Source organism: Pedobacter agri, from assembly GCF_032678665.1.
Taxonomy (GTDB): domain Bacteria; phylum Bacteroidota; class Bacteroidia; order Sphingobacteriales; family Sphingobacteriaceae; genus Pedobacter; species Pedobacter agri_A.
Genome location: NZ_JAVTSH010000005.1, coordinates 403,700 through 457,887, shown reverse-complemented (window position 1 = coordinate 457,887; position 54,188 = coordinate 403,700). Strand labels below are relative to the sequence as shown.

General features: G+C 36.7%; 57 protein-coding genes, 2 tRNA genes and 1 riboswitch (1 of these 60 cut by a window edge). Of the genes, 30 read left to right on the top strand and 29 right to left on the bottom strand.

Annotation, left to right across the window (positions count from 1 at the left end; translation table 11 throughout):
- A partial coding sequence (locus R2Q70_RS13290; protein WP_316808054.1) for an OmpA family protein occupies window positions 1–169 on the top strand: 169 nt, incomplete at its 5' end.
- 161 nt (window positions 170–330) lie between these two features.
- On the opposite strand, the gene R2Q70_RS13285 is transcribed toward R2Q70_RS13290, so the two are convergent.
- Window positions 331–1,629, bottom strand: a complete 1,299-nt coding sequence (locus R2Q70_RS13285) for a DEAD/DEAH box helicase (RefSeq protein ID WP_316808053.1) — start codon at window positions 1,627–1,629, stop codon at window positions 331–333.
- Window positions 1,630–1,974: 345 nt separating this feature from the next.
- On the opposite strand from R2Q70_RS13285, the gene R2Q70_RS13280 reads away from it, so the two are divergent.
- The 3 genes from R2Q70_RS13280 (at window position 1,975) to R2Q70_RS13270 (ending at window position 3,550) form a co-directional block, all read left to right on the top strand.
- The gene (locus tag R2Q70_RS13280; RefSeq protein ID WP_316808052.1) at window positions 1,975–2,136 is read left to right on the top strand and encodes a hypothetical protein; all 162 of its coding nucleotides are present in this window, start codon (window positions 1,975–1,977) and stop codon (window positions 2,134–2,136) included.
- Window positions 2,137–2,143: 7 nt separating this feature from the next.
- A tRNA-Met gene (locus tag R2Q70_RS13275) sits at window positions 2,144–2,217 on the top strand.
- 502 nt (window positions 2,218–2,719) lie between these two features.
- Window positions 2,720–3,550 (top strand): LD-carboxypeptidase, encoded by an 831-nt coding sequence (locus R2Q70_RS13270; RefSeq protein WP_410478382.1) that lies wholly within the window; start codon window positions 2,720–2,722, stop codon window positions 3,548–3,550.
- 18 nt (window positions 3,551–3,568) lie between these two features.
- Here the strand turns inward: R2Q70_RS13270 and R2Q70_RS13265 are convergent, their stop codons facing one another.
- Both R2Q70_RS13265 and R2Q70_RS13260 read right to left on the bottom strand, forming a co-directional pair.
- Window positions 3,569–4,885 carry a nicotinamide mononucleotide adenylyltransferase gene (locus tag R2Q70_RS13265; protein WP_316808050.1) on the bottom strand — a complete coding sequence of 439 codons (1,317 nt, stop codon included), beginning with the start codon at window positions 4,883–4,885 and terminating at the stop codon, window positions 3,569–3,571.
- Window positions 4,886–5,042: 157 nt separating this feature from the next.
- Window positions 5,043–5,477 carry an Hsp20/alpha crystallin family protein gene (locus R2Q70_RS13260; RefSeq protein WP_316808049.1) on the bottom strand — a complete coding sequence of 145 codons (435 nt, stop codon included), beginning with the start codon at window positions 5,475–5,477 and terminating at the stop codon, window positions 5,043–5,045.
- A 69-nt stretch (window positions 5,478–5,546) separates the two neighbouring features.
- Between R2Q70_RS13260 and R2Q70_RS13255 the strand changes: the two genes are divergently transcribed.
- Window positions 5,547–6,035, top strand: coding sequence for a thioesterase family protein (locus tag R2Q70_RS13255; RefSeq protein WP_316808048.1), 489 nt, complete (start codon window positions 5,547–5,549; stop codon window positions 6,033–6,035).
- 21 nt (window positions 6,036–6,056) lie between these two features.
- On the opposite strand, the gene R2Q70_RS13250 is transcribed toward R2Q70_RS13255, so the two are convergent.
- Window positions 6,057–6,425, bottom strand: a complete 369-nt coding sequence (locus R2Q70_RS13250) for a dihydroneopterin aldolase (RefSeq protein ID WP_316808047.1) — start codon at window positions 6,423–6,425, stop codon at window positions 6,057–6,059.
- 111 nt (window positions 6,426–6,536) lie between these two features.
- Here R2Q70_RS13250 and R2Q70_RS13245 point away from each other — a divergent pair, with 111 nt between their 5' ends.
- From R2Q70_RS13245 to R2Q70_RS13230, 4 genes are all read left to right on the top strand, one after another.
- Window positions 6,537–7,727 carry an acyl-CoA dehydrogenase family protein gene (locus tag R2Q70_RS13245; RefSeq protein ID WP_316808046.1) on the top strand — a complete coding sequence of 397 codons (1,191 nt, stop codon included), beginning with the start codon at window positions 6,537–6,539 and terminating at the stop codon, window positions 7,725–7,727.
- Window positions 7,728–7,762: 35 nt separating this feature from the next.
- Window positions 7,763–8,143 (top strand): SRPBCC domain-containing protein, encoded by a 381-nt coding sequence (locus R2Q70_RS13240; RefSeq protein ID WP_316808045.1) that lies wholly within the window; start codon window positions 7,763–7,765, stop codon window positions 8,141–8,143.
- A gap of 153 nt (window positions 8,144–8,296) precedes the next feature.
- Window positions 8,297–8,977 (top strand): hypothetical protein, encoded by a 681-nt coding sequence (locus R2Q70_RS13235; RefSeq protein WP_316808044.1) that lies wholly within the window; start codon window positions 8,297–8,299, stop codon window positions 8,975–8,977.
- 41 nt (window positions 8,978–9,018) lie between these two features.
- A complete protein-coding gene (locus tag R2Q70_RS13230; RefSeq protein ID WP_116168206.1) occupies window positions 9,019–9,231 on the top strand; it encodes a hypothetical protein in 213 nt (70 codons plus the stop codon).
- Between the two features lie 29 nt (window positions 9,232–9,260).
- Here the strand turns inward: R2Q70_RS13230 and R2Q70_RS13225 are convergent, their stop codons facing one another.
- The 4 genes from R2Q70_RS13225 to mutS all read right to left on the bottom strand — a co-directional run bounded on the left by R2Q70_RS13225 (window position 9,261) and on the right by mutS (window position 13,637).
- Complete coding sequence (locus R2Q70_RS13225; protein ID WP_316808043.1) at window positions 9,261–9,866, bottom strand: thioredoxin family protein; 606 nt, start codon at window positions 9,864–9,866, stop codon at window positions 9,261–9,263.
- A gap of 7 nt (window positions 9,867–9,873) precedes the next feature.
- A complete protein-coding gene (locus R2Q70_RS13220; RefSeq protein ID WP_316808042.1) occupies window positions 9,874–10,341 on the bottom strand; it encodes a TlpA disulfide reductase family protein in 468 nt (155 codons plus the stop codon).
- A gap of 108 nt (window positions 10,342–10,449) precedes the next feature.
- Window positions 10,450–10,956, bottom strand: coding sequence for a C40 family peptidase (locus R2Q70_RS13215; protein WP_316808041.1), 507 nt, complete (start codon window positions 10,954–10,956; stop codon window positions 10,450–10,452).
- Between the two features lie 68 nt (window positions 10,957–11,024).
- Complete coding sequence (mutS, locus tag R2Q70_RS13210; protein ID WP_316808040.1) at window positions 11,025–13,637, bottom strand: DNA mismatch repair protein MutS; 2,613 nt, start codon at window positions 13,635–13,637, stop codon at window positions 11,025–11,027.
- 325 nt (window positions 13,638–13,962) lie between these two features.
- On the opposite strand from mutS, the gene R2Q70_RS13205 reads away from it, so the two are divergent.
- Entirely contained in the window at window positions 13,963–14,277 is a 315-nt protein-coding gene (locus tag R2Q70_RS13205; RefSeq protein WP_316808039.1) for an HPF/RaiA family ribosome-associated protein, read from the top strand.
- Between the two features lie 76 nt (window positions 14,278–14,353).
- Here the strand turns inward: R2Q70_RS13205 and R2Q70_RS13200 are convergent, their stop codons facing one another.
- From R2Q70_RS13200 to R2Q70_RS13185, 4 genes are all read right to left on the bottom strand, one after another.
- A complete protein-coding gene (locus R2Q70_RS13200) occupies window positions 14,354–15,094 on the bottom strand; it encodes a menaquinone biosynthesis protein (protein ID WP_316808038.1) in 741 nt (246 codons plus the stop codon).
- A gap of 40 nt (window positions 15,095–15,134) precedes the next feature.
- The gene (locus R2Q70_RS13195) at window positions 15,135–15,758 is read right to left on the bottom strand and encodes a histidine phosphatase family protein (protein WP_316808037.1); all 624 of its coding nucleotides are present in this window, start codon (window positions 15,756–15,758) and stop codon (window positions 15,135–15,137) included.
- Window positions 15,759–15,879: 121 nt separating this feature from the next.
- Window positions 15,880–17,073, bottom strand: a complete 1,194-nt coding sequence (gene mqnE / locus R2Q70_RS13190; RefSeq protein ID WP_316808036.1) for an aminofutalosine synthase MqnE — start codon at window positions 17,071–17,073, stop codon at window positions 15,880–15,882.
- A gap of 373 nt (window positions 17,074–17,446) precedes the next feature.
- Window positions 17,447–17,941 (bottom strand): lipocalin family protein, encoded by a 495-nt coding sequence (locus tag R2Q70_RS13185; RefSeq protein WP_316808035.1) that lies wholly within the window; start codon window positions 17,939–17,941, stop codon window positions 17,447–17,449.
- Between the two features lie 123 nt (window positions 17,942–18,064).
- On the opposite strand from R2Q70_RS13185, the gene R2Q70_RS13180 reads away from it, so the two are divergent.
- Entirely contained in the window at window positions 18,065–19,180 is a 1,116-nt protein-coding gene (locus tag R2Q70_RS13180; RefSeq protein WP_316808034.1) for a trans-sulfuration enzyme family protein, read from the top strand.
- A 212-nt stretch (window positions 19,181–19,392) separates the two neighbouring features.
- On the opposite strand, the gene R2Q70_RS13175 is transcribed toward R2Q70_RS13180, so the two are convergent.
- Complete coding sequence (locus R2Q70_RS13175; RefSeq protein WP_316808033.1) at window positions 19,393–20,397, bottom strand: hypothetical protein; 1,005 nt, start codon at window positions 20,395–20,397, stop codon at window positions 19,393–19,395.
- Window positions 20,398–20,592: 195 nt separating this feature from the next.
- Window positions 20,593–20,703: riboswitch (SAM riboswitch) on the top strand.
- Between the two features lie 289 nt (window positions 20,704–20,992).
- Here R2Q70_RS13175 and R2Q70_RS13170 point away from each other — a divergent pair.
- The 3 genes from R2Q70_RS13170 (at window position 20,993) to R2Q70_RS13160 (ending at window position 24,879) form a co-directional block, all read left to right on the top strand.
- Window positions 20,993–22,324, top strand: coding sequence for an O-acetylhomoserine aminocarboxypropyltransferase/cysteine synthase (locus tag R2Q70_RS13170; protein ID WP_316808032.1), 1,332 nt, complete (start codon window positions 20,993–20,995; stop codon window positions 22,322–22,324).
- A gap of 35 nt (window positions 22,325–22,359) precedes the next feature.
- Window positions 22,360–23,418 carry an alpha/beta fold hydrolase gene (metX, locus tag R2Q70_RS13165; protein ID WP_316808031.1) on the top strand — a complete coding sequence of 353 codons (1,059 nt, stop codon included), beginning with the start codon at window positions 22,360–22,362 and terminating at the stop codon, window positions 23,416–23,418.
- Window positions 23,419–23,634: 216 nt separating this feature from the next.
- Window positions 23,635–24,879 (top strand): homoserine dehydrogenase, encoded by a 1,245-nt coding sequence (locus tag R2Q70_RS13160; RefSeq protein WP_316808030.1) that lies wholly within the window; start codon window positions 23,635–23,637, stop codon window positions 24,877–24,879.
- Window positions 24,880–24,963: 84 nt separating this feature from the next.
- Here R2Q70_RS13160 and R2Q70_RS13155 read toward each other — a convergent pair whose 3' ends face one another.
- Window positions 24,964–25,734 (bottom strand): queuosine precursor transporter, encoded by a 771-nt coding sequence (locus tag R2Q70_RS13155; protein ID WP_010600273.1) that lies wholly within the window; start codon window positions 25,732–25,734, stop codon window positions 24,964–24,966.
- 149 nt (window positions 25,735–25,883) lie between these two features.
- On the opposite strand from R2Q70_RS13155, the gene R2Q70_RS13150 reads away from it, so the two are divergent.
- The 8 genes from R2Q70_RS13150 (at window position 25,884) to R2Q70_RS13115 (ending at window position 33,054) form a co-directional block, all read left to right on the top strand.
- Window positions 25,884–27,110, top strand: coding sequence for a multidrug effflux MFS transporter (locus R2Q70_RS13150; protein WP_316808029.1), 1,227 nt, complete (start codon window positions 25,884–25,886; stop codon window positions 27,108–27,110).
- Between the two features lie 162 nt (window positions 27,111–27,272).
- On the top strand, window positions 27,273–28,418 hold the full coding sequence (locus tag R2Q70_RS13145) for a methionine aminotransferase (RefSeq protein WP_316808028.1): 1,146 nt from the start codon (window positions 27,273–27,275) through the stop codon (window positions 28,416–28,418).
- 21 nt (window positions 28,419–28,439) lie between these two features.
- Window positions 28,440–29,243 (top strand): nitrilase family protein, encoded by an 804-nt coding sequence (locus R2Q70_RS13140; protein WP_316808027.1) that lies wholly within the window; start codon window positions 28,440–28,442, stop codon window positions 29,241–29,243.
- Window positions 29,244–29,280: 37 nt separating this feature from the next.
- Complete coding sequence (locus R2Q70_RS13135; protein ID WP_316808026.1) at window positions 29,281–30,315, top strand: N(4)-(beta-N-acetylglucosaminyl)-L-asparaginase; 1,035 nt, start codon at window positions 29,281–29,283, stop codon at window positions 30,313–30,315.
- Between the two features lie 46 nt (window positions 30,316–30,361).
- Complete coding sequence (locus R2Q70_RS13130) at window positions 30,362–31,234, top strand: YegJ family protein (RefSeq protein WP_316808025.1); 873 nt, start codon at window positions 30,362–30,364, stop codon at window positions 31,232–31,234.
- 14 nt (window positions 31,235–31,248) lie between these two features.
- The gene (locus R2Q70_RS13125) at window positions 31,249–31,989 is read left to right on the top strand and encodes a copper homeostasis protein CutC (RefSeq protein WP_316808024.1); all 741 of its coding nucleotides are present in this window, start codon (window positions 31,249–31,251) and stop codon (window positions 31,987–31,989) included.
- Window positions 31,990–32,001: 12 nt separating this feature from the next.
- A complete protein-coding gene (locus R2Q70_RS13120; protein ID WP_316808023.1) occupies window positions 32,002–32,445 on the top strand; it encodes a hypothetical protein in 444 nt (147 codons plus the stop codon).
- Between the two features lie 84 nt (window positions 32,446–32,529).
- Window positions 32,530–33,054, top strand: coding sequence for a hypothetical protein (locus R2Q70_RS13115; protein WP_316808022.1), 525 nt, complete (start codon window positions 32,530–32,532; stop codon window positions 33,052–33,054).
- Window positions 33,055–33,077: 23 nt separating this feature from the next.
- Here R2Q70_RS13115 and R2Q70_RS13110 read toward each other — a convergent pair whose 3' ends face one another.
- The 3 genes from R2Q70_RS13110 to R2Q70_RS13100 form a co-directional block, all read right to left on the bottom strand.
- Window positions 33,078–33,476, bottom strand: a complete 399-nt coding sequence (locus R2Q70_RS13110; RefSeq protein WP_316808021.1) for a DUF983 domain-containing protein — start codon at window positions 33,474–33,476, stop codon at window positions 33,078–33,080.
- Between the two features lie 97 nt (window positions 33,477–33,573).
- Entirely contained in the window at window positions 33,574–34,158 is a 585-nt protein-coding gene (locus R2Q70_RS13105) for a Crp/Fnr family transcriptional regulator (protein WP_316808020.1), read from the bottom strand.
- Between the two features lie 6 nt (window positions 34,159–34,164).
- The gene (locus R2Q70_RS13100) at window positions 34,165–35,151 is read right to left on the bottom strand and encodes a D-alanine--D-alanine ligase (protein WP_316808019.1); all 987 of its coding nucleotides are present in this window, start codon (window positions 35,149–35,151) and stop codon (window positions 34,165–34,167) included.
- A gap of 213 nt (window positions 35,152–35,364) precedes the next feature.
- Between R2Q70_RS13100 and R2Q70_RS13095 the strand changes: the two genes are divergently transcribed.
- The 5 genes from R2Q70_RS13095 (at window position 35,365) to R2Q70_RS13075 (ending at window position 38,784) form a co-directional block, all read left to right on the top strand.
- Complete coding sequence (locus tag R2Q70_RS13095) at window positions 35,365–36,135, top strand: PASTA domain-containing protein (protein ID WP_316808018.1); 771 nt, start codon at window positions 35,365–35,367, stop codon at window positions 36,133–36,135.
- Window positions 36,136–36,142: 7 nt separating this feature from the next.
- On the top strand, window positions 36,143–37,198 hold the full coding sequence (gene mltG / locus R2Q70_RS13090) for an endolytic transglycosylase MltG (protein WP_316808017.1): 1,056 nt from the start codon (window positions 36,143–36,145) through the stop codon (window positions 37,196–37,198).
- A complete protein-coding gene (locus R2Q70_RS13085) occupies window positions 37,198–37,611 on the top strand; it encodes a thioesterase family protein (RefSeq protein WP_316808016.1) in 414 nt (137 codons plus the stop codon). Before mltG ends, R2Q70_RS13085 begins: the two co-directional genes overlap by 1 nt.
- Before the next feature lie 3 nt (window positions 37,612–37,614).
- On the top strand, window positions 37,615–38,604 hold the full coding sequence (locus R2Q70_RS13080) for a YihY/virulence factor BrkB family protein (RefSeq protein WP_316808015.1): 990 nt from the start codon (window positions 37,615–37,617) through the stop codon (window positions 38,602–38,604).
- Window positions 38,605–38,699: 95 nt separating this feature from the next.
- Window positions 38,700–38,784, top strand: a tRNA-Ser gene (locus tag R2Q70_RS13075).
- A 152-nt stretch (window positions 38,785–38,936) separates the two neighbouring features.
- Here the strand turns inward: R2Q70_RS13075 and glmS are convergent.
- The 9 genes from glmS to R2Q70_RS13030 form a co-directional block, all read right to left on the bottom strand.
- On the bottom strand, window positions 38,937–40,775 hold the full coding sequence (gene glmS, locus R2Q70_RS13070) for a glutamine--fructose-6-phosphate transaminase (isomerizing) (protein ID WP_316808014.1): 1,839 nt from the start codon (window positions 40,773–40,775) through the stop codon (window positions 38,937–38,939).
- Between the two features lie 389 nt (window positions 40,776–41,164).
- On the bottom strand, window positions 41,165–41,725 hold the full coding sequence (locus R2Q70_RS13065; protein WP_316808013.1) for a hypothetical protein: 561 nt from the start codon (window positions 41,723–41,725) through the stop codon (window positions 41,165–41,167).
- 136 nt (window positions 41,726–41,861) lie between these two features.
- Window positions 41,862–42,290 carry a hypothetical protein gene (locus R2Q70_RS13060; RefSeq protein WP_316808012.1) on the bottom strand — a complete coding sequence of 143 codons (429 nt, stop codon included), beginning with the start codon at window positions 42,288–42,290 and terminating at the stop codon, window positions 41,862–41,864.
- A gap of 114 nt (window positions 42,291–42,404) precedes the next feature.
- Complete coding sequence (locus R2Q70_RS13055; protein ID WP_316808011.1) at window positions 42,405–44,339, bottom strand: nucleoside-diphosphate sugar epimerase/dehydratase; 1,935 nt, start codon at window positions 44,337–44,339, stop codon at window positions 42,405–42,407.
- A 28-nt stretch (window positions 44,340–44,367) separates the two neighbouring features.
- The gene (locus R2Q70_RS13050) at window positions 44,368–45,429 is read right to left on the bottom strand and encodes a GNAT family N-acetyltransferase (RefSeq protein WP_316808010.1); all 1,062 of its coding nucleotides are present in this window, start codon (window positions 45,427–45,429) and stop codon (window positions 44,368–44,370) included.
- Window positions 45,430–45,454: 25 nt separating this feature from the next.
- On the bottom strand, window positions 45,455–46,492 hold the full coding sequence (locus R2Q70_RS13045; RefSeq protein ID WP_316808009.1) for a GNAT family N-acetyltransferase: 1,038 nt from the start codon (window positions 46,490–46,492) through the stop codon (window positions 45,455–45,457).
- Between the two features lie 30 nt (window positions 46,493–46,522).
- Window positions 46,523–47,026, bottom strand: a complete 504-nt coding sequence (locus R2Q70_RS13040) for a GNAT family protein (protein WP_316808008.1) — start codon at window positions 47,024–47,026, stop codon at window positions 46,523–46,525.
- Window positions 47,023–47,994, bottom strand: a complete 972-nt coding sequence (locus R2Q70_RS13035; protein WP_316808007.1) for a hypothetical protein — start codon at window positions 47,992–47,994, stop codon at window positions 47,023–47,025. The genes R2Q70_RS13040 and R2Q70_RS13035 overlap by 4 nt, the downstream gene beginning before the upstream one ends.
- Window positions 47,995–48,005: 11 nt before the next feature.
- Window positions 48,006–48,809, bottom strand: coding sequence for a phytanoyl-CoA dioxygenase family protein (locus R2Q70_RS13030; RefSeq protein WP_316808006.1), 804 nt, complete (start codon window positions 48,807–48,809; stop codon window positions 48,006–48,008).
- Between the two features lie 326 nt (window positions 48,810–49,135).
- Here R2Q70_RS13030 and R2Q70_RS13025 point away from each other — a divergent pair, with 326 nt between their 5' ends.
- On the top strand, window positions 49,136–49,774 hold the full coding sequence (locus R2Q70_RS13025) for an acyltransferase (protein WP_316808005.1): 639 nt from the start codon (window positions 49,136–49,138) through the stop codon (window positions 49,772–49,774).
- A 24-nt stretch (window positions 49,775–49,798) separates the two neighbouring features.
- Here the strand turns inward: R2Q70_RS13025 and R2Q70_RS13020 are convergent, their stop codons facing one another.
- The 3 genes from R2Q70_RS13020 to R2Q70_RS13010 form a co-directional block, all read right to left on the bottom strand.
- Entirely contained in the window at window positions 49,799–50,236 is a 438-nt protein-coding gene (locus R2Q70_RS13020) for a glycosyltransferase (RefSeq protein ID WP_316808004.1), read from the bottom strand.
- A 710-nt stretch (window positions 50,237–50,946) separates the two neighbouring features.
- Window positions 50,947–51,339 (bottom strand): response regulator transcription factor, encoded by a 393-nt coding sequence (locus tag R2Q70_RS13015; RefSeq protein ID WP_316808003.1) that lies wholly within the window; start codon window positions 51,337–51,339, stop codon window positions 50,947–50,949.
- Between the two features lie 46 nt (window positions 51,340–51,385).
- A complete protein-coding gene (locus tag R2Q70_RS13010) occupies window positions 51,386–52,150 on the bottom strand; it encodes a DeoR/GlpR family DNA-binding transcription regulator (protein WP_316808002.1) in 765 nt (254 codons plus the stop codon).
- A 158-nt stretch (window positions 52,151–52,308) separates the two neighbouring features.
- On the opposite strand from R2Q70_RS13010, the gene R2Q70_RS13005 reads away from it, so the two are divergent.
- Window positions 52,309–53,904, top strand: a complete 1,596-nt coding sequence (locus tag R2Q70_RS13005; RefSeq protein ID WP_316808001.1) for a glycerol-3-phosphate dehydrogenase/oxidase — start codon at window positions 52,309–52,311, stop codon at window positions 53,902–53,904.
- A gap of 17 nt (window positions 53,905–53,921) precedes the next feature.
- Window positions 53,922–54,188, top strand: the 5' end (the start) of a protein-coding gene (gene glpK / locus R2Q70_RS13000) for a glycerol kinase GlpK (protein ID WP_316808000.1). 1,224 nt of this gene lie beyond the right edge of the window; only the first 267 of its 1,491 coding nucleotides appear in the window; it begins with the start codon at window positions 53,922–53,924; the stop codon falls past the right edge of the window.

Genomic DNA, 54,188 nt, shown 5'->3' with positions numbered 1-54,188 from the left:
ACGTTTATCTAAAGAAAGAGCTGAATCAGTAAAAGCTTATTTAGTATCTCAAGGTGCTAATGCATCAAGAATCGAAGCAACTGGTTACGGACCTGATCAACCAATTTCAACAAACAAAACTGCTGCCGGTCGTCAAGAAAACCGTCGTGTAGAATTTACATTATACTAGTCAATAGTTAAATGAAATAGAAAAGCCCCGATGAAAATCGGGGCTTTTTGCGTTTAATAATTTTGGTATTATCTTAAGGTGTCATGCTGAGCCCGTCGAAGCACATTTAAATATGTAACTTAATAACTTCAGAAAGACAAATTATAAATAGGTTTTAAGGATTAAGACAAGCCCTTTTTATTTTTATAAGTCATTTTGGCTTTGGTACCAGCACTGTAATTATAATTTTTCAAATTACTTGCCTTCTTCTCATGAAAAGCTGCACCTCGATCAGAGGTGTCTTCATCCTCGTCTTTTTTCTTTTTCTTAGGCTTAGCTGCAGCATCAACAATCTTTAATTCTTCCGGCAATTCCATTATATCCATACGTTGGCCAATGGCTTGTTCAATTTTCTTAACTTCAATTAGTTCGATATCGGTTGAAAATGTAATCACAACTACCTCTTCCTCATCTAACTTCACAATACGCTGAATTAAAGTTTCCTTTTGTTCAGGTAATTCGAAATGTAAAATAAATGGAATGCCCTGGATATCTAAATCGCTTAAATTTTCATTGGCTACAATTAAGACACGGGCGTCTGGATTAGCTTTGAAATCTTCGATATCATCATAACCTTTATCATCAAAAAACAAAGATCGATAAATACTGATTTCGCCTTCTTTGGGATTATTAAAATTTTTATAAACCGTTTGAGCAGTTAAGCGGGTATTTACAAAAACCACAACCTTATCAAAAAACTCCGCATCGTTTAACAGTAAGGTTAAAAGGTTCAATTTTGTTCTGAAATTCGGAACCTGGTATAGCATCTGCGGATAAACCTCGGCCTGCTTTTCACCAATTTCATCTACCTCAATTGTCGAAGTAGAATCTTTCATGAAAGGCGAAATCATGTGATTTAGTTTTTCATGCATCACCTCAGTGAATACGATGTGTTGCGATTTGTAGGCGCTATTTGCCAGTTCGACCACTGGAAGTTGCAAACCTTTTTTTACAATAAGTTCGGCATTGTCTACAATAAATAACTGAATCTTGTTGGTGTTCAGTGCAAGTTTTAAATATAAGGCTCTGGCCCGATCTGGTACTGCAACTATAATATCGCAACCATCCGTTATTTCATTCATTTGTGTATCTACAGCACCACGGCTATCTATACCTAAAATCCGGAATGTACTATTTCTGTTTAATAGTTTAAACTGTTCTAAAACATGATCAACATGTTCGGCGTCGGGAACCAGGATTAACGCTCTTGGTGCTTCTTCAAAAGCATATTTTAGCTTCATTAAAGTTGCTAAAACATAGGTTGTTGTTTTTCCCGACCCCTCTGGCCCTACCGCAATAACATCCTGGCCACCTAAAATTCGCGACATCGTTTTAGCCTGGATTTCTTTTGGGGTTAAAAATCCTGCTTCAGTCATGGCTGCTACAAGTGGTTTACTCAGTTTTAATTTTTCTAATGACACGCTTCTATTTTTATGTTTCGAAATGCAAATATCCTTAAAATAATTAGCTTTTGAGAAATTGAATTTTAATGCTTCAAAATGAATTCAGGTTATGAATTTATGTGTACGTTATACTTTACATTTCTAAAATAAAAAAACCTTTGTTGGTTTAGTGGATTTGATCGAATTGGAGTTTTCTTTTTGATTAAGGCGGTGATGTTTAAATTTTATTTATCTGATAATCAGAAATTTAAATTCATATTTAAATAAATACTACTAATTCTATAGATATTATATACTTATTTATATATTTGCCTCAACATTAATCATTAACTAAAAATATGTTGAACAATTAAACGTAAAATCATGTCAATCTATTTTCAATACCCGGCAATAAATGATTATCCAAACTTCAACTATCTGGTAAAAATTGAAGTTACAGATAAAAACATTTCAGTTGATGAAGATAAGCTAAATCAAGAACAGATTACGGCATTGAAGGATTTTTTAGCGTTAAAACCTGTTTAACATAAATGGCCAGTTGACCGATTGGAAGGTGAGGTTTCATAAACCTGTGCATAGTGGTTCGAATCCATTACTAGGCCGCCAGGTGTTTCTCATAGCACTTTCATCCTGACTTCTGCTCGAGATCAGGTAAGATTTGGTTATCTTATATTTGTTTTGTTGTTAGCAAAGGCTATCCGCGATGGGTAGCCTTAACTTTTAATCGCCAGCAATAAAATAAAAATATCAAAACATTCTAGTTACTTATCGGTTATTTACATAATTCACATTATACTAATCTTTTACAGATTAATTTGTTTGGTTTAAAAAGGGATTTATGGATATAAATCCCTTTTCTTTTATCGCAGAATTTTATGTCTTATATTAGCCACGCTAATCACTATTTACCTTCTAAATGAACAGAAAACATTTTCTTTCTTCGTTTATCGCAGCTGCGAGCGTATTTCCATCATTTAAAATCTTTGCCAGTACGCCAGAAAATGAAAGTTTATCGTTTAAAATTCCGCCATACTTAAAACCAGGAGATACCATTGGCATTACCAGTCCGGCGGGATTTATCACTGCTGAGCAAGTTCGACCGTCAGTATTGCAAATGGAAAGTTGGGGTTTTAAGGTCAAGATAGGCGAAACTATTGGCAAACGTGATTTCACCTTTGGTGGTACAGACCTGGAACGGCTTGCGGATTTTCAGAAAATGATGGATGATCCGAATATTAAAGCCATCATGTGTGCTCGTGGTGGTTACGGTTTTGTCCGCATTATTGATCAGCTCGATTTTTCTTCATTTAAAAATAATCCGAAGTGGATTATTGGTTTTAGTGATGTTACTGTTATGCACTGCCACTTATCGAGAAATTACGGCATCGCCTCTATTCATTCTAAAATGTGCAATAGTTTCCCTGATGATTGGAGTAAAGCTGAACCAATCCAAATTGAAACCATTCTTTCTATCAAGAACGCATTAATTGGTGAACAAATGGGATACACCTCTCCTACCAATCTAAATAATCGATTGGGCAAAGTTGAAGGGATTTTAGTGGGTGGAAATTTAAGTATAATCGAAACCTTAGCCGGCAGTCGCTCTGATTTAGATACCAAGAATAAGATTCTTTTCATTGAAGATACTGGCGAATACTTGTACAGTATAGATAGAATGCTTTGGAACCTGAAGCGTAGCGAAAAACTTAAAAACCTGAAAGGGTTAATTATTGGTGGCTTCAAAGTAAAACCTGATGATGTAGGCGAAGAGTTTGGGAAAACAATCTATGATATCGTTCTAGAAAAGGTAAAAGAATATAACTATCCAGTTGCTTTCGATTTTCCAATCGGTCACCAACGAAATAATTTCGCATTAAAATGTAGTGCCAATCATGTATTGGAAGTGAGCAAAACTGGTTCGACGTTGAGATCGATTTGATGTTCACTATCCAAAAAGCTATACCGTTTTTACTTCGTCATCAGCATAATCCTCAATATCAGTAATATAACCATTAATTAACAGGAAATCGAAAAGCGGTTTTGCTTCAGGCGTAACCGGCATATTAGAAGTTGTAACCACTTCATTCGTTTTTTTATCTAGAAATGGATACGCAAATAAACGCACATTCGTATTAAACATGTCGTTCACGTAGCTTAACAGCTGCCCCGAATAATTTTCGCCTTTAAAATTTGTGGAGTTAAACACAAATTTAAGGTTGTTGATGTTGGTTGCTAAGCCAACGCTTTTTGGTTTGCAACGGGCTAAATATTTCGCCAAACGATTATGGCGGGTAAAATTAGATACAATTACAATATTTCCGGTATCGCACATTTCCTGAGTACGTTTGGCAACCGACTCCAGATCGATATCATCAGGCGTTTCCTGATCGTCAGTTAATACATTGGTTAATAAAACCTCGATCATCACGGCAAGATTTCCATCTTCAACCTTGTTAGTGCGTTTAAATTGATCGGTAGCTTTGTTAAATAAATTGAAGTTAGGTAATGATTTCTGTCCATATTTGGTTCTCAAAATCATGATGTCTTTTTTGTATAGCAGATCTTTAGCCTGACGTGGATGGGCATCAGCATCAAAAATTGCCGCTGCCGAGAAATCTTTCATAATCATATAAAGATTAAGTAAGATATTGTCAACTTCAGGAAAGGCAGGGCCTTTTACAGAGATTAAATCAATTTCTACAGATCCAATGGTTAAATTATCCGCTAAGGATTCGACCATTAACTTTGGATCCTGATAGTGATAAAAAGCAGCATAAAGCAGGTTTACACCAATGATACCTAAAACACGCTGTTGCATATTCACATCGGTATCGAGCAGGCGCACATGGAAGAAAACCTCATTCGGTAAACCTCCTGGTTCATTTTGAAAACGAAGACCTACCCAGCCGTGAGGCTCATTTGTACGTTTGTAGTTCAGGGTGGTAACGGTATCTGCAAAGGCGAAAAATGTTCTGCTTTCATATTTTTCACCAGATAAACGCTCGTTGAGCAAACCAAATTCGTGATCCAGCATCTGCAGCAGTCGGTTTTGCGATACGTATCTACCATTGGTTTCAGCACCGTAAATGGCATCGCTAAACGTCATATCGTAGGCCGACATGGTTTTTGCTACCGTTCCGGATGCTGCACCAGCATTAAAAAAGTTCCTCGAAACTTCCTGCCCTGCACCAATCTCAGCAAAAGTGCCATATATTCGGGGATCGAGGTTTATTTTTAGTGCCTTACGTTTAGTGTCCAGAATTTCTCTTACCATTCGGCAAAAGTACAAAATTTTGAGTTTAGGATAAATGTAGGTTACAACTTAAAATCAATCTAAATACCCAAAAAAATAAGGTTAATGCCATCCAGCATTAACCTTATAAAACCTAAACTTAAACTATTATGAAAACTCTCTTTCGAGAATATTTTGTTTATGAAACTACAATTTCTTTATGTTGTAGCTTGCTATCATCTTTTTTGCTGATGGTAATATTTAAAATCCCGTCTTTGTACTCCGCGGTAATGCGATCAGCGTCAGCGGTATCAGGTAAATTAAACGATCTTGCAAATGAGCTGTAGTCGAATTCTTTACGTGTGAAATCTTTAGCAACCTGAGTTTCATCTTTTTTAACTTCTGCCCAAACTGAAAGGGTGTCTTTCTTTAAGTTGATTTGGAAATCTTCTTTTTTCAATCCAGGTGCAGCCAATTCAATGATGAAAGCATTCTCGCTCTCGTGAATATTCACGTTTGGAGATTTATCAACCATTTTGTTTTTAGTTACCGCATCGCTAAACAATGAATCGAAAACATTGTTAAAGTATGGAGCTGTGTTACGTGTTCTGTTGTTGAAATTTACTAGTGTCATATCTCTAAATTTTTATTTTTTTAACTTGATATTAACCTTTATTCAACTTATATACCAAACCTAATATTTATGATTTTCAAGACATTATGGCAAAATATTTCAAAATCAAAAGACAAATTGACAGATATTCGCGATTTTTCAGACAAATTCAACTATAAAACGAATATCCATTTGCGTTTCGTTGATTTTGATATGATGGGTCATGTGAACAACTCGGTATATTTTACTTACCTGGAAATTGCCAGGACAAAATATTGGGAAGAAATTGTAAGCTGGGATTGGAAGAAAACAGGCATTGTGATTGCACATGCAGAAATCGATTACATCTTGCCGATTGTGATGAATGATAAAATTGCGGTACACGTAAAAACGTCCCGAATCGGAAACACAAGTTTTGATTTAGAGTACCAAATTGTGAAAATTAAAGGAAGTGAAGAAGTAATTTGCAGTAAGGGAAAAACAGTTTGTATAGCTGTTGATTATGCTACAAGTAGGCCCACTACTATACCAGAAGCTGAAAAACAAAAAATGTTAGGTTTCGAACAACTAAATAAATAAACTCACCCTCGAAGTTTCCTCTTATTTTTCTGATTGATAACTGAGTTTGACAAAGGAATGCCCCACCTGACCAGGCATTGGTGGATTAAGCTTTTTAATGCTCACTTCTACCCTCTCCACAAATGGGTATAATGCAGTAACTTTATTTATAATGTTATTTAAAACAGTTTCCAGAAGCTTTTGTGTGTTTCTCATTTCTTCCAGAATAATACGGTTTAAGTCTTCATAATTTACTGTTTGAGCCAGCTCATCGTCAAACCCTAAGGGCAAGAAAGTTGTTTCCAGGTCGAGAATAAAATGATTGCCCGTGAGCTGCTCTTCAGGATAGAAGCCATGCAAGGCGAAACATTTCACATCTTTTAACGCAACAGTTTGTTTGAATTGGTTCATCGATATAATGTATGGATCAAAATTAATTTTTTATCTGCGAATATAATGCTCATTGCCGTAAATTGTTACCTTTGAAATGAACGGATTTCTTAACCAGATAAAACAATTTAAATGAGCATATCAACCAAAAAAGACCTGTACGAGGCTCCAGACTATTATTTATTAGATGAGTTATTGACTGATGAGCATAAATTAATTAGGGATACGGCGAGAGAATGGGTAAAAAAAGAAGTGAGTCCAATAATCGAAGATTATGCACAAAGAGCTGAATTTCCTAAACATTTAATAAAAGGATTAGCTGATATTGGCGCTTTTGGTCCGACGATTCCAGTTGAATATGGCGGAGCAGGTTTAGATTATACAGCGTATGGAATTTTAATGCAGGAAATTGAACGTGGGGATTCCGGAATCCGATCAACAGCTTCTGTGCAGGGATCATTGGTAATGTATCCTATTTATGCCTATGGAAGTGAAGAACAACGCAAAAAATATCTTCCTAAATTAGCCAGTGGTGAACTAATGGGTTGTTTTGGGCTAACTGAACCCGATCATGGTTCAAATCCAGGCGGGATGGTTACCAATATTAAAGATGCTGGTTCGCACTATGTGCTCAATGGCGCTAAAATGTGGATCAGTAACGCACCTTTTGCTGATATTGCAGTGGTGTGGGCGAAAGATGAATCTGGCAAAATTAGAGGTATGGTAGTTGAACGCGGAATGAATGGCTTCATAACTCCCGAAACGCATAACAAATGGAGTTTACGTGCTTCAGCAACGGGCGAACTGGTATTTGATAATGTTCAGATTCCAAAAGAAAATGTATTTCCGGAAATTAGCGGCTTAAAAGGTCCATTAGGTTGTTTAAACCAGGCCCGTTATGGCATTGCCTGGGGTGCTTTGGGTGCTGCTATGGATTGTTATGATACCGCTTTGCGCTATTCAAAAGAAAGAGTACAATTTGGAAAACCTATCGGAGGTTTCCAGTTGCAGCAAAAGAAACTGGCTGAAATGGTTACTGAAATTACCAAAGGGCAGCTTTTGGTGTGGCGACTGGGTGTGCTTAAAAGTGAAAACCGAGCTACTGCCGAACAGATATCAATGGCAAAGAGAAATAGCGTTGAGGTTGCCCTCGATATTGCCAGAAATGCCCGTCAGATGCTTGGTGGAATGGGCATCACCGGTGAATATTCTATTATGCGTCACATGATGAATCTGGAATCTGTAGTAACCTATGAGGGCACACACGATATCCATTTATTAATTACCGGAATGGATGTAACCGGTTTAAATGCATTTAAATAAAAAATATATTTTAAATATCAATTGCCAAATAATTAATGAAAGATTATAAAAAGTATACATATATACCAGCCAGCCCTGAAGAAGTTTATCTTGCCCTTACAAAAGATATCAGCATTAAACTTTGGACGGGTGCTGAGGTTGAGTTTGAAGAGAAGCCAGGTACTGAATTTTCATTATGGGATGGTGATATTGTAGGAAAAAATATCGAGTTTGAAACAAACAAAAAGATTGTACAACAATGGTATTTTGGTGAAGAAGGAGAACCTTCTATCGTAACCATTAAACTTCACGAAGATAAAAAAGGAACTTCTTTAGAATTTAAGCAAACCAATATCCCTGACGAAGATTATAAAGATTTTACGGAGGGAATTGAAGAGTATTTTATTGGTGGCCTCGTTGACTTTTTTGATGAATAACAATTAATACGAAAGAACTCAAACATCTCTAAATTTATGCGCTCTCAAAACATTCTAATCTTAATTGCATCATTTGCGATAATGATTTTTTCCTCATGCGGTATAGTTAGTAAATTGCCTGTGTTTTATACACCTGCGGCAACATCCAATCACATGGCATATCTTCCCAAGCCCATGATGGCCGACAGTGTGAAATCAAAAAATTACATTAGTGCCAGTTTTTCAAACAATAGCCTTCCATTCGAAACCGGCGAAATGGTAATGGGATTTGTAAATTATAATCGTTCACATGTTATAGATAATATCAATTTTTCTTATGGGGCATTCACCTATTTTGGCGGAACCGGCAATGGATATGAGAATTCACAACGTATCGTTCTCAAAAATTTCTATGATCAAGGTTTTATCGGTCTAGGTGCCAAAACTTCAATTGGAATTGCTGAAAGATCAGGCAACACTGAATTTAGAATCATCAGCTGGGATAACGCCATTGTGTATGAAGGAGGAGGTTATAGTTCATTTAGAAAAAATGTTAGGGCAACTAACGACTCACTTTCCATCAGCGCTAATCAGACCACAATGTTTACCACAGGTGGATCTACTGAAATTATCTGGCAAGGAAGCAAAAATAAAGACCGGCAATATGGTTTCCGGTTATTTATTGGAAGTACCATTGGTTTAAAGCGCAATATTAATTATACAGATGAAAGAATTAATGGCTTGGCAACAGACCTATCCTTTTTCCTTAAAATAAGGAAGGTCTATGGCATATTTAGTAATGGAACAAATTTGAGAAACAACTCTGCCAAAATTACGTTAGGTTATTCCTTTTAAAACAATAATATGCTTAGATCTGTTCGTAAAAGAAAAGAATTATGAACAAATCTGTAGGACTTATATTAATTATAGTTGGAATAGCAATGCTCGTTTGGACAGGCTTTACCTATACTAAGAAGGAAAAAATTGTTGATGCTGGTCCCATTCAAATCTCGGCAGATAAAGAGAAATCAGTAAACTGGCCACCATACGTTGGCGGAATAATTCTAGTTGCAGGTGTTTTCGTTTTCGTCGCGTCGAGGAAGAAATAATATTTTATTTATAGGAAAGGATACGTAAGTTATCCTTTTTTCCATTTTATGCTACAACCCACGGCTTTGGTAGATGAAACTGTCGGTTTTTTACCAGCTGATAATTCTCTGATTGCATTTTCGATATAATTTACTTTATCCGGATTATCGCCTTCCGCGTCATTATCAATCGCACCAATATATTCTACCACAGCTCCTTTATCAGTTTTGTTCAACACAAAAACATGAGGCGTTTTTGTAGCACCAAATTGTTTAGTGACTACATGATCTGGATCTAATAGGTATGGAAAACTGAAACTCTTTTCTTTAGCTAAAAGTTGCATTTTTTCAAAACTTTCGCCCGGAACGACAGTTGCATCATTTGGATTGATTGCAATTACCGGATAACCCTTAGTCGCAAAGGTGCTATTTAAGTTCGAAACCCTTTTTTGATAGGCTTTAGCAACCGGACAGGTGTTACAGGTAAAAACCACAATATACCCTTTGGCGTCTTTATAATACGCTAATGAAACGGTTTTATTGTTTACATTTTTTAACGAGAAATCCTTAACTACATCACCAATTTTATAACCTTCGGTTTGTGCCAACACAGCACTTGAAACCAGCATTAGGCCAATTAGAAATAAATTTTTCATGATGATCTTATTTTAAGTTCAATAAAGTGCTTTTCAATTCTTCCCCTGTAAATTCTTTTTCGTAAAAACGTCTAACATTTTTGTTTACAAACAAAGTTGCCGGAATGGCACCTGACCATTTTTTGTCTATCCGTTCGATATATTTTTGCTGATCAGGCTCATTTAAAAGATAAACTTCAGCTTTAATGTTATGATTTTTCACAAAAGGAATAACCTCTTTCTGTAATTTCGATTTGAAATCTAAACTTACCAAAAGTACTTTAATCGGCTTTTTTGCATTATCGGTGCGTAGCTTTTCAAAATGCGGTAATTCTGCAACGCAAGGTGAACACCAGGTAGCCCAAAAATTTACGACGTATGTTGTATCCTTTCCATTGGCAAATCTTTTATCCAAATCATCAAGGGTAAGCAATTTAACTTGCGCTTTAACAGAGTAAGTAATTAAAGATAAGCAGATTATATAAAATATACGCATGTATTTAGAACGGAATTAAAGTGGTTTTAGTTTGATTATTGTGTCAGTTTATGCATAATGAATTGCATAGCCTACAAATTCTTTATTACATTCGAAATGACCTATTGTTTAATTAACCGAACCCGATTTCACTAAAACCCTTTGATAAGCGGGCAAATTCAAATCATCAACAATTACACCTCTATTGGTGCTGGCGTGTACAAAAAAGCCGTTGTTAAGGTAAACACCAACGTGGTCAACATCGTTCCCTCCAAAAGAAAAGAAAACCAAATCACCTTCTTTTAAATTATCGACGCTTTTTTTATTCACAGCTTTGGCCTGGTCGCGGGAAATTCGGGGTAAGGTTATGCCGTAGATTTCTTTCTCCAGCAGAAATGCAAAACCTGAACAATCAATTCCGTTTTTATCTAATCCGCCGAAACGGTACTTCACACCCGTCCAATCTGTTATAAATTTATAAAGTTGTTTACTCTTTAAATTCGACATTGCATCAGCTGCTTTTGCCGCCTTAGTTTCGCTTTTAACAGTATATTTTCTCGAGCCGCAAGAAGATAAAAACAGCAAAATGGCTAAAAGGCCAAAGGTGTAAGTTTTGAGGTTAAGGGTTTTTTCCATAGTAGAATATCAGGCCAGGATATTGGTTTAAAATTTCATGCCTTAAACCCGATACCCTAAAACCTATTTTAATTTTTTATCAGTCGTTGAATCTCGTCCAGTTTCAGCAACGCCTCTACAGGAGTTAACGCGTTTACATCTAAATTATTCAACGTATCGCGAATTTTAACCAACACAGGATCATCAATCGCGAACATTTGTAACTGATAGGCCTGGTTTTGAACTTTTTTGATACTATCTTTTATGCTCTGTCCTTCTGTCCTATCGATCTCTAGCTTCTTTAAAATTTCGTTTGCCCTGCCAATCAGCTTCGGCGGCATCCCCGCCATTTTCGCCACATGAATACCAAAACTGTGCTCACTTCCTCCTGGAACTAATTTTCTGAGGAAGATAACTTTATTCGTCATTTCCTTAACAGAAACGTTGAAGTTTTTAATGCGTGGCATTGTATTCGCCAGTTCATTTAATTCATGGTAATGCGTCGCAAACAAAGTTTTCGGGCGGGATGTTGGGTGTTGGTGTAGAAACTCAGCAATAGCCCAGGCAATGGAAATGCCATCGTAAGTGCTTGTTCCGCGACCAATCTCGTCCAGCAAAATCAAACTGTTATCAGAAATGTTATTTAAAATACTGGCCGTTTCATTCATTTCTACCATAAACGTACTTTCGCCAGATGAAATATTATCAGATGCGCCTACGCGGGTAAAGATTTTATCAACCAAACCTACGTCAGCAGCTTTCGCAGGAACAAAACTTCCCATTTGAGCCATCAAAACAATTAGCGCAGTTTGCCTTAAAATAGCCGATTTACCCGCCATGTTTGGTCCGGTAATCATGATAATCTGCTGCGAATCACTGTCCAGGTACACATCATTCGTAATATATTCCTGTCCTACAGGTAACTGTTTTTCAATCACGGGGTGGCGACCACCCTTAATATCCAGTACTTTATCTTTGTTTACTGTAGGTTTAACGTAGTGATTTTTTTCAGCCAACTGGGCGAAGCACAACAGGCAATCGAGTTGTGCAATTAAAAATGCATTTAGCTGAATTGGTTTAATGTAACCGGCTGTTTCGTACATTAACTCATTATACAACCGGATCTCGATGGCCTGAATTTTTTCCTCAGCGCCTAAAATCTGTTCTTCATATTCCTTTAATTCAGGAGTAATGTAACGCTCGGCATTCACCAGGGTTTGCTTTCGAATCCATCCTTCCGGAACCTTATCTTTATGGGTATGCGTAACTTCCAGATAATATCCAAAAACATTGTTAAATGATATTTTTAGCGATGGAATTCCGGTTGCTTCCGCCTCCCGCTTCTGTATTTGTACCAAATAATCCTTACCGCCAAAAGCGATCTTACGTAACCGGTCTAAATCTTCATCAACACCATCGTTAATCACATTTCCCTTAACTAGTAAGGCTGGTGGTTCAGGCTGAAGTTCCCGCTCTATTCTTTCACGGATGGCCAAGCAAGGATCTAGCTGGTCGGCAATTTTAATAAGAAAGGTGTTTTTAGAGTTCGCAGCAAGATTTTTTACAGCCTCAATATGAATTAAGGCTCGTTTTAGTGCCACCAATTCCCTGGGACCAACCCGTTGCAAACCTACTTTAGAAATCAATCTTTCGATGTCGCCAATCTGCTTGATGTGCGTTAGAAACTCTTGCTGAATTTCCTCATTTTTCACAAAAAAATCTACCATGCCCAAACGTTCCTCAATTGGCTTCAACTCCTTTAATGGCATGATAATCCATTTTTGAAGTAAGCGGGCACCCATTGGAGTCGAGGTATGATCAAGTATATCAAATAAAGTTACGGCATTATCGTTGGCAGAATTTACCAATTCCAGATTCCGGATCGTAAAACGATCCAGCCACATGTACCGGTCTTCTTCAATCCGGCTAATGGAAGTAATGTGCTGTAAATTGCGGTGCTCGGTTTCACCCAGATAATGCAAAACAACTCCAGCGGCAACGATGCCACTTTGTAATCGTTCAATTCCGAAACCTTTTAGTGAAGCTACGTCAAAATGTTTGGTTAGGGTTTCTTCGGCGTAATCAGAAGTATAAGGCCACTCATCCAGTCCGAAAGTATAAAACCGATCGCCAAATTGTTCTAAAAAAGTTTGTCGTTTTGATTTTTGAAAAATTACTTCAGTAGGTTTAAAACCTTGTAAAAGTTTATCAATATAATCACCGTTTCCCTGGGCAATTAAAAACTCACCGGTCGAAATATCTAAAAATGAAACACCAATTTGCGTTTTATCAAAAAAAACTGAGGCTAGATAATTATTCGACTTTTGATTAACAATATTGTCGCCATAAGCAACTCCCGGCGTAACCAGTTCGGTAACGCCTCGTTTAACAATGGTTTTCGTCGTTTTTGGGTCTTCCAATTGGTCGCAAATAGCCACCCTTTGCCCTGCCCTAACTAATTTCGATAAGTAATTATCTAAAGAATGATGCGGAAACCCGGCCAATTCTAAAGCACCGCCATTCGGACCAGTGCCTCTTCTGGTTAAAACAATCCCTAAAATTTGAGCGGTTTTTATGGCGTCTTCGCCAAATGTTTCGTAAAAATCTCCAACCCTAAAAAGTAAAAGTGCACCTGGATACTTCGCTTTAATGGCGTTGTATTGTTGCATTAACGGGGTTTCTTTATTCGTGTCTTTAGCCAAAACTGAAATTAATTTGCAAAAGCTATAAAGATAGCACGATTACGCATTTTAACGCTGTTTTGTTGAAAAGTTGAAAGATTGTTACTTATTTAATCAGGTATTAAAATCGAATATTTAATAATTATTAGAAAAACAGTGGTTCTGCACTTTTTTGTTAATCAGCCCTGCTATCCACTTTATCCCGAGAAATTCGGGATGTTCGTTCCTATCAGGTTTATAAACAAAGTTAACTCAAAACCAAATACTTAGAAATAAAACGTTGATATTAAAAACGTTTCTGTGTATCCAATGTTATTCCTATATAGTTTAACCTAATTTTTTAATTATGACGATTCAACTGAACACTGATAAAAACCTAACCATACACCAGGAATACGAAGATAAAATTAAAGGCTTAATTAATGATGGCTTAGCCCGATTTGATGATCTGATCACCCGTTTGGAAGTTCATTTATCTGATGAAAATGGTAGCAAAGATGGTTTGGATGACAAGCGTTGTTTACTGGAAGCCAGAATTTCCGGCAAAGAGCCTATTGCAGTTACTAATTTAGGTAACAACTATGATTTAGCCCTTAGCGGAGCGATAAGCAAATTAAAAAGTAAGTTAGAAACCATAGCTGGAAAACTAAAATCGCATTAAAAGTAAAAGGCAATCCTCAACCGGATTGCCTTTTTTTGTAATCATTTATATGCTGTTAAAGCAGGATGAAGATCTTTTAAGCAGTTTGTTTTTCTAATTCTTCGATATATCCCAGAAATAATTTCAAAGCCCTTTTTCTTTCCTCTGTTACTTTAAATTGAAGTTTATGGAATAAATAATCTTCCAGGTCAAAATTTTCAATTCGAGGCAAATCATTTAATACGTCTTGTCTATGATCTAGACCAAGTTTTAGGGCAGCGTTCAATTCAGCTTTAAATTCCTGAGAGATTTCTTTGTTCGACACCCATGCAGCATACATAAATGGCAAGCCAGTAAAGTTTTTCCACTCCTGTCCCATATCGTAAGCAAATGCATAGTCATCCTTTTTACCGAAAGTTCTGTCGCCAATTAAAACAATTGCATCAGTTTTAGCATTTGGATTCGTGATGAATTCTACTTCTTTCTTCCAATAAAATTTAAGCAACACTTTAGCGAGATTGTTCGATGTTCTGGAATGGGAATCTAACCTCAATGTTTTAATTTCTTCAACAGGAACATTGCTAAAAATGAATACTGAATTCACAGCACCATCGCTACCGATGCAGTAATCTGCAACAATATTTGCATTTGGTACCAGCGGAATTGCAGCTACAGGCATTAAACCTATATCTACTTGACCATTAATTACTTTAGCGGCACAATCTGAAGGGATATCTAAACTTAAATCAATCTTTTTAATGATATCCGAATGTTGCAACCCGTATATAAATGCTTTGGTGTTGGTGTAAGCAACAGCCGATATTTTAATCTTACTCAAGGTATTTAATTTTTTTGCTTCGCGTATGGCGTAAAGCGAATTATCTGATTACTAAACCATCTAAATGAACAGCGCTGTTGAACTCAAGAACGGTAAACTTCCCATCTGCAAATCCCAGTTTGTACAAAACGGTATTCTGATGTGGAAATTCGGTCATCTCACTTAATGGTTTATCGAGCAGAAGACAAAGAAAAACACGCATTGCCCTGCCATGCATGCAAAGTAAAACAGTTTCTTCATCTGGCCGGGTTGATAGAACTTCCATGGGTTGTTTTAAACGTTCGTAAACATCCTGAACGCTTTCACCACCTTCAAAATGAGCTGTGTAATCGCCATTTTGCCAGGTTTCCAGCATTTCGCGAAAAGCATCCCGAGCCGCTTCAGAGTTCGGTTTTCCTTCCCAAACACCCCATGCTAATTCATCTAACCCAGAAAGTTTTTCCCAAGGCAATCCTGAATCGATGAATTTTTGAACGGTTTGCCAGGTGCGTTTTAATTCAGATGTGTAAATTTTATCGAAAGGTACGTCTTTGTATTTTTGATAAAAGGCTTCTGCTTGTGCCCTTCCTGTATCATTTAAATCAGAATTTATACCTCTGCCTTGTACTATTCCTTGTCTGTTAAGTTCCGTTTCTCCATGGCGGATAATATAAATTTGCTTCATTTTAAATTCTTAGATGATTGATTTTTGAATTAGAGAGTAATTGAATTTCGAATTAATGAAGGATTGAATGATTTAAGCATTTTGCAGAAATTCACTCAATCTGTCTTTCACTCATTAAAAATTAATTTACAACGGGTAATTTGTAATACTGCGGTTTCTTTTCTTCCTCGAAAACGACACTTTCAAAATCGGTAACCACATTATATAAAGTATCACGTTCTATTGCCTTTCGGCCAACTTGTTTAATTAGATTAACCAATTCGCGGGTACTCATTGCAGGTGTTTGTTCTTCAGCACCAGCCATTGAATAAATCTTTGTAGTATCGTCTAAAGTGCCGTCAATATCATCAACACCATAATTTAACGCTAACTGTGCAGTTTCACGACTAATCATCGCCCAATAGGCTTTAATGTGGTCGAAGTTATCCATGTAAATACGGGCAATGGCGTAGTTTCTCAAATCCTCAATTACTGATGACTCGGCAACGTTGCTCATTTGGTTGTGTTGGTTACGGAATTTCAACGGGATAAAGGTTTGGAAGCCGCCTGTTTTATCTTGCAATTGACGAAGTTTTTCCATGTGGTCTACACGGTGTTCGAATTTCTCGATATGACCGTAAAGCATTGTCGCATTACTTCTCATACCTAATTTATGCCATTCCTCATGTATCGCCAACCATTGCTCACCTGTACATTTATCCTTCGCAATTTGCTCACGAATTTCGGGGTGAAAAATTTCAGCACCACCACCTGGCATCGATTGAAGGCCGGCATCTTTCATTAATTTCATGCCTGTAGCATAGTCAATTTTAGCTTTCTTGAAAATATAATGATACTCAACAGGTGTTAAAGCTTTCACATGCAAATCAGGCCGATGCGCTCTAATCGCACTAAACAAAGCCGAATAGAATGCCACATCATATTGGGGCAAAACACCTCCAACAATGTGAACTTCCGTAACAGGTTCATCATCATATTTTTTAACGATATCCAGCATTTGATCCATCGTTAATGCCCAACCCTCTTCTTTCTGTTTAATCAAGCGGGAATAAGAACAAAACTTACAATCGTAAACGCAAAGATTGGTAGGCTCTAAGTGAAAATTGCGATTAAAATAAGTTTTGTCGCCATGCTTTTCTTCACGGATGAAGTTGGCCAGAACGCCCAGATAACCCAATTCAGCGTGCTCGTATAAGTATACGCCTTCACTAAAAGTTATACGCTCTTTGTTAAGGACTTTGTGTGCAATGTTTTGTAGTTCAGTTGATAATGAAGTATCAGCTAATATTTTTTCAACTTGTTCAGTTGTATTCATTCCTGATTTTATTTTGAACAAAAATACAATATTGAGGCGATTTGAAAATCATTTTCTTGTAACAAACGATGAGTTAGCCACAGATTAATAGATTTTTGGTTTGTAAGAATGCTAATCGATTATCATCAAAACATGGAAAGGATAGGAACTATTTTTCTAAAATTGGTTGGCTACAGATTTCTATTTTATAAAAATTCACTAATAAAAATGCCACGGAAATAACGAAGGCACGGAAAATTGTATCTTGTTGAAATTCCGTGTTTCCGTGGCAAAAAATCTTTAACAATAATAATCTGTGAATCTGTGGCTAACAAAAAAAGCACCTCCTTGCAGAGATGCTTTTGATATGATGTTTTTCGTAGGTAGTTTATTTCTAGTTTACTGCTGGCGAAAACGTTAACACGATGTTAGCTGTTTTTCCACCGAACTCAATTGGTGACTTCATCACCATATTGCCTTTAGAAAGTTGTGTTAAAACCAAACGGTAACCTTCTGTTACATTTTTAGCTTTATCACCTTCGTAGATTTTTTTGAACTGAAAAGTTTCGTCAGCAGGTGTAGCAGACCAGAAAATGGTTTGCATAACTTCACCACAAGTGCTTGATGCAGGCAAAGTATAAGAACCGTTCCCGCTATTGGTTAATTTCCATGTACTTCCCTGGAAACATTTGTACGATTTTTCGCCAAACAAACCTTGAACAGCCTGATCAGGTAAACCTTCTAATGCTACATTGTTTAACACCCAGGTTCCGGTAATGGTACCCCTACCGCCACTAATGCCTGTTGCAGCATTTTTAGTTGATGAACAACTTTGTAACATTACTAAAGTAGAACATGCTATTGCGATAGCTATAAATAATCTTTTCATTTTAGTTTAATTTTATTTTCGGAAAACTGATTACATAAATCTTGCCAAAACAATTACGAAGCTTAAATTAGCGGCGAATTATTAAATTGCATTGCAGTTGACCTGCATCAAAATTAAATCATCATGAAACCCGAAACCCTTGCTATTCACGCATCTAATCTTGTTAAAAATATTACCGGAGATGTGACTCCTCCTATAAACTTATCGACAACTTTTTTTCGTGATGAAAATGGAGGTTATCCTGGTGGGCATATGTATAGTCGGGTAAGCAACCCCAACCGGTCTGCTTTAGAAAACACTGTAGCTAAATTAGAATATGGAGCAGATGCAGCAGCTTTTGCATCTGGAAATAATTGTGGCATGAGTTTGTTCCAGGCGTTGAAGCCCGGAAGTCATATCATCGCTCCTGATGACATGTACTGGGGCATTAAAAAACAACTGCTAACTATCTTTAATGAAACACTTGAATTTGATTTCGTGGATCAAACAGATCTGGATTTGATTAAATCGAGTATAAAACCAAGTACCAGATTAATCTGGATTGAAACACCATCAAACCCGTTATTAAAGGTTACCGACATCGAAGAAATTGGGAAAATAGCGAAACAACACAACATTACGTTTGCTTGCGACAGTACCTTTGCCTCTCCTATTTTACAAAACCCGATCTTGCTTGGTGCTGATATTGTGATGCACAGCAGTACAAAATATTTGGGTGGCCACAGTGATGTGCTTGGCGGAATTTTAGTAACTGCTAAAAAGGATGAACTTTGGGAAAGAATCAAAAACATACAACAAACCGGAGGTGCAGTTCCATCACCATTTGATTGTTATTTACTTTGCCGAAGCATAAAAACGCTGGCTTACCGCATGAAAGGCCATTGCGAAAATGGGAAATTGGTTGCTCAATATCTCGTTAATCATCCAAAAGTTGAGGCTGTTTTTTTTCCTGGATTAGAAACGCACCCTCAACACGAAATTGCTAAAAAGCAAATGAAAGACTTCGGTGGAATGATGTCGTTCCTGATTAGAGGCGACGTTGAGGAAACCAGTAAAGTGGTAAATAGCGTGAAATTATTTGCCCAGGCAACCAGTTTGGGCGGTGTAGAAAGTTTAATTGAACACCGTTATTCGGTTGAAGGACCTGATAGTAAAACTCCTAAAAATTTGCTGAGAATTTCTGTTGGTTTGGAGCATGTTGATGATATTATAGCTGATTTAGCACAAGCATTGGGATAATCCGTTTGTCGTCGGAAGCTTTCCAAAAGAAATCATCATTTTGAGATAGTGGAAATCACGAAGTGTTCAGAGAAAAATAAATCTCTGGACTAAAAAAATTACTTTTCATTTCAGTAGCAACCCTGAATAAATTGTCATTCTGAGGAACGAAGAATCTGGAACCTATGAAACAGATTCTTCGTGCCTCAGAATGACAGTCTTAAAACGTAATATTACTTAGGATTACAAACCGTTACCAGTTTTGCCGAATAATTTGCATTCAGCGGCTCGTTTGTTTGTGCCAAACGCTGCGAACCGGTATTGGCAGGACAAGCAATATCGCCGGCGGCATCGTAAATTAATTTGTTTCCGTTGGCGAGGATTTCTTTAGGCACGTAAACCTGCACTTTAGTAATGGCATAACCAGACGGAAAATAACGCACATAATAACCATCAGGATGTTTGGTCCAGATGCCGCTAGGTACATCAGCTCTTGGTGGCGCCATTCCTGCAATAATGGCGTATTTTTCCATATCGGCATAGGTGTAATTTCCAGAGGAAACGAGCTGGCGAATATTGTTTTCAGCCTCAAAAACTGCCTTAATTCCTGAAGGCAATTGGTCTTTAGCCTTTTCCATTACATCAAACGGCAAAACACCTAAGGCACCGCCTTCTAGTTGTGTGAGCTGTTTTGGCGTTAAAAGCTGTAGTGCTGTTAATTTCACTGCTCCAGTGTAATCGGCAAATTTTGTTCGGGCAATGATGGTCCAAAGCAAAACCTGAATATCATGTTGCGTTACATCTGGATGTTTCTCTGCACTCTTCAAAATAGAAACCACAATTTCCTCTTTCGGACCTAAAACAGGCGCAAACATGTAACCATCACCTTTTGACGGTGCAAAAGTTCCTGCCTTTAAGCAGTAGCTTTTATTCGTCATTTCGTAGAAACCTTCGCATAGAATATAACCGCCATCAGGATTTTTTGGTAATAGATACAAGGGTTGAAATTTTGCATTAGCATTAAAATCAGGCATTTTCTCACCCTCCCTGTTCACATCTTCAAATGCGGTTGTAATTGCTGCCGGTTGTTTTAGAAATTTATCAACCCCAAGCGCTTTTGCACCTTGAGCTGTTCCAACTTTTAATAGCTTGTCTTTTAATCCGCCAAATTGCGCTTGAGCTGTTACTCCCGAAGCTGCGATGAACAGCATTAGGGAGATAGATTTTAATTTTTTCATGATGATTAGATAGGTTTAGCAAAACTAAGGTATTGATGTTAATTTGATGTAAGCAGATTTTGAACTAAAATTACCAATTTGATTTACAAGTGCTTAATAAAAATTCGAAATTTAATTTTGTTGTTTGAAAATAAATTCAGACATTTGAAATATTATTTGGTGAACAACTAAGTAAAAGTCAATCTTAATCGGATTGATTTATAAAGAAGTGGCGAGAGACAGGCTCCGTGACCCACTGGCAACCCTCAGAAAGAGAAGGTGCCAATTCCTGACCGGATAACATGGTGTTGTCTGGAGATATAAATTAGAACTGATGAATACATTAAATCTTCCATCGCAAAGCGAACCCAACTCAAACTTCAAAAAGGTAGAAACTTCTTCTATTTCATTGATTTGTTGTGATATGCTGGCGATTACTTGTATGTGCTGTTGCATACAGTAATTTAAAAATCTTCCTCTTTTGTTGCCTTTTCAAATTGGAAGGTCCTGATCGATCAGGATACGCCTCTAATCAGACGATCAAAATTTTATGGTTTTATCATCAGATTTTGATCTTCCAAGCATTTAAATATTCACACAATTAATCATTTAGGAAATGTCAACCTCATATAAATTCGAAACTTTACAATTGCATGCTGGCCAGGAAATTGATCCAACAACAGGTTCAAGAGCTGTACCGATTTACCAAACTACATCTTACGGTTTTAATAGTGCAGAGCATGGCGCAAATTTATTTGCGTTAAAAGAATTCGGTAATATTTATACCCGGCTAATGAATCCAACGACCGATGTTTTTGAGAAAAGAATCGCAGCATTGGAGGGTGGCGTTGCAGCGTTAGCCACGGCATCAGGTCAGGCGGCTCAATTTATCGCTTTGCATAATATCCTCGAGGCCGGCGACAGTATTGTTTCTTCATCACATATTTATGGCGGAACTTACAACCAGTTTAAAGTAGCCTTCAAACGTTTGGGCATCCAAGTTGATTTTGCAAATCCTGATGTACCAGAAGAATTTGAGCAAAAAATTACAGATAAAACTAAAGCCATCTATTTAGAAACGATTGGTAACCCTGCTTTTAGCATTCCCGATTTTGAAAAAATCGCAGCAATTGCTAAGAAATACGATATTCCTTTTATTGTTGATAACACCTTCGGTGCTGGTGGATATTTATTTAAGCCACTTGAGCATGGCGCCAACATTGTGGTAGAATCTGCCACAAAATGGATTGGTGGCCACGGGACGAGCATTGGCGGTGTAATTGTGGATGGTGGTAACTATAACTGGGGCAACGGAAAATTCCCTCAGTTTACCGAACCCTCTGAAGGTTATCATGGATTGATTTTTAACGATGTTTTTGGTATTGGCGGACCGTTTGGTAACATACAATTTATTATTCGGGCCCGGGTAGAAGGTTTAAGGGATTTGGGTCCTGCCCTTTCACCTTTTAATTCATTTCTATTATTACAAGGCTTAGAAACTTTATCACTTCGTGTGCAACGCCACGTAGATAATGCTTTGGAGTTGGCGACATGGTTAGAAAATCATCCGTTGGTTAAAGAAGTACATTACCCAGGTTTGGCGAGCAGTAAATACAATAATCTGGCAAAAAAATATTTAAGTAATGGTTTCGGTGGTGTCTTATCTTTCGAGTTAAATGGTACGAAAGAAAATGCTACACAAGTTATTGATCAACTAAAACTGGTATCTCACCTGGCAAATGTTGGCGATGCCAAAACGCTGATTATCCAACCATCGGCTACTACGCACCAGCAATTAAGTGAAGCCGAGCAATTGGCGGCAGGCGTAAAACCAAATGCTTTGCGGGTATCAGTGGGTATTGAGCATATCGATGATATCAAAGCAGATTTTGAGCAGGCATTCGCTGCTATCGGAACTCACGCAACGGCAGAAAGTTTAGAAGCCTAAAAACCAGATTTTAGTTACGACATTACGATTTTATAATGAGCACAGCATCAACATATAGTTATCCCAAACAATTTAAATTAGAAAACGGAAAAAAAATTCGCAACCTGCAAATTGCTTATCAAACCTTTGGTAAGTTAAATGCCAATAAAGATAATGTAATTTGGGTTTGCCATGCCTTAACAGCAAATGCCGATGTTTTTGAATGGTGGGAAGGTTTGTTCGGGCAGAACGCATTGTTCAACCCTCAGGAGCATTTCGTTGTTTGCGCAAATGTTTTAGGTTCAAATTACGGAACAACCAATCCGTTAAGTGTAAATCCGGTAACGGGTCAACCTTATTTTCTATCGTTTCCACAATTTACCATTCGCGATTTTGTATCTGCACACCAGTTGCTGGCCAATCATTTAGGAATTGCCAACATCAAACTTTTAATTGGTGGTTCGTTAGGCGGTCAGCAAGCGGTGGAATGGGGAATTACCGAACCCAATAGGATTGAAAACCTTATTCTTGTTGCCACAAATGCTGTTCATTCTCCATGGGGAATTGCTTTTAATGAGAGTCAGCGATTGGCCATTACAACCGATAGAACTTTTTATGCCAACAAACCAGATGGTGGTAGTAAGGGCTTGAAAACTGCTCGTAGCATTGCGCTTTTAAGCTACAGAACTTATAGCGCTTATGGAAACACACAGGTAGAAAGTGTAAATGATAAAACAGATCACTTTAGGGCTTCATCTTACCAAAATTATCAGGGAGAAAAATTAATAAATCGCTTTAATTCTTATAGTTACTATTATTTAACTAAAGCGATGGATAGCCATAATGTTGGCCGGAATCGGAAGTCAATTGCCGAAGCTTTGAAGTTAATAAAGGCAAATACCTTAGTGATTGGTATAGAAAATGATTTTCTTTTTCCAATTTCTGAGCAGAAATATTTAGCTGATCACATCACTGACGCTGAGTTTGCCGCCATCCATTCTGAATATGGTCATGATGGCTTCTTAATTGAAACAAATGCTTTGACAAACATCATCGGAAATTTCATTAAAGAAAGCAGAAACAAGAAGATTATTAAGTTGCAGCACACGGCCTAATAAGGTTAAAGGTCAAAAGTTTGAAGTTATGCAAACACACTAACGAAAAAATAAAATAATTAACTCGCCACAGAAACACTGAAGCACGGAAAATGATTCCATGTAAATTTGTGTTTCCGTGGCAAATAACTACAAATAAAACAGTAGCGAAAACGCTGTAAAAATCCAGTCTTGATACTGTTAATCAATACTCGCTACTTGATACTATAAAATAACATGAGTAAAAATTTAAAAATCGGATTATTTGGTTTTGGAGTGGTTGGTCAGGGCTTATTGGATATCATCCAAAGCCAGAACCTTAACCTCGAAATCATTAAGATAGCAATTAAAGACCCGAGAAAGAAACGAACCCTCAATAAAGATTTGTTCACTACCGATAAAAATGAGATTCTGAATAATTCGGAAATCAACACGATAGTAGAACTCATTAATGATGCCGATGCGGCATACGATATCGTGACGACTGCATTAAAGAATGGCAAAAATGTAGTTTCTGCCAATAAGAAAATGATTGCCACGCACCTGAAAGAGCTTGTAGATTTACAGCAGCAACATGGCACTTCGTTGCTCTATGAAGGTGCTGTTTGTGGCAGTATTCCAATCATCAGAAACCTGGAAGAATATTATGATAATGAGCTGTTCCATGCATTAAGTGGAATCTTTAATGGTTCTTCAAATTATATTTTATCAAAGATTTTTAATGACAATCAAAGTTACAATTCGGCATTAAAAGAAGCCCAGGATTTAGGTTTCGCTGAGACCGATCCAATTTTAGATGTTGGAGGTTACGATCCGAAATATAAACTAGCCATTGCAACTGCACACGCTTATGGCTTGTTCGTTAATCCGGATGCGATATTGAACATTGGGATTCAAAATCTTTCTCAGCATGATATTAAATATGCCCGTGAAAAAAACTTCAAGATTAAGTTGGTTCCCACGGCTCGAAAGGTCAACACTAAAGATATTGTGACTTACGTATTGCCCAAGTTGGTGGCTAAAGATGATTTCCTTTATAATGTTGAAAACGAGTACAATGCGGTAACCGTTCAGGCAGCCTTTGCTGATAAACAGTTTTTCTTTGGTAAAGGCGCAGGTGGCCACCCAACCGGTGCTGCCGTACTTTCTGATATCGCTGCCCTACGTTATGATTATCGTTATGAGTATAAAAAATATCATTCTGAAAATGGTGTGAAACATACTGAAGATATTTTATTGGAAATTTATCTGCGCTATGCCGATGAAGACTTAATTAGTTTGCTGGAGTTTGATAACATTAGCGAACGTTATGCAGCCAGTGAATATAAATACGTAATTGGTACGGTAAAACTGGATAGTTTAATTAAAAATCGCGATTTGCTTTTAGATCAGGATGTATTTGTGGCTTATACTGGCAGACAAATCTACAAGCAAGAACAAGTTGCAGAAAACGTATATGCAGCTGAATTGGCTGCGCTTTAAGAATTTTTTAAGGTTAATTTTTTTATTTGTTTTGTTGTTAAGTACAAAGGTCGGAGCGATTCCGACCTTTTGCGTTAAAATACTTTATCCTCTTCCTGCCATTTCGGTTAGTTTTCTGGCTAAATCTTTACCAAGATATCCATCGATAATGGCATGCACCACATACAATATTGGTGTCATTAAAATTGCTACAACAAATTTATAAGTGTAGTTAACCAAACCAATGGCGGCAACCATTTGCCAACTGTAGTGGTATTGAGGGTTTAAATAGAACGCGATGAAAATGACCACAAAACTATCAATAAGTTGAGAAACTACCGTCGAACCGGTCGCCCGTAACCAAAGCGACTTTTCTCCTGTTATTTTTTTAATGCGATGAAAAATCAATACATCGGCAAGCTGGCCAACAATAAAAGCAACTATTGAACCTACTATAATCCACATGCCCTGGCCGAAAATACCTGCAAAAGCGTTGTTCATATTCAAATCTTCGCCATTTATATTTTGATGTACCCAAAAATCTGCAGCACTTAAATGCATTGATCCCCAAACTACCAGGAAAGCGAAAGCAATTAATATAGAGGTAAGAATTGATAAAAACCGGACTTGCTTTACACCAAAATACTCGTTGATGATGTCCGTCATGATGAAAATAATTGGCCAGGTAAGCACACCAGCTGACATCACAAACGATAAATTAGGTACGCCGAACAAATTGATATCAAACTTTTTAAATCCCAGGGTTTCTTCAACGCTGAATAATTTAACGCCAATAAATTCTGATAATATTGCATTTGCCACAAAAAAACTTCCAAGGATAAGAAGTAAACGGCTTTCTTTAGTTTTAAAAGTCATAGCGCATAAATCTAAAGATAAATCAAATCAGAATGATGTTTTTAGCTGTTAAATTTTACAGTAGATACCTTTTTACAATCATTCGACCTTAAAAATAGTTTAAGAACTTAAATCTCCCAATCTTTGCGCTTCGGAATTACTAATAAAACATGGCCAAGAAACAACACTTTTTTCTGATACTCATTTTAGGTTCACTAGCAGCACTCGGACCTTTTTCAATCGATATGTACTTGCCTGGTTTTGTAGATATTGCAAATGATTTAAAGAGTTCTGAATCTACCGTTGCTTTATCGCTATCTAGCTTTTTTATTGGCATATCGGCTGGTCAGCTTTTATATGGTCCGTTGCTTGACAAGTTTGGTCGCAAAAAACCGCTTTATTTTGGTTTGGTACTTTATATTGTTGCCTCATTTTTATGCTTAGCCGTAACCGATGTGAACCAACTAATTGTTTTACGCTTTGTACAAGCCATTGGAAGTTGTGCAACGGCGGTTGCATCAGTGGCTATGGTTCGCGATTTATTTTCTGTAGAAGAAAGCCCAAAAGTATTTGCCTCACTGATGTTGGTTATTGCTGTTTCACCAATGCTTGCCCCAACCGCGGGTGGTTATTTAATTTCAGCTTCAGGATGGAAATACGTATTCGTATTTTTAGGATTTATGGCGATAGTAATATTGCTTGCATCAATTTTTAAACTTCCGGAAAGTTATAAGCCTGATCCTAACTACTCTTTGAAACCAAAACCTATTTTAAACAGTTTTTTAACCGTTTTAAAAGAACCTCAATTTTCCACCTACGCATTAATTAGCTCGATCACCTTTTCTGGTTTATTTGCTTACGTTTCTTCTTCACCACAAGTTTTCATGAAAATTTATGAAGTAAGCAAAACAGGTTACGGATGGATATTTGCACTGCTATCTGTTTTTTTTATCGGTTCGAGTCAAATCAACAGTTTAATTTTAAAGTGGTTTACCAGCAAGCAAATTGTAACCTGGGCGCTACTGGCACAATGCTTATTCAGTTTAATATTCCTGGTTTTTGCTTTAAACGACTGGCTTAACTTATACTCAACAATAGGATTTATCGCATTATTTTTGTGCTGTTTAGGCTTTATCAATCCAAATGCAGCAGCTTTATCTTTGGCACCATTTAGCAAAAATGCAGGTAGTGCCTCGGCGCTAATGGGTGCATTACAGATGGGCTTAGGCGCATTGGCCTCGGTAATGGTGAGTCTGTTTAGCGAACACTCCGTAGTTCCAATGCCTTTAGTCATGACGTCTGCAGCATTTACGGCCTTAATTTGCCTGTTAATCGGAAAAAGATTTATCAAAACAGAAATTGAGGCATCTGCCGATGTCGCTGTAGCGGGGCATTAACTTAGCAGCATGAGTATCTCGATTATATATGTTAATGATGCGGCTGATAGGGCGAAAATGCGCTGACTAAGCCCGTTTATCAACATGTTTGTTTTTAAATCAGATGATTGAAAACTTGGCAATTTATTCCTTAAGGTTTTTTTTGCTATTTTCGCTTATAACATGTTGAATATACAATCGAAACTTCCAGGCGTAAGTACTACCATTTTCTCGGTAATGTCTAAACTTGCGGCAGAACATCATGCCATTAACTTATCTCAGGGCTTCCCAGATTATCCCTGCGATCCAAAACTAACTGAATTGGTAAATAAAGCCATGAAGGATGGCTACAACCAGTACGCACCAATGCCAGGCAATAATTTTCTGAAGGAAACCATTGCCGAAAAAGTAGCAAAACTTTATCAGGTAGAATATAACCCCGACACTGAAATTACGGTTACTGCCGGCGGAACCCAGGCTATCTTTACGGCATTAGCTGCGATTATAAATCCGGGCGATGAAGTAATCATTTTCGAACCTGCTTATGATAGCTATGCCCCTACCATTAAACTTTTGGGTGGATTGGTGAAAACCTATGAGCTTGCTCCCCCTAACTACGGCATAGATTGGGATATGGTAAAAAAGCTGTTTACTTCGAGTACAAGGATGATTATTTTAAATTCTCCACAAAACCCGACTGGCAGTATTTTATCAGAGGATGATATGAAAGCACTTATTAAGCTGATTAACGGGACGGATATTTTAATCCTCAGCGATGAAGTTTATGAGCATTTAATTTTTGATGAACAGAAGCACAAAAGCGTAATGCTCTTTCCTGAATTAAGGGAAAGAAGTTTTGTTGTAGCCTCATTTGGCAAACTCTTGCATGCAACGGGATGGAAATTAGGTTATTGCCTCGCCCCTGCTCAATTAACGAAAGAATTTCGAAAAGTACACCAATTTAATGTTTTCAGCGTTAATAGTCCGATGCAGCAAGCCATTGCCGATTACATTAAAGAACCAGGCAATTATAATGGAATAACCAGTTTTTTTGAAGAAAAACGCAATTATTTCAGAGCGCTACTGGCAGAAAGCCGGTTCGAATTATTGCCTTGTAATGGCTCTTATTTTCAGTGCGCCAGTTACCGTAAAATCAGCGATGAGAAAGATACAGATTTTAGCATCAGGCTGATTAAAGAGTTTGGAGTTGCCACCATCCCAGTTTCGGCATTCTACCAAAAAGCAACCGACCATAAAATCATCAGATTCTGCTTTGCCAAAGAAAATTCAACCCTCGCAATGGCAGCAGATAAATTAAAAAATGTTTAATCATCCCGTAAAACTAAACATATGAACACACCTGTTTACACTCAAATTGAGAACCTGAAAGTCACTGTATTTCAGGCTTATCTTTTTTGGGAAAACATAGAAAAAAACTTACAAAACCTCGCCCTCCGTTTATCAATGGGTGTTCGGGAAAAGACAGATTTAATCATCTTGCCCGAAATGTTTAACAGTGGTTTTAGTATGAACTCTGAAGCTTTGGCCGAAGAAATGGGTGGCTTTACCATGCAGTGGATGCAGCAAATGGCCTATAAATATAATTGCGTTGTTACGGGCAGTTTAATCATCAAAGAGAACGGAAATTATTATAATCGTTTAATTTGGATGGAGCAAAACGGCGATCATCAATATTACGATAAGCGGCATTTATTTGGCTTGGGTGAAGAAGACAAAAACTTTAGCCCGGGCAAGGATAAGCTCATTGTCGAACTTAAAGGCTGGAAAATAAGATTAGCGGTTTGTTATGATTTAAGGTTCCCGGTTTGGTTGCGTAATGTAGATGAAGAATATGATATTTTACTGCTTGTAGCAAGCTGGCCTGACAAACGCTCAGCACATTGGAAAGCGCTAATTCCAGCCCGTGCAATAGAAAACCAAAGTTATGTAATTGCTGTAAACCGTGTTGGCCATGATGGAAATCAAATTTATCATAGCGGCCATTCCATGTGTATCGATCCTTACGGAAGCACTGTATACTATAAACCGGAGGACGAAGATTTATATACGTTCAGTATCAATTACGAAGAGTTGGTTAAAATCAGACGTCAATTTCCATTTTTAAAAGATGCTGATAAATTTACCATAAGTTAAATCTTCTAAACGCCAATAATCATCAATTAAACAATACATGTTCAACCGACGTAAATTTTTAAAAGCCTCTGCCCTTTCTGCCGGGTTATTAGCCATTGATAAAAGCAGCATGGCTGATGCTATTCCAGCTTCAACAGAAAAAGCAACAAATTTTCCTATTGTCATATCCACCTGGGATTTTGGTATCGCAGCAAATGCTGATGCCTGGAAGGTACTTTCAAAAGGAGGAAAAGCTTTAGACGCTGTTGAACAAGGGGTTTGGGTGCCGGAGGCAGATGAAAAGAATCAATCTGTAGGTTACGGCGGCTTACCCGATCGAGATGGAAAAGTAACCTTAGATGCCTGCATTATGGACGAAAATGGAAACTGCGGGGCGGTTTTGGCATTAGAGCATATTAAACACCCAATTTCGGTTGCCCGTAAAGTAATGGAAAAAACACCTCACGTAATGCTCGCAGGTGATGGTGCGTTGCAGTTTGCGTTAGAGCAAGGTTTTAAAAAAGAGAATTTGCTTACACCTTCAAGCCAGGCAGCCTGGAAAGAGTGGCTTAAAACCGCAAAATATGAGCCGGTAATGAATATAGAGAATAAGCTTTATGACAAAGCAGCTCCTCAAAAACTTCCAGGCAATCAATACAATCACGATACCATCGGTATGCTGGCCATTGATGCCAAAGGAAATATATCTGGCGCCTGTACTACAAGTGGAATGGCTTACAAACTCCACGGAAGAATTGGAGATAGCCCTATTATCGGTGCGGGTTTGTATGTAGATAATGAAGTAGGTGGCGCAACATCTACCGGCGTTGGCGAAGAGGTTGTTCGTAACGTAGGCTCATTTTTAGTTGTTGAGCTCATGCGACAAGGTTATGCTCCGGAAGCTGCCTGCAAAGAAGCCGTAATGCGTATCATTAAAAAGAAACCAGAAACAGCTAAAAATATTCAGGTTGGTTTCTTAGCCATTAATAAAAAAGGCGAATATGGTGCTTATGCCATTCAACAAGGATTTAGTTATGCAGTTTGCAATGCCGAGAAGCAGGATTTGCTGATCAAAGGAAAAAGCTATTATTAAGTTAACAAAATCATCCCAACCAAATTCAATACTAAAAAAATAAAGAATGGGATTACTCTCGAAAATTTTCGGTAAAAAAAATGTAGAAGAACGTCAGGGCGAACCTGATATGATGTACGTTTCTAATGAAGATGAACGTATGAACTGGGCTATTGAAAAAGCCAATTTAACACTGTGGTATTTTGAAGAAAGTTTGAAAAATCCTCAAAGTTACCAGGTTTATTTTTCCATTAAGGTAAAAATTATCGATGGCGAAAACGGGGAGCATATCTGGCTAACGGAACCTCATTTCGACGATGAAGGAAATTTATATGGTACCATCGGAAACGAGCCTGTTGATGTAACAACCGTTAAATTAAACCAGAAGATTGGCATAGATCGGAGTTTGATCTCTGACTGGATGATTTTAGAAAACGGACGTTTGATTGGCGGCTACACGATCAGAGCGATAAGGGATGGTATTCCTGATAAAGATAAATCAGCTTTTGATCAAAATATCGGCTTATATATTGATGAAGGCGTAGATCACTTCAAAGCAGATGGCGATACACCCGAAGGCGCCATTCTTGCGCTTGAAAAAGCTTATAATGAGAGAAATTTAGATGCTGCAATCGCATGCAAAGATTTTAAAGAAGAAGCCAAAATGATGCTATCGTCAACCAGTATGCCGCAGGATGAGGAAATTATCCAGCAAATGGCAGAGGTTCTAGAATTATCATTCGTTAATAATTTAGAAGATCATGGGTTTCCCGATTTCACTGGCCTGCAAAGTGCTTTCCAAAGAGAACGGGTAAATAATCACCACTATATCATCACCGAAATTTGTTGGTTTCCTGATGGTGGAAAATCAATCCAAAAACTTAATGTTTTCAAATCAGCGAGCGGCTGGAAAGTTTTGGGTCCTATTAACGAAGAGTAAACAATAACTTGAGAATGGCTGGAACTCTAGAAGTTTGTGCAAATGGTTACCAATCGGCGTTAAATGCCCAGATAGGCGGCGCTACCCGTGTAGAATTTTGCGATAATTTAGCTGAAGGTGGAACCACACCGAGCTACGGACAAATCGCACTGGCGAAAAAAAAACTAACCATCGAAGTTTGGCCAATCATCCGTCCTCGAGGCGGAGATTTTCTTTATTCTGATCTTGAGTTTGATTTGATGAAAGAAGACATAAAAATCTGTAAATCATTAAGTTGTGACGGTGTTGTTATTGGGATACTTAATTCCGATGGAACGGTTGATACGGATCGTTGTGCAGATTTGATAGCGTTGGCACATCCAATGCCTGTATCTTTTCACAGGGCTTTTGATATGAGTAACGATATACGTTTAGCACTTGAAGATTTGATAACCCTTGGCATTGTTCGTGTACTTTCCTCGGGTGGAGCAAATTCAGCAATTCAGGGAGCAGCAACATTAGCACAGCTGGTGCAGCAAGCTAACGGGCGGATTTCAGTTATGCCTGGTGCAGGAATCAATAGTTATAACATTCAAAATCTCATCAAAATTTCCGGTGCCGATACGTTTCACGCTTCTTGTAAAACTTATGTATCAAGTAAAATGCAATTCCGTAATAGTGAAACCAAAATGGGAAGTATTGATGATGAATATCAATACGAATTAACAAATATTGATCGGGTAAAGGAGCTCGTTCACATCATCAATCACTTGTAAATTTCAGCGATTTTGAAACCTTATTATTTCCTGCTGTCAACAGCGATACTTTTTATACTGGCTTCGGTTTTAATTTCTCCTTTTGAACTAAATTTTGATATTCTTGATACCTACATTATTATTCCTGTTACTCAGTTTTTGAGGTGTCAGGCAGCAGGGTTATTGATATTTGCTGCTTTTTATAAATATCTCAGCCGATATTTGCTTTTAAAGCTGTTAACCTGGATGCACATTCTTTCATTCATTTTCTTACCCTTGATTTTTGCCTGGATGAGTTACAGTTTTAATAAGTCATTGGCTGTAGTTGAAATTTCAAACCAGGCTTCCGCTTCCTATTTCGAAAGAAACCAACAAATTAATAATTACATTTTCCTTGTCTTAATTGCAATGCAGATATTGCCACTGTTTAACCTGTTATACGGAATAATCAAAAGAAATAAAAAAGGTGCTCAATAGTGTGAAATTTTGGACATAATTATTTTATAATGTTTTAGTTTTCAGATATTTATTATATTTAGATAACTAAACAAACAAATTATTATGAAAGCAATCTCATCATTATTTTTAATTGCGTTAGGTTTTGCTGCCTGCCAAAACCACGACGTAAAAACCACAAATACTGCATCAGCAGATACGACAAACTATCCTTATGTTTTTAAGAAAGTTCAAGGATGGGAAATGAACAAGGACACGAAAAATAGTTTAACAGCGCTTCGTGTAATCAAGTCATTTGAAAAAATGGACACATCGGCTATGGGAAAATTATTACACGATAGCGTTTGGTTCAATCTTGATGGTTATAAATTCAAGGGCACTAAATCTGAGTTTTTGAATCAAATTCAGGGAGAGTTTGCGAAAATGAGTAGTTTTAAAATCGAAATGGAAGATATGGAATCGGTGATTAACAAAGATCAAACTGAAGAATGGGTAAGTTTGTGGTATAAACAGGTCACCACTACGAAAGATGGCCAAGTTGATACCATACAATTGTACAATGACTTTAAGCTTAAAGATGGAAAAATACTCGGTTTATCGGAATATGTTCAACATCCGATGAAAAAATAAAAAAGCCCGTTCGGGCTTTTTTACTATCGTTTCTCTCCACTGCCTGGAACATAGTGTAGTCCAGGCGTTAAATAATGAAGCAAAATTACCCGAGAGTACCTATAATTTATCGGGGAACATAAAAACACTCCGAATAGTATAAAACCAACGTAATACCATAAATTTTCATAAATCAGGTCCAAACCTAAAACATAAGATGCTACGCCAATAGTGATAATTTCTGCAACATTCATTGCATAACTCACAAACATTGCTACATAAAAGAAACCTGGTTCACGTTCAAATTTAAGGTTACAAACGGGGCAATAAATATTTGTTTTCTGCAGCTTGAAAGAGTAAGCATTACCTGTAAAAATAGCTCCCTGGCGGCAACGAGGACATTTACATTGTATAAAAGCTTGGAATTTAGATAACTCAGTCATGTTTTTAGTTAGTTAATTAAGGTAAAGTTAAAGCTAATAATAATCTTAATTTATGACCTACATCATGTTTATATAAGAAATCAATTAAGTTGTTTATCTAACTCAACCTAATAATTTTACCCTTATCCATATTTACGGATCCTTTTTCTCGCAATAACTTTATTTCTCGAATAACCGTCTCCACCCTCAATCCCGTCATGTCTGCCAGTTCTTGCCGCGTAACCTTCAAGCGCTCACCAATTTCAATATCAGCTAACAGGTAGTTTATAATGGTTAGTAGCCGGTGTTCAGCTTTTTCATTTGCCAATTCTTCCAACATCATAGATTTATAAAACAATCTATTGCTCAATGTTTTAATTAGATTGCTGCTGAAACCCGGAGTGTTTTCTATCAAATTGAAAAAATCTTGTTTGTTTACGGGGATAATTTCAGCATCCTTGTTGGCGATGGTAAAAGCCAGGTAACGCCTGTTTACAATTAAGGCGGGTTCACCAAAATATTGTCCAGCTTTGAAAATACCTTGAATAAATTCCTTACCGTCGTTACTTACGGTAATCATCCTCACCTCGCCTGTTCGAATAAAATAAACATACCTTGGTAACATTCCAGGCTCGTAAATAACCTTATCTTTTGGATACTTCTTAACAGCAAACCCCCGATCAATAAGTTCCTGTATATCCATAAAAGGTTAATTAAGGGTTTCCTTCATCAAATCTGTATAAAATTGCTTTAACGTAATTCCCATAGCAGCAACCTGTTGTGGAATAAAACTTGTAGCAGTTTGGCCGGGTATTGTATTAATTTCGATAAAATAAAACTTGCTCGTTTCGTGCTCCAGGAAATAGTCGATACGAACGACTCCCCTACAATTCAGCTTGATGTAAATCTCTTTTATAATTTGATGAACCCTTGCATATTCCTCTGCACTCATATTTCCAGGGGTGATTTCCTGAGTTGCTCCCGGCGTATATTTGGCTTCAAAATCAAAAAATTCATTCGCTGGAATAACTTCCGTAGTTGGTAAAACAGTAATCTCTCCTTTGGCACCATAAACACCAATTGAAAATTCACGGCCGCTAACAAACTCCTCGATTAAAACCTGGGTATCTTCATGGAATGCTTTATCAAGAGCACTCTCCAAGTCATCAGCATGTTTTACTTTACTCATGCCAATACTGCTGCCACCACTATTTGGCTTAACAAAGTAAGGTAACCTTAAATCTTGTTTAATTTTCTGTATATCGTACTTGCCGTTTTTGAAAATTTGAATAGATTTTGCCGTATGTAATTGCTCAATTCCATTAACAATAGCTTTAGTGTAACCCTTATTCATCGTAATGGATGAGGTTAGGGCATCGCATGTGGTATACGGAATGTTTAACATATCGAAATAACCTTGCAATTTGCCATCTTCTCCCGGAGAACCATGTATTGCAATAAATACACCATCAAATTTTATTTTCCTGCCTTCCAGCGTTAGTGAAAAATCATTCTTATCAATTTCAATTTTAACAGAATCTGCAGGCTCGTAAAACCATCCTTTATCGTTCAGCATGATTTTATAAACATCGTATAAATCTGCGTCGATATTTTGTGCAATGGTTGCTGCACTTTTTACCGAAACAACCCATTCGCCTGTGGTACCGCCTGTTAACAATGCAATCGTTTTTTTCATTTGGAAAACTGTTAATTATAAATAGAATTTGATCATAAATATATCCTCAAAAATATAAATATCTTTGAGCATTGTTTAATTTTGACGGATAGAATTGGCAATTGATGGTATTATATTTGCTCAGGGCAATGAATCCAACGATTCAAAAAATTACTATCAATTATTAATTAACTACATTTGAGTTTGCACGCTTAACACGAGAATTTAAGATTCATGTCTAAATTTATAGATTATTTAAAAACTAAATCATTTAGGAACAACATTTTAGCTGCCGTTTTAACTGTTGTTGGCCTACTACTCATCGCATTTTTCAGCTTAAGGTATTACACCAAACATGGTCAGGGATTGAATGTTCCTATGGTTAAAGGTTTGGCATTTGAACAAGCGGTACAAAAACTGGAAGATGCCGGATTGAAGTATGAAGTAGATTCAGTTTTTATCATGGATCAGCCTGCAGGAATCGTGATTGATCAGGATCCTGATCCAAACACTTTTGTAAAAGATAACAGAACAATTTATTTAACTATAAATGCAGGGAAAACTCCGAATACGAAATTTCCTGATATTGCTTTTAAAACCCTAAGAGAGGCGCAAGCTATCATTGAAAGTTCGCGGCTAAAACTTGGAGATACTACTTACAAGCCCGATGTGAGTAGAGATGTAGTTTTAGAAGCGTCATTTGGCGGGTCTCCTATTCAGGCTGGAGATATTATTCCCGTTGGTTCAAGAATCAATTTAGTTTTAGGTGATGGAAGAGGCAGTGAAGAGGTTGATGTACCACAATTGGTTGGCCTAACCGTAGATGAAGCGAAATTCAGCTTAAAAGGTTCTAATTTAAGCCTTGGCAATATCTTATACGAAGGTAGTATTATAGACAGTGCTAACGCAGTAATTGTAAAACAAGATCCAATGCCTGCTGATTCAGTAACGAAAGTTGCTATCGGAACCAGAATTAACATCACTTTATCAAACAAAGAACAATAAAACAACAATGACTGAAGTAGAAAAAAAGAATATAAGTGCTGGGAAAAAAATAGCAATTGCAATTGGTGTGGTTGTTATTTTAGTTGCCGGATATTTTGCGCTAAACATTTACCAACTTTATTTTGCCCCTAACATTACTGAAAATCAAAAGTATTTGTACATCAAAACTGGCCAAAGTTATGATGAATTAATTTCTGAAATTAAAAAAAGGGATATCTTAAAAAGCCCGTCATCTTTCGAAGCCGCGGCTGCAAAAATGAATTTAGCACCGAACCTAAAACCTGGTCGTTACCGCTTAAAAAAAGGCATGACGAACAGAACACTTGTTAATTTGATCAAGGCCGGAAACCAGGAACCGGTGAAATTAAAGTTCCAAAATATCCGCAAAAAAGAAAATTTTGCTGCCTACCTGGCCAGTAACCTCGAGGCAGATTCGTTAAGCTTTATTTTGGCTTTAGATTCTTCAGCTTTAATTTCTAAATATGGATTTAATCAGGATAACATTTATACCATGTTTATTCCAAATACTTATGAAATGTACTGGAACATCTCTCCGGTAGATTTTTTAGAGAGGATGCATAAGGAGTATGATAAATTCTGGACTGCAGAACGCAAACAGAAGGCTGCAAGTTTAAACCTCAACCCTGCTCAGGTGTATACTTTAGCATCTATTGTTGATGCTGAAGCGTTATTTGATAAAGAAATGCCGATTATCGCTGGCTTGTACCTAAACAGGTTAAACAAAGGTATTTTATTACAGGCAGATCCAACAGTTATTTTTGCCAATAACGATTTTACTGTGAAACGCGTTACAGGGAAATTATTGCAGGTGCAATCGCCATATAATACTTACAAATATGCTGGTTTGCCTCCAGGACCTATCATGATGCCTAGCATCAATGCAATTGATGCGGTGCTGAATCGCAACCAGAACAATTACATATACATGTGTGCAAAAGAAGATTTTTCCGGATATCATAATTTTGCTGAAACTAAAGCAGAGCATGAAATAAATGCAAAAAAATATCGTGAGGCGTTAAACAAGAAAAATATCTTCAGGTAATGTTTATACATGAAACTAAAGTAAAAGTTCGCTATGCCGAAACCGACCAGATGGGAGTTGTTCATCATGGAAATTATGCTTTGTATTACGAAATCGCCAGAACTGAATGTTTTGAAGCCTGTTCTGGAATCACTTACGAATCTATGGAAGCTGATGGTGTGATGCTGCCACTTTTAGAACTACAGTCTAAATTCCTGAAACCTGCGTTGTACAATCAGATACTTACTGTAAAATGTATAGTGAGGGATTTACCGACCGTTCGTTTAAATGTAGAATATGAAATCTACAATGAGAAGGAAGAATTAATCAATATTGGTAAAACAGTTTTGGTATTTGTTGATAAAAACTCAAGAAGACCATGCCATCCACCAGTTAACTTTATGGAAGGCGTTAAAAAACATTTTACAGCATAATAAATGGAATGGCTACACAGGCAATTATTACATCTTAAAATCTATTCTAAATTCATTGAATGGACCAAAGGCTGCATACTGCCCGGCTTTAGCCCCCTACCGTTATATACTGTTGCCACATTTTTTTTCAGGGAAATTGGAAAAGATACGCTTGTAAATAAGTCTTCATCATTGGCATATAGTTTTATGCTGGCAATATTTCCGGGCATCATCTTCTTATTTACCCTGATCCCCTTTATCCCGATTAAAGGTTTCCAGGATCAGTTACTAAATTTGATAGAGTTGGTATTGCCACATAATGCTTACGATGCGTTTGAGTCTACGTTAAAAGATATTGTTAAAAATCAAAACACCGGTTTGTTATCCTTTGGTTTTTTATCAGCCATCTTTTTTGCAACAAATGGCGTGAAAAACTTAATGAAAGCCTTCAATAAATCATCTTTAATTATTGAAACCAGAGGCTGGCTGAAGCAACGTTTAATTGCGTTTGTGCTAACTTCAGTAATTTGCCTTTCCATAATCGTTTGCATTAGCGCCATGGCTATTGGTGAAGTTGCACTGAATTACATTAAAGGTGAGTTACACATTAAAGATAGCTTAGCTGTTTATGCTATTAATTTTACCAGGTGGGCTCTTCTTGCAATTCTATATTTCATAACCATTTCAATTTTGTACAGGTATGGACCTTCACATGCTAAAAAATGGAAATTATTTAGTGCTGGCTCATGGTTGGCTACAATTTTGGCTTTTTTAACTATTTGGGGCTTTTCTTACTACATTAACCATTTTGCGTCGTATAATAAGGTATATGGATCAATAGGTACGCTCATCGTTGTAATGATTTGGCTGTATCTGAATTCTTTGATTTTATTGATTGGTTTCGAGCTAAATGCTAGTGTTGATGTGAGTAAGAGAAGTGTTAAAATAATAAGACCAACCTTTAACTTGTTTAAAAAGTCGGATCCCATAGACGGAAATATTCAGAAAAAATAATTTTTTCTACCTCTGTGTTAAGCAATTATCAATTTAATATAAAAAAAAAGCATTCATAGTTTGCAGTTTTAACCGGAGTTTGTACTTTTGCCCCCGGAGAGCTGGCAGAGTGGTCGAATGCGGCAGTCTTGAAAACTGTTGACTGTAACAGGTCCGGGGGTTCGAATCCCTCGCTCTCCGCAGAAAGGTTACCTTAAAAGGGTAACCTTTTTTTCATTAAGAAATTTTTTTTCAAAAAAAAAGACTATCCGGTTAAGGATAGCCTTCATATTATTTTATTAGATTTCAGCTTCAAATTTAAACAATCGTAATATTAATTTTGAATATAAATCTTATTCGACTGTGACTGATTTTGCAAGATTTCGAGGCTGATCCACATTGCAACCTCTCATCACCGCAATATGGTAAGAAAGTAGTTGTAGAGGGATTGTTGCCAAAAGCGGTAGGAATGCCTCGTTAGCGTCGGGTATTTCTATCACGTAATTAACCATATCTTTTACCTTTTGGTCTCCCTTGGTTACTATCGCGATTACAATGCCTTTCCGAGCCTTAACTTCCTGAATGTTGCTAATTACTTTTTCATATGATGAATTCTTAGTTGCAATAAATATGACTGGCATTTGTTCATCAATTAAAGCAATTGGACCATGTTTCATTTCTGCGGCTGGATAACCTTCAGCGTGGATATATGATATTTCTTTTAATTTCAAGGCACCTTCCAGCGCAACCGGAAACCCACACCCCCTTCCTAAAAATAAACAGTTGGTGGCATCTTTAATTTCTGTGGCAATGTATTTTATCAATTCATTTGATTCGAGAGCGAGCGAAACTTTGGCTGGAATTTCATCTAGTGCAGTAAGCAGTTCTGTCAATTCACTATTGTTTAATGTGCCCCGTTGCTGCGCCATGTAAAGTGCTATGAGCGTCAAAACAGTTACCTGGGCAGTAAAAGCTTTTGTAGAGGCGACTCCTATTTCCGGTCCTGCATGAGTATAAACACCTGCATCACTTATCCTTGGAATTGATGCACCTGCAACATTGCAAATACCAAAAATAGTAGCGCCTTTTTCTTTCGCCATTTCGATGGCTGCCATGGTATCTGCCGTTTCTCCTGATTGAGAAATGGCGATTACCACATCTTTTTCTGTAATGATTGGATTCCGGTATCTGAATTCTGACGCATACTCCACTTCGACAGGGATGCGGGCATAATCTTCAATCAAATATTCTCCAACTAATCCCGCATGCCATGATGTTCCACAGGCAACGATAATAATCCGATCAATATTTTTTAGTTTATTAGCAAATTCTTTAATCCCTCCCAACTGAACTTTACCTAACTCAGGGTAAATACGACCACGCATACAATCCCTTATCGAACGCGGCTGTTCAAAAATTTCCTTTAACATAAAGTGCTCATATCCGCCTTTTTCTAACATCTCTAACTTCATATTAAGTTCTTGAATGGTTGGTGTTTGAATAACGTTGTCTAAACGTTTAATTAATAGTTCATCCTTATTAATCACCGCAATCTCGTTATCGTTAAGGTAGATCACGTTTTTCGTGTATTCAACAATTGGTGTTGCATCAGAAGCTACAAAATATTCACCGTTACCCACGCCAATCACCAAAGGACTACCTTTTCTGGCAACGTACAGGCGATCGGCTTGATTTTTATCCATCACCACAATTGCATAAGCTCCAACAACTTCATTTAGTGCTAAACGTATCGACTCAAGCAAATCAGTACCTTCTATGTTTCGAATTTCTTCAATTAAGTGAATAAGAACCTCGGTATCTGTTTCACTGGCAAAATGATGTCCGCGATTTAATAATTCTTCCTTTAAAGTTGCGTAATTTTCAATGATACCATTATGTATGATAGAAAGGTTTCCACTATTTGAAGTATGGGGATGTGAATTCCGATCTGATGGCTGACCATGGGTTGCCCATCTGGTATGACCCATCCCAACATTTCCTGAGCAGTCTAGTTCCTTTGCGAAATCTTCTAAAACACTAACCTTCCCTGCTTTCTTGTAAATTTTTTGGTTAAAAGAATCCATTACAGCAATACCTGCGCTGTCATAACCCCTGTACTCCAGTCTTTTCAATCCTTTTAAAACAATTGGCCAGGCATCGCGAGAACCAATGTAACCTACTATTCCACACATAATAAAAAATTTAAAATAATTTTAGCCTAGATGATTTGTTTTTCACTGACATTATTTATGCCTATCAAATCCATAAAAATAAATTTAATGCCTTCTAACAATGTCTTTTTTTTACTTACTAGAATTAAAGGAAACCAATCGTCGTGATATAACTCGACTACCTGGTTTTGAATTATATAATGCTTACCAGATTTTACGCGTCTTTGTTTTATTGGCAAAACCTCACCAGATAGAATCTTAATTATGATTTTTACGATAAGCTTTGTGTATTTTACAGACTCCTCCTGCTTACAGTCAATAGAAAGAATCCATAATTCATTCATCGTATTATATTGAATACTGGTTTTCATTGAAAAATAAGCTAATGTGTATAAACGACTTATGAATAGTTATCGGATAAATCCCCAAGCAACCCTAATGCCTATAAAATTATTATTGCTATCACAATCATAGAATTTGCTATTGCTTTCAAACCTTAAGCCAACATCAATATAATCGCGTTCATGAATGTAGAAGATAACCCCTGCTTGAGGAGCATATACAAATGCAGCCTTTTTACCATCTACACAATCGGCTTTATTAAGGAGAAATGAAAAACCTATCTCTGACTGAAGATATAAATTGCTTCGATAAAAATACTTTAGTCCTGCTTTAAAGGGCACAGACCTCAAATCTTCAACTAAATGATTATAAGTCTCCGTAGTAAAAACGTTATTGAAACCTGCATTAACGGTTCCATATAGTTGATTTTCGATAAAAGGGAATTCTGCCTGGATAGACACACCAAATTTACCCCCATATTTTGTCGCCAGGTAACCCGTTGCTAAACCCGTTTCAATTCCGGCACTATATCTTATTCCTGTACCATAAAAAATTTTAGATTGTGCTTTAGAGATTTGACTGCATGCTAATAGCAATACAGCCAGGGCGAGAGTGTTAATAGTTTTCATAATAAAAAATTTAGGAGCATACAACTCCAGCGCCAAAGAATTTTGGTTTATGAGATGTATAAATTTTTACAATGGATTAGAAGAAAGTAGCTCGCAATAGCCGCAAGCTCTTTTTATAGTTGACTATGGAAAGTCGCTATGGTACAATGGGGAATTCTTTAATGTTATTGCGAGGTTTTGAATGATTTAAAACAATTTCCTTCTCATCTGTTTTATCAGATACTTGGCTTAGCAGTTCATTGTATTTCTCTAATAACTGAATGTATTTATTCATCCAAAAATATACTGAATTGGTGTCAGCTTTATTACTATCATTCCGTTGGTATGCATCAAAAACTTCATGAAGCCTGTTACCATGCTTGGTGAATGTTTCAGGAAGCTCAACAGAAAAGTCATGACCGATTACGGCTCCAACTTTCCAAATAATTTCGGGGCTTAAGCTTTTTTGATCAAACCAGTTGTAAATAGTGCGTCTACTAACGCTCAGTTTCCTGGAAAGCTCACTGATTCCCATGCGGTCCTGGCGTACTACACGCTCAAGTACCTGTCCTACATTTAAACTCATGACTGTTAATTTAAATCTGAATTAGATATTTTAAATAGATCAACAACCGGGACGAATGGTAAGTAGCAATTTATGAAAAAATATGATTAAATCAAATTTAGATCATTATATCCATCAGTTAGCCATTAGCAAATCAAGATCGCTGTATCTCGAATTATTACTGATATAATCTGGAACTATTTCTTTCATCTTTTTAACCATAGCAAAATCATCGCCATCATCATTAAGTTCAATTAAATCTTTTATCGCCTTATTTACATATAAATAGCTATAAGAAACTTTTTTTGAGATTTTTATTTTAGGATGATGTGTTTCAATAAGTTGTTCTTCTTGCAAGAGTAGTTCTTCATGCAGCTTCTCGCCTGGCCTTAATCCTGTAAATTCTATCTTGACATCAACATTTGGCGTCAAACCAGCTAGCCGAATCATATTCTCTGCGAGGTCAACAATTTTAATTGGTTTTCCCATGTCAAAGAGAAAAATTTCACCGCCTTTGCCCATTGCTCCTGCCTCCATAACTAATTGTACCGCTTCAGGTATAGTCATAAAATATCTTGTAATTTCAGGATGCGTTACTGTTACAGGTCCTTTTTTTTCAATCTGATTTTTGAATCGCGGAATAACAGAACCATTTGAACCTAACACGTTTCCAAAGCGAGTGGTAACAAAACGTGTTTTCTGTTCCCTATTTTTATAATGTTCCATCAGGTCATCGTCGAAACTATTATTTAACGACTGTATATAAATTTCTGCAATTCGTTTCGATGCACCCATTATATTAGTCGGCCTAACAGCCTTATCAGTTGATATCATTACAAATTTTTCAACCTCAAATTCTATTGACATATCAGCCATGTTTTTTGTGCCTAAAACATTGGTCAAAATTGCTTCTGCAGGATTCCCTTCCATCAATGGAACATGCTTATAAGCTGCAGCATGGAAAACAATTTGGGGCTTATACACCTCAAATAGCGTTCTTAATCTGCTTTGATTTTGTACATCGGCCATAAATAATTTGATGTTTCCGGCCTGAAAGCTGTCTTCTAACTCAAGCTGTAATTCATGAATTGGCGTTTCGGCCTGATCACATAAAATTAACATTTCAGGTTGATATTGAATTGCTTGCCTAACAATTTCCGAACCGATAGACCCTGCAGCACCAGTTACTAAAATACGTTTACCCTGCAAATCTGCCAATATGTTTTGCTTGTTCAGTTTAATTGGTTCACGTTCTAACAGATCCTCAATTTTTAAATCACGCAATTGGTCGGAGCTAAATTTACCATATAACCATTTGTTAGAAGGCGGAACCATAATTACCTTCATGCCTGCACTTACGCAGGTGTCGATAATTTGTTTCCTGTTTAAGGTGTTCACGGAATCTTCAGCAAAGAGGATCTTGTTTATACCACATTTGCGTTTTAAAACGGAAATTGATGATGAGTGATAAACTTTCTTTTGCTCCAGATATTTGTCTACACGATCTTTATTGTCATCAATAAAACCGAATACATTCAGGTTAGATTCTTTATCATTCTCTATTGCTCCTTTAATCAATATTGCTTTTTTTTCAGATCCGTATATTAAGATGTTTTCGGCCTTTTTCTCGTTTTTCAGATCTCTAAAAAATAGGAAGATATTTTTAACACAAATACGCAAAAAAATAAGAATTGAAGACGAGATAAAAAAATTGAGGATAAGCGCCTTATCCATCTGTGCCCATGCTAATTGCAAACCTTGAGCTAGGATTTTATTTAGGCCGACAAATAGAACACTTGTTACAAAGACAGCAAGGAAGACACGCATGATATCAGCTGTATTCGAATACCTAATAATGCCCGTATGCAGTTTCATGATCATAAATACACATATAGCAATTGCGCAGTACAGGCCAACATAAATGTAGTTATGAAAACTCAATACTTTGGTAATATGTAATGTATTTGTTAGCAAGATTGAAACAAATAGTGTCCAAAATACTATTGATTGATCAATTAATAGTATTAGCCATCTTGAATGTGCCTGATCGGGAAATAACAACTTTTTCATACTTGAGAATCATTAAATGTTAAATTATTTACTGGTGAGACATTCTATAAAGCGGAAAAAAATCAACTTTATCATCAATTGAGTTTCCAGCTCGAAGAACGAGGTCGTTATATGCTTTCGGGTTGGCTATGTATCGCCAACTTCTATATTCTAGCGTGAAATCGGAAAATCCTAATTTCCATTCAAATAAAGAATTTTCCTTAAAGCCTAAACCCCCACCTAGATGATAGTATTTCATACCGATATTGCGCCCAAGTAAGCTTACTTCATCAACTAGAAATTTTGCTGGAGAATAGCGGAGGTATTGTGAATCAGTAGCAATGAGGTGTCCCTGAATGATGCCATTATTACACATAATGATGCTTCCACAAATTATTTTATCATTATCATAAACCAAGATCAGCTTTGCTACATATTTGTCTGTATTTAACAGTTTTGTAAAATATTCTTCAGTAAAAAGGTAAAACTCTGATGCATTAATTCGGTTCATATTTTGCTGATACAAGAGCGTGAAAGCAGCAATGTTTTCCTGAGAAGAACAATCCTTTATATGGAAACCCATCTTTCGGCACTTTTTGATACTGTCTAATGTAGTTTGACGGTATTTTTTTCGCTGAATTTCAATCGGATTTCTCAAATCGATAGCGACGGTTTTGCCGTTATCATAGAGACCATTAAATTGTCCTAGTACAATTTTTTGCTCAAAAAATGGATGCATCTTGGAAAAAACCGATACAATATTTTCAGCATCTAAAAATTTAAGAAATGAATTCTTAAATCTCACTGATAATCTCGACGGTATATTAGCGAATGTGAAATTTGAAATTGGTCCTGAATAGCCGTATACGGAATGCAAGTCAAAGTAGCTGGTTTTAGATATTTCGCGTTTTAATAATGGAAGTGCGATGAAATCATCTCCTTCTTGATAAACAAAAAGTAATGGTGCGCCTGCTTCTGTTAAAGAATGATAGTGCCAGCTATGATAGAAATCAGTTTCTACCGCTCGATTCACCAAATTAACCCAATCGCTTTTTTGATCGATTGTTAATGTGCAAACAGTTGCAGGAGCGTTTTCTTTTATAACCGACATAATCAAAAAAATTAATGCAAATTGATTAAGATGCCACTTCTGAAATCCTATAAAGCGGAAAAAAATCTATCGTCGAATCAAGATTTAAAGATTTCTCGATAACAAGGGAATTATATAAATCATCATTTGCGATGTACCGCCAACTATTAAATTCATAGCACAGGTCAGAAAATCCCTTTTTCCAACCGAATAGTTTATCTTCTTTAAAATTTACACCGCCTCCTAGATTAAAGTACTTGTAGCCTAGTTTACGACCGATAACTGTAATTTCATCCGTTAGCAGTTTTGCAGGTGAGTCGAAAAGATAAGCATCTAGTGTGGCAAGTAAATGAACCTGCATAATCTCATTTGTACAAACTACAATCGCTCCAGAAATAGCCTGATTATCTTTAAACACTAAAAATAATTTTGTATCAAATTCATCAGCGCTTAGGAGGTTAACAAAATAAGCTTCATCAAACAAGTAACTTTCTCGTGCTCCAATTCGCCGCATATTTTCAGCATAAATTTTAGTAAAAATCTTAGCATCATTCAGGTTAGTAGATAGATGAACTTCATAGTCTCTTTTGCGAAGACGCCTAATTTTTTCTTTAACACTCTTCCTATAACCCGCTCTTTGAGTTTCGATAGTAGTAGTAAGATCGATAGCTACAGTTTTGCCATTGGAATGAATGCCAGAAAATTTCTCCATCAGAAACTGTTGATCGAAAAATGGATGTAACCTCGAGAACACGGTCACATTTTTTCCGGTAGCTAAAAATTCAAGAAAACTAGCTTTAAATCTTTCCATTAAACCATCATCCAAATCTCTGAAGTTTTTATTTGATATTGGGCCAGCATAACCATATACGGAAGTGAAATCGAAAAAATCGGAATTCGGGATTTTCCTTCTTAATAATGGAAAGGCTATATAGTCGTCATTTTCTTCAAAAACAAATAAGATGGCTACACCACTACTATCTAAAGAATGATAATACCAAGTGTGATAAAAATCATAGTGAAGTGCATTTTTCACATACGCGGTCCATTCCGTTTTTTGGTGGATTGATAGAATTTTTTTCATTTGAGGAGTTCGTTAATTGTACGTTAGGATTTAAGTGGTAAGGGTAATACCCTTTAACGATTTTGCGTCTATCCCCATCCTTATAAAGTTGCCGCTTTGCGTAATTGGTTTAAAGCCTACTTTTTTGTAAATGGAAAAAGCTGCTAGATTATCAGCATGAACCTCTAGAAAAATGCAATTTAAGTCGAGATTGTAGAATGCGTACTTCAGCAAAAGTATTGAGGCGCAATAGCCAACGCCTTTGCCCCAAAACTGCCGTTCTCCAATAAATAAATGAAATTCTGCACTTTCGGTTGTGATGTTCAAAAGTTGGATATTGCCGATATATTGATTATTAATTTTTAAACATATTGCAAATCTCTTCTCGTTTTCACGATTAATTCTATCTAAAATCCATTGGCGCTCCATTTCAGAAGTAATGTATCCTGATGATACGAATTTTGTGAAAACCCAAATTTTAGGGTCATTCCTCCACTTAGATGATATTGTAGCATCTTCGACCGTTAATGGTCTTAAATAAATTTCGGTTTTCATACTAAAGATTTTACAACTTTCACAATCCTTTCCATATCTTCAAGCTTGTAGCGATGATCGATGGGTAGTGCGATTAGGTTATCAGTAAGAAAATACTCAAAAGTACCAGGCAGTGTCCACTGGTAAACATTCGGCCAATAAGTAGCAATAAATATTTTCCGTTCTATTAACTTTTTCTTCAGGCTTGAATCATCTATAAGTAAGGGATAGGCCATAGCCACATCTCCGGAAGTGTAATTCATTTTCAGCAAATTAATGTCAAAAAATTGATCATGTAAATAGTTGAAATTATTTTTTCGTGACGTTATACATTTTTGATAGTTTGTGCTCGCCAGAATAGATTTTGTAATTTGCGACATCTCCAGGATATCATTGTTTACCAGATTTCTGTTATTTTCAAGATAATCAGCGTAACCTTTTTCTATGTTGATATCAACCCCTTTTATCAAATGCGAAAATCGGTTTATGGATTCATCTTGCTGCAGTTGCAAGGGTTTATGAGATCCAATATGAAGATATGCCCCATCAGGCACTCCAAAAAATTTCCGACATGAATAAAATGTGTCAGCGTTATTTATGGGGTGTGTAAAAAATGCCTGGGCATTATCTATTATGATATTTTTAATTTTGTTAGTTAATGATGTAACTATATCCGTTTTTATACCGAAGTAATTTGTATATAATAAACAGCTTTCTTCGTCAATGATAAAATCGATAATTGGAAATAGATTTTCATCAAGTCTGTAATATTTATATGCAATCTTAAGTTTTCGAAGTGGTTCTAATAAAACTTCGCATGTAAAATATGGCAAATAAATTGTTTTAAATTTTCTAATGCGCAAAATATATTCAAGCGCATTTCTCCCAGTATTAAGAGCTATCAGATCAGGATGATAAACATCGCCATCATCAAGCTGTAGACCTATAAACCCACCTAACGACTTCGTTAATGGCATTTTGAGTTCCATTTTAATAAGTTTTAACCTTGATCGGATTTATACATTCTTTGCTCAACAGGCTGATAGTATTCATGCAAGCTTGCCGGAACCCTTGCATTATAGCCTATGATTTGCCTTAAATCTGCGGCCAAAGTTTCCCCAAATTCATAACCTAAATAACGGGGATAATCAAACTGTTGTTTAATGTATGGTTTGGTAAAGCCTAGGGTCAGCGCACGGCGAACCTTTCGTGTATAGTTTATTCCGCCGGCATGCCAAAGATTAGAATCAAACAAAATAATGCTCCCTTTTTTCGCTATTGCTTGCTGCGCATATGATTTAAAATACTTCTCGTCTGGCCGGCGATCTAATTTATGCGAACCTGAGAGAAAATGTGTTGCACCATTGAACAATGTAAAGTCATCAAGAACAATGATCATTTGAATCATAATATTATTTTCACTCGAAAATGTCCTCACATCCCGGTGAATATTTTGAATATATGTTTTCGTTTTCTTTGAATTAATTACTCCGTTGATGCCATTCAAGATGTAATTGCCACCAAGAAAATCTTTAAGCTCCCGATGGCAGTAAAGTTTACTTAACAATTCCAATGAGAAGTTGTCTTTCTCAAGCAAGTGATGTAATGTGCCTTCCATGTTTACTTCAATGCCGTTCAACATTTGAATTTCCCGTCTCATATTGTAGGAGGAATCAAAAGCTGCTATAATATCTGATATTAACTTTTGACTAATTGCTTTTTCGTAGACTACCCAGCCATATTCATCAATAGCCTGCCTAAAATCGGCTAGGGTCGCTCTTTTGTAAATAAATGTATTCTTCACAATTCAAGGTTTTTTAGATGATTAATATTAATTTGATTGATTTAGTCGATTGGATTGATCTAAGTAATTAGGTTCCGAATAATTCTGGATTTTAAGGCTGAACTGGCTAAATCCGCCTTGCGACACTGGATTATCAGCAAAGGAATCACAGTACGCTTTAGCAGCTAAACTTCAAATCCATCTAAGTTGGAGAAAATCATATTATAGTTAATGTAGATGCCCTACCACTTACCAGCGATTATTAGCTTGTTTTTTTGCCTAAAAAAGAATCAAAATTCATTTATATTAGTTATGCATTATAAAACGTAACTTAATATTTGTTGGTTATGAATAAAAACTTCTCAAAGGCAATGAGTGTATTACGTCATAGCAATATTTTGTTAACGCTGTGGCATAATATCATTTTAGGATATTTTCCTACCATTTTACTAATCATCTACAAGCGTACAAAAATTGCAGTTCATCGAACTGCTCAGGTAAACCTAAAAAATAGAATCCAAATTGGTTCTGCCTGGGAAGGTACTAACCATAGCTTTTCAACTTTAATGGTTGCTGAAAATGCTAAACTAATCGTTCATGGAAACTTCGATTTTCACACCGGAATTTTTATTGCGGTAAATAAGAATGCCATACTCGAAATAGGAAGCGGATACACAAATAACGATGTTGATATTTCATGTTTTCATTCTATCAAAATTGGAAACAATGTTGCGATCTCCAAAGGGGTAATTATCAGAGATTCTGATAACCACGAAATCGGAGAAGGCGGAAATGATATCAGTAAACCTATCGAAATTGGTGATAACGTTTGGATTGGCTTGAGAGCAATTATTCTAAAAGGTGTTAAAATAGGAAATGGATCTATCATTGCCGCCGGATCTTTAGTTAATAAGGATGTTCCGGCAAATTGTTTGGCAGCAGGAGTACCAGCTAAAATAATTAAGGAGAATATTAGCTGGAAATAAAATCTGGTAAGCGTTTTACATCATTCAGGACGCAACTTTCATTATTTTTAACATCTGTGCATTTACCAAATTTACGTCGAACTTTTTTTCGGCGAATAACCGTCCGTTCCGCCCATTTAAAACGATATCAGTTGAGTTTGAAAGGTAATGCATCATTGAACCTGCCAGTGCGGCAACATCTCTAACAGGTATCAAGAAGCCATTCCTGCCGCTTGGTAAATCTGTTACAGTTTCTCTGCAACCGACAGAATTACATGTAATTATAGGTCTACCCATAGCCATGCCCTCAAGCAAACATCGTGGTACTCCTTCTCCATAATATGAGGGTAAAACAATTACGGATGCATCTCTGATATATGGCTTCACATCATTTACTAATCCTAAATAGTCGATAACCTCGCCCGATTTAATTTTATGAAAAAGATCCTCGGTAATTGAATCTATATTGTTATAGTGCAGCATTATTTCAATGTGATTATATATGTATCAATACGAATGGAAAATCAGGGGCTATTATTGGAACAACGGCCAGCAAACTTATAGTTGTTTCACCTGTACCAGTAGTAAGTATTCCAAGTACACGGTCATCGAAAAAGTTGACCAGTGTGTGCTACGCCAGCAACATGGTAAATTATCAAAAAGAAATCAGAAAGGTTATTACTTTCGCGGAGCCACTAGAAGCTTCGATAACCATGTTGCACATTGTTAATCCAAAAGAAAATCTTCCGAAAGCAACAGCAGTAGAAACCAAACTTTTAAAAAAAACGGAGCGAAATGTTAAGGTGAAGTATTCAAAACGAAATCTGGAACAAACCTTATGCGAAGATATAAATAGCGCAGTAAAAAAAATTAAACCAGGACTTATGGTGTTTTTTATCCACCGGTCGCAGCCCTATTGGAATGCAATGTTTCACCCAGCTAATATTAAGCCCCTTTCCTTCTACGCAAAAATCCCAATTCTCAGTTTTAAAAAGTGATTACCATATTTACAACAAGTAGTCTTATTTAAAGATGAACTATCTTTATTAGCTTGGTTACATGATAAGACTGCAACTCGCCCAAAACCGATAAAACAATTTGGTTTTTGAATTCCAAAAACTGGAGAGTATGTGTTAAGGTTGCCATATAAAAAAAGAGGCTTTTGCCTCTTTAATTATCCTGATGTTTACTTTTTAAGCTTTAGTTGCACTATTTTCGGCACTAATTTTTAGCTGCTTGTTAATGCGTTGTAAAACATCATCAATATCAAATGGTTTACTGATATAATCGTTTGCAAAGGCTGCGATAGCTTTTTGCTCGCTATTATTCTGAGCAGACATTACTATAATTGGAATGTGTTTGGTGAAAATGTCTGTTTTTAAATCCTCACAAATTTCTGCACCATTACCATCTGGTAACATTACATCTAGTAAAAACAGATCAGGCATGGCATCCTGAATGTTTTTCTTTAATTCGGCGAATGTTGAAGAAAGTTGTAATTCGAAACCTTCTTCTTTTAATAAAATTTCAATGACATTCCTTATTTCCTGATCATCCTCTAAAATGTGTATTCGTTTAGTTTCCATATTCAAATTATATTGTTTTGGTTCAAGTGCTGTTTTTTTTCAAATTCTACACAATAGTAACAGTAACACCTAAGCCCTCTAAATGTTTTACAATTTGTTCAGAAATTCCTTTATCGGTTATAATATGATCAATTTCTTCCAAACCGCATATTTTTCCAAACCCCCTTTTTCCGAATTTTGTAGAGTCGGCTAATACAACCGTTTTTTGAGCTGCATTTATCATTTTACGATTTAGATGAGCTTCCATTGCATTTGTGGTGGTTAGTCCGTAATCTAAGTCGATTCCGTCAACGCCTAAAAACAATTTGTTAAAATAAAAATCACCTAAAACCTGTTCCGCATAGGCGCCCATAACCGATGAAGAACTTTTTCTAAGTAACCCTCCTAATTGTATAACCTCTATACTTGGTTCACGCATCAATTCTAAAGCGACGTTTAAAGCTGAGGTTACAACTGTTAGCGTTGTGCCCGAAGGAATATTTTTAGCGAAATAAAAAACAGTCGTTCCTGATGCTATTACTATCGAGTCGTTTTCGTTTAGTAATGAAACTGCGGCTAATCCTATTTTATTTTTCTCAGTTGATTGTATTTTTTCCTTTTCGTTTACTGGTCGGTCTACGGTGTATGGATTATTTATTGTTGCACCACCATGTGTTCTAAATAGTAAGGTCTTATCCTCTAGAAGTTTTAAATCCTTTCTTATTGTTACAGATGATACTTTCAACTCCTTACACAAATCTACAACATTGATGTATTGATCTCGTTGTAAGCGATTTAAAATAAACTGGTGCCGCTCTGCTAAATTCATCATAAAACTATACTCTCTATTTGAGGTGCAAAATAGCAAATTAAATTTTCAAAACAGATGGTGAGAATTATTTAATCATTTTTTAACATCCTTATTGTATTATTTCGAAAATGATTATTTATACTTGCGTATTGTTTCGTTTTATTATTTTTATAAAGTAAATGGAAAGACTTCACCAACATAATCTTAAAAGCAACAGCACATGGGACATTATCATTATTGGCGGTGGAGCTACCGGTTTGGGTACAGCGCTTGATGCCGTTACCCGAGGCCTTAAAACTTTATTGATTGAACAATCGGATTTTGCTAAAGGAACATCAAGCCGAAGCACCAAACTTGTACACGGTGGGGTTAGGTATTTAGCCCAGCGTGATATTGGTTTGGTTAAACATGCACTGCTCGAAAGAGGTTTATTACAAAAAAACGCCAGGCATTTAGTAAATAAAGAAGCATTCATTATCCCTTGTTATGATTGGTTTTCAGTAGCCAAATATTTAACCGGACTAACCATCTATGATTGGCTGGCTGGAAAATTTAGCTTTGGAAAATCGAAATTCTTTTCCAAAAAGCAAACTTTGGAAATGATGCCTGGCATCAAGGAAGACGGCCTGAAAGGCAGTGTTCGTTATTACGATGGTAAATTTGATGATGCCAGGTTAGCAATAAACATTGCTCAAACAGCAATTGAAAAAGGTGCTACATTATGTAACTATACGAAAGTAACTGCTCTACTTAAAAATTCAAGTAACAATGTGAATGGTGTGGAGCTGCTGGATACTATTACAGGTGAAACATCGCAACAACATGCAAAAATTGTAATCAATGCCACAGGAGTTTTTGTTGATGACATCCTTAAGATGAACAATCCACATTCCAAAAAAATGGTTCGGCCAAGCCAGGGCGTACATGTTGTTTTAGATAAAAGTTTTCTAAAAAGCGAATCAGCACTTATGATTCCTAAAACATCAGATGGCAGAGTACTTTTTGCAGTTCCGTGGCATCAACATTTATTGGTAGGCACTACAGATACTCCCTTAAATGAACACAGTTTAGAGCCAAGAGCATTGAAACAAGAAGTAGATTTTATTATGGCCACTGCTGCTTCATACTTTAAAATAAGGCCAGAGGAAAAGGATATTTTAAGTGTGTTCTCAGGATTACGCCCACTTGCCGCCCCTACCAATGGTGATAGTGGTAGTACCAAAGAAATTAGCCGAGATCATAAACTAATTGTTTCAGCAAAAGGTTTAATCACCATCACGGGTGGTAAATGGACCACCTATCGAAGAATGGCAGAAGAAACTGTAGATCTGGCGGTTCAGCATGCTAAATTAAATGCCAGTCCCTGTATGACAAAAACGTTAAAAATTCACGGGAGTATGGAAACCAAAGGAGATCATTACCTTGATATCTACGGAACAGATAGAGCAAATATTGAAAAGCTGGCTCAACAGGAACCTGAACTAAATGAAAAACTTCATCCTGCTTTTCCCAACATCAAGGCAGAGGTGGTATGGTCTGCAAGAAACGAAATGGCAGAAACAATTGAAGACATTTTAAGCAGGAGATTACGAATTTTATTTATAGACGCTTATGCTGCTAAAGAGATGGCACCAGTTGTGGCCTCGCTCCTCGCCAAAGAACTTAAGCAACAAATTAGTTGGGAAAACGATCAGATCAATAATTTTAATAATTTAGCCAATGGCTATATCTATCAATCGGTACAAACTGAAACACAACCGGCTTTAGCCAAATAAAACTAACCAAATCAATTATGAGCAAGTATATCATGTCCCTTGATCAGGGAACCACAAGTTCGAGGGCGATCATTTTTAATCATAACGGCGAGATTGTTGCCATTGCCCAAAAAGAATTTACGCAAATTTATCCTCAGGCAGGCTGGGTAGAACACGATCCGTTAGAGATCTGGTCTACCCAATTATCGGTAGCAGCAGAAGTGATTGTTAAAGCTGGCCTTTCAGCTACAGATATTGATTCAATAGGGATTACTAATCAGCGGGAAACTACTGTAGTCTGGGAT

What these genes read in the sequence shown, in the direction of transcription:
- R2Q70_RS13050 (WP_316808010.1), bottom strand. Translation starts at nt 45,429, where the DNA reads ATGTCGGTTATAAAAGAAAACGCTCCTGCAACTGTTTGCACATTAACA.
- R2Q70_RS13115 (WP_316808022.1), top strand. Translation starts at nt 32,530, where the DNA reads ATGAAAGCAATCTCATCATTATTTTTAATTGCGTTAGGTTTTGCTGCC.
- R2Q70_RS13220 (WP_316808042.1), bottom strand. Translation starts at nt 10,341, where the DNA reads ATGCGTATATTTTATATAATCTGCTTATCTTTAATTACTTACTCTGTT.
- R2Q70_RS13255 (WP_316808048.1), top strand. Translation starts at nt 5,547, where the DNA reads ATGATTTTCAAGACATTATGGCAAAATATTTCAAAATCAAAAGACAAA.
- R2Q70_RS13040 (WP_316808008.1), bottom strand. Translation starts at nt 47,026, where the DNA reads ATGAAAACCGAAATTTATTTAAGACCATTAACGGTCGAAGATGCTACA.
- R2Q70_RS13280 (WP_316808052.1), top strand. Translation starts at nt 1,975, where the DNA reads ATGTCAATCTATTTTCAATACCCGGCAATAAATGATTATCCAAACTTC.
- R2Q70_RS13240 (WP_316808045.1), top strand. Translation starts at nt 7,763, where the DNA reads ATGAAAGATTATAAAAAGTATACATATATACCAGCCAGCCCTGAAGAA.
- R2Q70_RS13250 (WP_316808047.1), bottom strand. Translation starts at nt 6,425, where the DNA reads ATGAACCAATTCAAACAAACTGTTGCGTTAAAAGATGTGAAATGTTTC.
- R2Q70_RS13205 (WP_316808039.1), top strand. Translation starts at nt 13,963, where the DNA reads ATGACGATTCAACTGAACACTGATAAAAACCTAACCATACACCAGGAA.
- R2Q70_RS13005 (WP_316808001.1), top strand. Translation starts at nt 52,309, where the DNA reads ATGGAAAGACTTCACCAACATAATCTTAAAAGCAACAGCACATGGGAC.
- R2Q70_RS13235 (WP_316808044.1), top strand. Translation starts at nt 8,297, where the DNA reads ATGGCATATCTTCCCAAGCCCATGATGGCCGACAGTGTGAAATCAAAA.
- R2Q70_RS13025 (WP_316808005.1), top strand. Translation starts at nt 49,136, where the DNA reads ATGAATAAAAACTTCTCAAAGGCAATGAGTGTATTACGTCATAGCAAT.
- R2Q70_RS13100 (WP_316808019.1), bottom strand. Translation starts at nt 35,151, where the DNA reads ATGAAAAAAACGATTGCATTGTTAACAGGCGGTACCACAGGCGAATGG.
- R2Q70_RS13060 (WP_316808012.1), bottom strand. Translation starts at nt 42,290, where the DNA reads ATGAGTTTAAATGTAGGACAGGTACTTGAGCGTGTAGTACGCCAGGAC.
- R2Q70_RS13095 (WP_316808018.1), top strand. Translation starts at nt 35,365, where the DNA reads ATGTCTAAATTTATAGATTATTTAAAAACTAAATCATTTAGGAACAAC.
- R2Q70_RS13015 (WP_316808003.1), bottom strand. Translation starts at nt 51,339, where the DNA reads ATGGAAACTAAACGAATACACATTTTAGAGGATGATCAGGAAATAAGG.
- R2Q70_RS13010 (WP_316808002.1), bottom strand. Translation starts at nt 52,150, where the DNA reads ATGATGAATTTAGCAGAGCGGCACCAGTTTATTTTAAATCGCTTACAA.
- R2Q70_RS13135 (WP_316808026.1), top strand. Translation starts at nt 29,281, where the DNA reads ATGTTCAACCGACGTAAATTTTTAAAAGCCTCTGCCCTTTCTGCCGGG.
- mltG (WP_316808017.1), top strand. Translation starts at nt 36,143, where the DNA reads ATGACTGAAGTAGAAAAAAAGAATATAAGTGCTGGGAAAAAAATAGCA.
- R2Q70_RS13160 (WP_316808030.1), top strand. Translation starts at nt 23,635, where the DNA reads ATGAGTAAAAATTTAAAAATCGGATTATTTGGTTTTGGAGTGGTTGGT.
- R2Q70_RS13175 (WP_316808033.1), bottom strand. Translation starts at nt 20,397, where the DNA reads ATGAAAAAATTAAAATCTATCTCCCTAATGCTGTTCATCGCAGCTTCG.
- R2Q70_RS13105 (WP_316808020.1), bottom strand. Translation starts at nt 34,158, where the DNA reads ATGGATATACAGGAACTTATTGATCGGGGGTTTGCTGTTAAGAAGTAT.
- R2Q70_RS13265 (WP_316808050.1), bottom strand. Translation starts at nt 4,885, where the DNA reads ATGGTAAGAGAAATTCTGGACACTAAACGTAAGGCACTAAAAATAAAC.
- R2Q70_RS13155 (WP_010600273.1), bottom strand. Translation starts at nt 25,734, where the DNA reads ATGACTTTTAAAACTAAAGAAAGCCGTTTACTTCTTATCCTTGGAAGT.
- R2Q70_RS13055 (WP_316808011.1), bottom strand. Translation starts at nt 44,339, where the DNA reads ATGAAAAAGTTGTTATTTCCCGATCAGGCACATTCAAGATGGCTAATA.
- R2Q70_RS13180 (WP_316808034.1), top strand. Translation starts at nt 18,065, where the DNA reads ATGAAACCCGAAACCCTTGCTATTCACGCATCTAATCTTGTTAAAAAT.
- R2Q70_RS13140 (WP_316808027.1), top strand. Translation starts at nt 28,440, where the DNA reads ATGAACACACCTGTTTACACTCAAATTGAGAACCTGAAAGTCACTGTA.
- R2Q70_RS13020 (WP_316808004.1), bottom strand. Translation starts at nt 50,236, where the DNA reads ATGCTGCACTATAACAATATAGATTCAATTACCGAGGATCTTTTTCAT.
- R2Q70_RS13045 (WP_316808009.1), bottom strand. Translation starts at nt 46,492, where the DNA reads ATGAAAAAAATTCTATCAATCCACCAAAAAACGGAATGGACCGCGTAT.
- R2Q70_RS13245 (WP_316808046.1), top strand. Translation starts at nt 6,537, where the DNA reads ATGAGCATATCAACCAAAAAAGACCTGTACGAGGCTCCAGACTATTAT.
- glmS (WP_316808014.1), bottom strand. Translation starts at nt 40,775, where the DNA reads ATGTGTGGAATAGTAGGTTACATTGGTTCTCGCGATGCCTGGCCAATT.
- R2Q70_RS13260 (WP_316808049.1), bottom strand. Translation starts at nt 5,477, where the DNA reads ATGACACTAGTAAATTTCAACAACAGAACACGTAACACAGCTCCATAC.
- R2Q70_RS13230 (WP_116168206.1), top strand. Translation starts at nt 9,019, where the DNA reads ATGAACAAATCTGTAGGACTTATATTAATTATAGTTGGAATAGCAATG.
- R2Q70_RS13150 (WP_316808029.1), top strand. Translation starts at nt 25,884, where the DNA reads ATGGCCAAGAAACAACACTTTTTTCTGATACTCATTTTAGGTTCACTA.
- R2Q70_RS13035 (WP_316808007.1), bottom strand. Translation starts at nt 47,994, where the DNA reads ATGGAACTCAAAATGCCATTAACGAAGTCGTTAGGTGGGTTTATAGGT.
- R2Q70_RS13130 (WP_316808025.1), top strand. Translation starts at nt 30,362, where the DNA reads ATGGGATTACTCTCGAAAATTTTCGGTAAAAAAAATGTAGAAGAACGT.
- metX (WP_316808031.1), top strand. Translation starts at nt 22,360, where the DNA reads ATGAGCACAGCATCAACATATAGTTATCCCAAACAATTTAAATTAGAA.
- R2Q70_RS13185 (WP_316808035.1), bottom strand. Translation starts at nt 17,941, where the DNA reads ATGAAAAGATTATTTATAGCTATCGCAATAGCATGTTCTACTTTAGTA.
- R2Q70_RS13080 (WP_316808015.1), top strand. Translation starts at nt 37,615, where the DNA reads ATGGAATGGCTACACAGGCAATTATTACATCTTAAAATCTATTCTAAA.
- R2Q70_RS13215 (WP_316808041.1), bottom strand. Translation starts at nt 10,956, where the DNA reads ATGGAAAAAACCCTTAACCTCAAAACTTACACCTTTGGCCTTTTAGCC.
- R2Q70_RS13085 (WP_316808016.1), top strand. Translation starts at nt 37,198, where the DNA reads ATGTTTATACATGAAACTAAAGTAAAAGTTCGCTATGCCGAAACCGAC.
- R2Q70_RS13145 (WP_316808028.1), top strand. Translation starts at nt 27,273, where the DNA reads ATGTTGAATATACAATCGAAACTTCCAGGCGTAAGTACTACCATTTTC.
- R2Q70_RS13195 (WP_316808037.1), bottom strand. Translation starts at nt 15,758, where the DNA reads ATGAAGCAAATTTATATTATCCGCCATGGAGAAACGGAACTTAACAGA.
- mqnE (WP_316808036.1), bottom strand. Translation starts at nt 17,073, where the DNA reads ATGAATACAACTGAACAAGTTGAAAAAATATTAGCTGATACTTCATTA.
- R2Q70_RS13065 (WP_316808013.1), bottom strand. Translation starts at nt 41,725, where the DNA reads ATGAAAACTATTAACACTCTCGCCCTGGCTGTATTGCTATTAGCATGC.
- R2Q70_RS13170 (WP_316808032.1), top strand. Translation starts at nt 20,993, where the DNA reads ATGTCAACCTCATATAAATTCGAAACTTTACAATTGCATGCTGGCCAG.
- R2Q70_RS13225 (WP_316808043.1), bottom strand. Translation starts at nt 9,866, where the DNA reads ATGAAAAATTTATTTCTAATTGGCCTAATGCTGGTTTCAAGTGCTGTG.
- R2Q70_RS13110 (WP_316808021.1), bottom strand. Translation starts at nt 33,476, where the DNA reads ATGACTGAGTTATCTAAATTCCAAGCTTTTATACAATGTAAATGTCCT.
- R2Q70_RS13125 (WP_316808024.1), top strand. Translation starts at nt 31,249, where the DNA reads ATGGCTGGAACTCTAGAAGTTTGTGCAAATGGTTACCAATCGGCGTTA.